This window comes from Wandonia sp. (assembly GCF_984588085.1).
Window position 1 is genome coordinate 1 of sequence record NZ_CFIGVI010000004.1, and the last position, 57,671, is coordinate 57,671.

General features: G+C 40.5%; 47 protein-coding genes, 1 tRNA gene and 1 pseudogene (1 of these 49 running past the window's edge). 30 read left to right on the forward strand and 19 right to left on the reverse strand.

All coding sequences use genetic code 11. From position 1 onward, the window contains the following. Positions 1-217: 217 nt before the first annotated feature. The 7 genes from AC4PL9_RS02575 (at position 218) to AC4PL9_RS02605 (ending at position 8,100) form a co-directional block, all read left to right on the forward strand. Positions 218-643 (forward strand): hypothetical protein, encoded by a 426-nt coding sequence (locus AC4PL9_RS02575; RefSeq protein ID WP_491603225.1) that lies wholly within the window; start codon positions 218-220, stop codon positions 641-643. Positions 644-798: 155 nt separating this feature from the next. Then, positions 799-1,614: a hypothetical protein gene (locus tag AC4PL9_RS02580; RefSeq protein WP_491603226.1), complete on the forward strand. Its 816-nt coding sequence runs from the start codon at positions 799-801 to the stop codon at positions 1,612-1,614. Between the two features lie 356 nt (positions 1,615-1,970). Continuing rightward, positions 1,971-2,582, forward strand: coding sequence for an SCO family protein (locus AC4PL9_RS02585; RefSeq protein WP_491603227.1), 612 nt, complete (start codon positions 1,971-1,973; stop codon positions 2,580-2,582). 448 nt (positions 2,583-3,030) lie between these two features. Beyond that, positions 3,031-3,894: an AraC family transcriptional regulator gene (locus AC4PL9_RS02590; protein WP_491603228.1), complete on the forward strand. Its 864-nt coding sequence runs from the start codon at positions 3,031-3,033 to the stop codon at positions 3,892-3,894. Between the two features lie 169 nt (positions 3,895-4,063). Next, complete coding sequence (locus AC4PL9_RS02595; RefSeq protein ID WP_491603229.1) at positions 4,064-5,551, forward strand: c-type cytochrome; 1,488 nt, start codon at positions 4,064-4,066, stop codon at positions 5,549-5,551. A gap of 8 nt (positions 5,552-5,559) precedes the next feature. After that, on the forward strand, positions 5,560-6,894 hold the full coding sequence (locus AC4PL9_RS02600) for a c-type cytochrome (protein WP_491603230.1): 1,335 nt from the start codon (positions 5,560-5,562) through the stop codon (positions 6,892-6,894). Between the two features lie 615 nt (positions 6,895-7,509). Next, positions 7,510-8,100, forward strand: coding sequence for a hypothetical protein (locus AC4PL9_RS02605; RefSeq protein WP_491603231.1), 591 nt, complete (start codon positions 7,510-7,512; stop codon positions 8,098-8,100). A 49-nt stretch (positions 8,101-8,149) separates the two neighbouring features. Here AC4PL9_RS02605 and AC4PL9_RS02610 read toward each other — a convergent pair. From AC4PL9_RS02610 to AC4PL9_RS02620, 3 genes and pseudogenes are all read right to left on the reverse strand, one after another. Next, positions 8,150-8,340, reverse strand: a pseudogene (locus AC4PL9_RS02610) (IS110 family transposase); the annotation flags it as partial. Positions 8,341-8,500: 160 nt separating this feature from the next. Beyond that, positions 8,501-8,577, reverse strand: a tRNA-Ala gene (locus AC4PL9_RS02615). Positions 8,578-8,643: 66 nt separating this feature from the next. Next, positions 8,644-9,885: a cystathionine gamma-synthase family protein gene (locus tag AC4PL9_RS02620; RefSeq protein ID WP_491603232.1), complete on the reverse strand. Its 1,242-nt coding sequence runs from the start codon at positions 9,883-9,885 to the stop codon at positions 8,644-8,646. Between the two features lie 111 nt (positions 9,886-9,996). Here AC4PL9_RS02620 and AC4PL9_RS02625 point away from each other — a divergent pair, with 111 nt between their 5' ends. The 7 genes from AC4PL9_RS02625 (at position 9,997) to AC4PL9_RS02655 (ending at position 19,845) form a co-directional block, all read left to right on the forward strand. Beyond that, positions 9,997-10,476, forward strand: coding sequence for an Lrp/AsnC family transcriptional regulator (locus AC4PL9_RS02625; protein WP_491603233.1), 480 nt, complete (start codon positions 9,997-9,999; stop codon positions 10,474-10,476). A gap of 93 nt (positions 10,477-10,569) precedes the next feature. After that, complete coding sequence (locus AC4PL9_RS02630; protein ID WP_491603234.1) at positions 10,570-12,897, forward strand: transglycosylase domain-containing protein; 2,328 nt, start codon at positions 10,570-10,572, stop codon at positions 12,895-12,897. A gap of 11 nt (positions 12,898-12,908) precedes the next feature. Further along, positions 12,909-13,604, forward strand: a complete 696-nt coding sequence (locus tag AC4PL9_RS02635; protein ID WP_491603235.1) for a CoA transferase subunit A — start codon at positions 12,909-12,911, stop codon at positions 13,602-13,604. Positions 13,605-13,615: 11 nt separating this feature from the next. After that, a complete protein-coding gene (locus AC4PL9_RS02640) occupies positions 13,616-15,391 on the forward strand; it encodes a hypothetical protein (protein ID WP_491603236.1) in 1,776 nt (591 codons plus the stop codon). Positions 15,392-15,394: 3 nt separating this feature from the next. Then, positions 15,395-17,248, forward strand: coding sequence for a hypothetical protein (locus AC4PL9_RS02645; protein WP_491603237.1), 1,854 nt, complete (start codon positions 15,395-15,397; stop codon positions 17,246-17,248). Between the two features lie 69 nt (positions 17,249-17,317). Next, the gene (locus AC4PL9_RS02650) at positions 17,318-17,974 is read left to right on the forward strand and encodes a CoA transferase subunit B (protein ID WP_343784724.1); all 657 of its coding nucleotides are present in this window, start codon (positions 17,318-17,320) and stop codon (positions 17,972-17,974) included. Between the two features lie 62 nt (positions 17,975-18,036). Beyond that, positions 18,037-19,845 carry a hypothetical protein gene (locus AC4PL9_RS02655; RefSeq protein ID WP_491603238.1) on the forward strand — a complete coding sequence of 603 codons (1,809 nt, stop codon included), beginning with the start codon at positions 18,037-18,039 and terminating at the stop codon, positions 19,843-19,845. Here the strand turns inward: AC4PL9_RS02655 and AC4PL9_RS02660 are convergent, their stop codons facing one another. Further along, positions 19,846-20,079 carry a hypothetical protein gene (locus tag AC4PL9_RS02660; RefSeq protein ID WP_343784720.1) on the reverse strand — a complete coding sequence of 78 codons (234 nt, stop codon included), beginning with the start codon at positions 20,077-20,079 and terminating at the stop codon, positions 19,846-19,848. Positions 20,080-20,182: 103 nt separating this feature from the next. On the opposite strand from AC4PL9_RS02660, the gene fbp reads away from it, so the two are divergent. Together fbp and mfd are read left to right on the forward strand one after the other, a co-directional pair. Beyond that, a complete protein-coding gene (gene fbp, locus AC4PL9_RS02665) occupies positions 20,183-21,208 on the forward strand; it encodes a class 1 fructose-bisphosphatase (RefSeq protein ID WP_491603239.1) in 1,026 nt (341 codons plus the stop codon). 60 nt (positions 21,209-21,268) lie between these two features. After that, entirely contained in the window at positions 21,269-24,625 is a 3,357-nt protein-coding gene (gene mfd / locus AC4PL9_RS02670; RefSeq protein ID WP_491603240.1) for a transcription-repair coupling factor, read from the forward strand. Here mfd and AC4PL9_RS02675 read toward each other — a convergent pair. The 6 genes from AC4PL9_RS02675 to AC4PL9_RS02700 all read right to left on the reverse strand — a co-directional run bounded on the left by AC4PL9_RS02675 (position 24,622) and on the right by AC4PL9_RS02700 (position 29,921). Further along, on the reverse strand, positions 24,622-25,347 hold the full coding sequence (locus AC4PL9_RS02675; protein ID WP_491603241.1) for a lysoplasmalogenase: 726 nt from the start codon (positions 25,345-25,347) through the stop codon (positions 24,622-24,624). The two genes, mfd and AC4PL9_RS02675, sit on opposite strands and share 4 nt — an antisense overlap. A gap of 88 nt (positions 25,348-25,435) precedes the next feature. Further along, positions 25,436-25,630, reverse strand: coding sequence for a hypothetical protein (locus tag AC4PL9_RS02680; RefSeq protein ID WP_491603242.1), 195 nt, complete (start codon positions 25,628-25,630; stop codon positions 25,436-25,438). 128 nt (positions 25,631-25,758) lie between these two features. After that, positions 25,759-26,817, reverse strand: a complete 1,059-nt coding sequence (locus AC4PL9_RS02685) for a DUF4837 family protein (RefSeq protein ID WP_491603243.1) — start codon at positions 26,815-26,817, stop codon at positions 25,759-25,761. A gap of 37 nt (positions 26,818-26,854) precedes the next feature. After that, positions 26,855-28,309, reverse strand: a complete 1,455-nt coding sequence (locus tag AC4PL9_RS02690) for a lytic transglycosylase domain-containing protein (RefSeq protein ID WP_491603244.1) — start codon at positions 28,307-28,309, stop codon at positions 26,855-26,857. Between the two features lie 8 nt (positions 28,310-28,317). Continuing rightward, positions 28,318-29,727 (reverse strand): Asp-tRNA(Asn)/Glu-tRNA(Gln) amidotransferase subunit GatA, encoded by a 1,410-nt coding sequence (gene gatA, locus AC4PL9_RS02695; RefSeq protein WP_491603245.1) that lies wholly within the window; start codon positions 29,725-29,727, stop codon positions 28,318-28,320. An 8-nt stretch (positions 29,728-29,735) separates the two neighbouring features. Then, positions 29,736-29,921 (reverse strand): Sec-independent protein translocase subunit TatA/TatB, encoded by a 186-nt coding sequence (locus AC4PL9_RS02700; protein WP_491603246.1) that lies wholly within the window; start codon positions 29,919-29,921, stop codon positions 29,736-29,738. 137 nt (positions 29,922-30,058) lie between these two features. Here AC4PL9_RS02700 and AC4PL9_RS02705 point away from each other — a divergent pair, with 137 nt between their 5' ends. After that, on the forward strand, positions 30,059-31,294 hold the full coding sequence (locus AC4PL9_RS02705) for a glycosyltransferase (protein WP_491603247.1): 1,236 nt from the start codon (positions 30,059-30,061) through the stop codon (positions 31,292-31,294). On the opposite strand, the gene AC4PL9_RS02710 is transcribed toward AC4PL9_RS02705, so the two are convergent. From AC4PL9_RS02710 to AC4PL9_RS02720, 3 genes are all read right to left on the reverse strand, one after another. Then, positions 31,284-31,649, reverse strand: coding sequence for a hypothetical protein (locus AC4PL9_RS02710; protein WP_491603248.1), 366 nt, complete (start codon positions 31,647-31,649; stop codon positions 31,284-31,286). The genes AC4PL9_RS02705 and AC4PL9_RS02710 overlap by 11 nt on opposite strands. An 84-nt stretch (positions 31,650-31,733) precedes the next feature. Further along, complete coding sequence (locus AC4PL9_RS02715) at positions 31,734-32,771, reverse strand: sensor histidine kinase (protein ID WP_491603249.1); 1,038 nt, start codon at positions 32,769-32,771, stop codon at positions 31,734-31,736. Beyond that, positions 32,772-33,443: a response regulator transcription factor gene (locus AC4PL9_RS02720; RefSeq protein ID WP_491603250.1), complete on the reverse strand. Its 672-nt coding sequence runs from the start codon at positions 33,441-33,443 to the stop codon at positions 32,772-32,774. It abuts the gene before it with no gap. 262 nt (positions 33,444-33,705) lie between these two features. Here AC4PL9_RS02720 and AC4PL9_RS02725 point away from each other — a divergent pair, with 262 nt between their 5' ends. Together AC4PL9_RS02725 and AC4PL9_RS02730 are read left to right on the forward strand one after the other, a co-directional pair. After that, positions 33,706-35,025 (forward strand): beta-helix domain-containing protein, encoded by a 1,320-nt coding sequence (locus AC4PL9_RS02725; protein WP_491603251.1) that lies wholly within the window; start codon positions 33,706-33,708, stop codon positions 35,023-35,025. A gap of 78 nt (positions 35,026-35,103) precedes the next feature. Continuing rightward, positions 35,104-37,944 carry a TonB-dependent receptor domain-containing protein gene (locus AC4PL9_RS02730; RefSeq protein WP_491603252.1) on the forward strand — a complete coding sequence of 947 codons (2,841 nt, stop codon included), beginning with the start codon at positions 35,104-35,106 and terminating at the stop codon, positions 37,942-37,944. Between the two features lie 75 nt (positions 37,945-38,019). Here AC4PL9_RS02730 and glmS read toward each other — a convergent pair whose 3' ends face one another. The 3 genes from glmS to AC4PL9_RS02745 are packed head-to-tail and all read right to left on the reverse strand — an operon-like array spanning position 38,020 to position 42,005. Beyond that, the gene (gene glmS / locus AC4PL9_RS02735; protein WP_491603253.1) at positions 38,020-39,864 is read right to left on the reverse strand and encodes a glutamine--fructose-6-phosphate transaminase (isomerizing); all 1,845 of its coding nucleotides are present in this window, start codon (positions 39,862-39,864) and stop codon (positions 38,020-38,022) included. A 3-nt stretch (positions 39,865-39,867) separates the two neighbouring features. Continuing rightward, a complete protein-coding gene (locus tag AC4PL9_RS02740) occupies positions 39,868-41,160 on the reverse strand; it encodes a DUF4270 family protein (protein WP_491603254.1) in 1,293 nt (430 codons plus the stop codon). Between the two features lie 20 nt (positions 41,161-41,180). Then, on the reverse strand, positions 41,181-42,005 hold the full coding sequence (locus tag AC4PL9_RS02745) for a glycogen/starch synthase (RefSeq protein WP_491603255.1): 825 nt from the start codon (positions 42,003-42,005) through the stop codon (positions 41,181-41,183). 105 nt (positions 42,006-42,110) lie between these two features. Here AC4PL9_RS02745 and panC point away from each other — a divergent pair, with 105 nt between their 5' ends. From panC to AC4PL9_RS02785, 8 genes are all read left to right on the forward strand, one after another. Further along, positions 42,111-42,962 (forward strand): pantoate--beta-alanine ligase, encoded by an 852-nt coding sequence (panC, locus tag AC4PL9_RS02750; RefSeq protein WP_491603256.1) that lies wholly within the window; start codon positions 42,111-42,113, stop codon positions 42,960-42,962. Positions 42,963-42,987: 25 nt separating this feature from the next. Further along, positions 42,988-43,338 carry an aspartate 1-decarboxylase gene (gene panD, locus AC4PL9_RS02755; RefSeq protein ID WP_343784680.1) on the forward strand — a complete coding sequence of 117 codons (351 nt, stop codon included), beginning with the start codon at positions 42,988-42,990 and terminating at the stop codon, positions 43,336-43,338. Then, positions 43,339-44,376, forward strand: coding sequence for a lysylphosphatidylglycerol synthase transmembrane domain-containing protein (locus AC4PL9_RS02760; RefSeq protein ID WP_491603257.1), 1,038 nt, complete (start codon positions 43,339-43,341; stop codon positions 44,374-44,376). It begins immediately after the preceding gene. Continuing rightward, positions 44,351-44,863: a D-glycero-beta-D-manno-heptose 1-phosphate adenylyltransferase gene (gene rfaE2, locus AC4PL9_RS02765; RefSeq protein WP_491603258.1), complete on the forward strand. Its 513-nt coding sequence runs from the start codon at positions 44,351-44,353 to the stop codon at positions 44,861-44,863. The genes AC4PL9_RS02760 and rfaE2 overlap by 26 nt, the downstream gene beginning before the upstream one ends. Positions 44,864-44,978: 115 nt before the next feature. Further along, positions 44,979-46,454, forward strand: a complete 1,476-nt coding sequence (locus AC4PL9_RS02770) for a phage tail-like protein (protein WP_491603259.1) — start codon at positions 44,979-44,981, stop codon at positions 46,452-46,454. Positions 46,455-46,472: 18 nt separating this feature from the next. Beyond that, positions 46,473-47,081, forward strand: a complete 609-nt coding sequence (locus tag AC4PL9_RS02775) for a hypothetical protein (protein WP_491603260.1) — start codon at positions 46,473-46,475, stop codon at positions 47,079-47,081. Between the two features lie 2 nt (positions 47,082-47,083). Then, positions 47,084-48,898, forward strand: a complete 1,815-nt coding sequence (locus AC4PL9_RS02780) for a T9SS type B sorting domain-containing protein (protein WP_491603261.1) — start codon at positions 47,084-47,086, stop codon at positions 48,896-48,898. Between the two features lie 93 nt (positions 48,899-48,991). Then, a complete protein-coding gene (locus AC4PL9_RS02785; RefSeq protein ID WP_343784668.1) occupies positions 48,992-49,186 on the forward strand; it encodes a hypothetical protein in 195 nt (64 codons plus the stop codon). Positions 49,187-49,193: 7 nt separating this feature from the next. Here AC4PL9_RS02785 and AC4PL9_RS02790 read toward each other — a convergent pair whose 3' ends face one another. Beyond that, a complete protein-coding gene (locus tag AC4PL9_RS02790) occupies positions 49,194-53,054 on the reverse strand; it encodes a PKD domain-containing protein (RefSeq protein WP_491603262.1) in 3,861 nt (1,286 codons plus the stop codon). Positions 53,055-53,339: 285 nt separating this feature from the next. On the opposite strand from AC4PL9_RS02790, the gene AC4PL9_RS02795 reads away from it, so the two are divergent. Then, a complete protein-coding gene (locus AC4PL9_RS02795) occupies positions 53,340-54,293 on the forward strand; it encodes a restriction endonuclease (RefSeq protein ID WP_491603263.1) in 954 nt (317 codons plus the stop codon). Positions 54,294-54,491: 198 nt separating this feature from the next. Here AC4PL9_RS02795 and AC4PL9_RS02800 read toward each other — a convergent pair whose 3' ends face one another. Next, positions 54,492-56,186 carry a hypothetical protein gene (locus AC4PL9_RS02800; RefSeq protein ID WP_491603264.1) on the reverse strand — a complete coding sequence of 565 codons (1,695 nt, stop codon included), beginning with the start codon at positions 56,184-56,186 and terminating at the stop codon, positions 54,492-54,494. A 48-nt stretch (positions 56,187-56,234) separates the two neighbouring features. Further along, positions 56,235-56,867 carry a LysE family translocator gene (locus AC4PL9_RS02805; RefSeq protein WP_343784651.1) on the reverse strand — a complete coding sequence of 211 codons (633 nt, stop codon included), beginning with the start codon at positions 56,865-56,867 and terminating at the stop codon, positions 56,235-56,237. Between the two features lie 178 nt (positions 56,868-57,045). Between AC4PL9_RS02805 and AC4PL9_RS02810 the strand changes: the two genes are divergently transcribed. Together AC4PL9_RS02810 and hemA are read left to right on the forward strand one after the other, a co-directional pair. Further along, complete coding sequence (locus tag AC4PL9_RS02810; protein WP_491603265.1) at positions 57,046-57,405, forward strand: hypothetical protein; 360 nt, start codon at positions 57,046-57,048, stop codon at positions 57,403-57,405. Between the two features lie 172 nt (positions 57,406-57,577). After that, positions 57,578-57,671: the 5' portion of a glutamyl-tRNA reductase gene (hemA, locus tag AC4PL9_RS02815; RefSeq protein ID WP_491603266.1), read on the forward strand. It continues 1,184 nt past the right edge of the window; the window shows 94 of its 1,278 coding nt (coding positions 1-94); it begins with the start codon at positions 57,578-57,580; its stop codon lies beyond the right edge, outside the window.

Sequence of the window (57,671 nt, forward strand, 5' to 3'; positions counted from 1 at the left end):
AGAATATACTGTTACTAGACTTTAAAAACAAACGAATAGGTATAAAGAAAAGCACATAACACAGTGTATAGTGTATAGTGCATAGCTACCCTGTGGGATAGCTACGACACCATACACAAACCGTTATGTACAACTGAAGAACACCGCACAAAGATTAAAAAGGTTGAATCCGATGAATATTGAAAAAGAGTATTTTATTACAAAAAATGACTGAAGAATGGATAAGTTCCTGTACACGCTTATTTTATTAACTGGATCTATTTTCCTTTTACCCGCTTGCGGAGAAGATCACTCAGATGGAGAAAAAAGAAAAGAGAAAGTAACTTGTGAAATCAGGTTTACGAACTCCGTTTACCTCGAAAATGGCGTGCCAATTTATAGCGATACAACCAAATACGAAGTTTACATGAACAACAAACTAGTTCATTCCGAAATATTTCAGCCAAATTGGAATTGTTTCTACGGATCTTTGTTTTCATGTCCCTCAGGTAAGCAACATATAACTATTAAATATGGTGATATAACTATTAATGGAACCGTCAATTTAGAAATGACTAAATGCAACATATGGGTCGAAAAATGGAGCAATGAGAACTATTTCCTAACTGTTACATCTGATGCCCCTATTCCAGTTGATGATTAAAATTAATGGAAAATTCAATCAACTGAACGAGAAGAGTTCATTAAAGACTTTAATAATAGAATGTACATAACATCAACTAAAAGCCACGGGCTGAACAACTACATTCAAGAAGCCCGCGTCTCCTAGTTGAGAAACATTATGACCAATTCGAGAAGATGAGAGTTTTGTTCTACATATTGTCTTTTACTACCATGCTATCTTCCCAATTTGGGCTGGGACAGGAAGATTCTCAATGGTTGATGTTCAAGCATGATTCTGTCATCAGTAAAGAGAATGTTCTTGGCTCCTTTCAGGGGTATTGTTCTTTTTTGAGAATAGAGCAGGACACTAATCGATTTACTTTGTATGAATATTGTATGATCCAAAATAAAAAAGGAAAGACAATCTATGCCAAATACACTTACAAAGGGTACTATGCTTTTACAGAAGATAGCTCAGCCATTAACTTGAAACCAAGTAGGGTCGAGATCTTTTCAAGGATGGAAGATAAAGAAATAAAAGAAGAAAAATCATTCTCAGAACACTTGACATGGAGCCTTTTTCTGGACCCTTATCGGTTGATACTGTTTGATTCAGAGATTGAATCTTTATTTGATACTAATTCCTTTTATTTCAGCACGGTCGTTTGCCAGATTCTATATGATGACCAAATGAAAGAATATGCCTCTGCATACGAGATATGGGATCATGGTCAATTTGAATACCCCCCTATTGATTCGACATTGTTGATTGACACCAACAAATACTATATAGAATTACCCAATTTAGAATTAGATAAATTTAGACAAGTTCAACTATATTATTTCGAACGAGAAATAGAGGGGCTTGAAGTTTTAATGTTTGACTATATCGATCAACCTGATAGTTTATTGACATTCAAATCAGAATCAAAATCAAATCATACATTAGTTCACAAACACTATCTGATGTTGCAAAATGAGGGATATTCTGTTAAGTTTAAAAAAGAATAGTAGAAAACAGGTCATAACACTATGTAAAAAGCATTAAAACGACTTTTTACATTAAACGTTACAAGCAAGCCTAACAAAACGACACTACAACGACCAAACGAACATAAATAAACGCTAATTTTGACAGGTAACCAACAACATACAGACCATACAACAATCGGACAACGAGTAAGTCGATACTCATTTCTGATCCTTCTGTATTTTTTATTTTCCTGACCGCACATTTTTTTAAGTCAATTTTAGCCAGCCGCACAAAAGGCACATTTGGTTTTGCCCGACATCCCGATAGCTACCGGGACCAACCCTTCGCAAAACCAAAAGAGCCGTTTATTCCAACACTTTATTACTTTTACACTATGAGAACATTGTATTTTTTATTAAGTATCTGTTTGACCTTATTAAGTTGCACAAGTAAAACCAAAAAGCTTCCAATTCTTGGTGATCCGACAATAGTAGGTAACGACACGGTATATCCGACAATACAGTCTTTTAATTTTATCAATCAAGACAGTATTGAAGTAACAGAAAAAAACTTTGAAGGAAAAATATACGTTGCTGATTTCATTTTCCTTAATTGCCCTACTATTTGTCCGAAAATGACAAACGAGATGATTAAAGTTTACGAAGCCTATAAATCAAACCCTAATATCTTATTCATTTCACATACCATTGACCCTGAGCACGACAGTATTCCAAGACTAAAGAGCTATGCAGGAAATATTGGAGCAGACTCTAAAAAATGGTTTTTTGTAACAGGAGACAAAGACAAAATATATGCGCTTGCTGAGGAAAGCTATTTTGCAACAGCATATTCTGACAGCGCAGCACCCGGTGGTTATGTTCACAGTGGAGGATTGTTACTTGTTGACAAGAATAGACATATTAGAGGTGTATATGATGGTACAGACCCAAAAGAGACTGACAGACTAAAAGTCGATATTAAAACATTGCTAAATGAGCAATTTTAAAACTACCTTTGAGCATTAAAATGAAAAGAACATTCGCCATATTCTTCTTAATCCTTTTTGTGTTTCAAAGCACAAGCACACTTTGGATAATGGCTTCATTTTATGTTCAACGTGATTACATCTCAAAAAATCTTTGTATTAATCGCTTTGATGCTATACCTGTTTGCAAGGGTCAATGCTATCTTACCAAACAACTAAAGGAAAATGAAAAGAAAGAACAAAATTTGCCTAATTTAAAGCAAAAAGAAATTCAACTTTTTTTTCACAACGATATATCTTTTGAAATCCATAAAACTATCTTTGAAGAAAGCCAGAATATTTCTTTTTATAAAAATAATTTTCTTTCCTCGGAATACTTATTCTCCGTTTTTCATCCGCCACAGAACGTCTAAACCGATAATCTCGGAACAGCTATTTTTATTCATTTTCACAATACAAAAAATAACAAATGCAAGCAACAGAATTAGCTGTTTGCAATATCGGTTTGTTTGGTGATGGTGTTAGGCATTTTTGGTTGGATGAATTAAGTGGAATATTAGAGAAATTTCCCGACTTGGAGTTTCCGCATAAACAAGATTTTTATACCTTGATTATCGTGGAAGATGCAGAAGGAGAAATTGTAATAGACAACCATAAAATACGTCTAGACAGGGCTAAAGCCATTATCATTAAACCAAGTTGCATAAACAGAATAGATATAAACCGAAAAGCAAACGGAACAATCATTTGTTTTACAGAGGATTTTTTCTCATTACGATACAACAACAATATTTTGTACCAGTTTTCTTTTCTGCAAAGAGAAGCAAAGCCATACATCAGGCTCACGAATGAGCAAAAATCGAAATGGGATGTTTTGATAAAATTACTTTCGGAAGAATACAGTTTAAAGAAAAGAGAAACAAAAAAGGTACTACGATCATACCTCAATATTGTGCTTTTTGAGTTAGAGAGGTTGTATAAGCCAACAGGGGTTGTAAAAAGCAAAAATCTGAAACAAGAAAAAGTACAAACGTTTGAGCAATTGATTGATAAGCATTTTGAAACAAAAAAACTTCCATCTGCTTATGCTGAATTATTGCACGTAAGCCCGAATTACTTGAATAAAATTTGTAGAAAAGAAACGGGGCAAACGGCAGGAGACTTAATAAGAAAGCGAATTACTATCGAAGCACAACGCTTGTTGCATTACACAAATTACAATATCAATGAAATTGCTGATAAGTTGGGTTTTGAAAATACCTCTTACTTTGTTACATTCTTTAAAAAGCAAACAGAAACAACCCCTGAACAATTTAGAAAAAATCAAAGTTGAAAATCTAAATCAGTGATGTAAATTTCAAAACTTGAACGTGTAAATTTCAAAACAGAAATCCTTTTTATACAACAAAGCAGGAACGAAAATCGAAATTTCCTGCTTTGTTGTTTTTATAAATTCCCAAGCCTAAACAAGACCTTTGTGCCATAGTTAGAATAATAGAATTATGGACTTTCCAATGTTTCACCTCGACTGGCTTAACGACCGCTTTTTGATAGCGATGATAGCTATTTTACACGTTTTTATCAATCACGGCTTAGCAGTAGGATTTATTCCCTACATCACTTGGTTAGAGCAAAAAGGTGTAACGAACGCAGGTAAAGACCAAATCACAGATTTGGCTTGGGATAAGCTCATTTATAAAAAAATGAAGGTTGCTTTTATCATTACAACGACCATCGGAGCAATGACTGGTGTAGGGATTTGGTTTTCTGTTGCTCTGGTAAGTCCTGCATCTATAGGTAGTTTGATTAGAGTATTTTATTGGGCATGGTTCATTGAATGGTTGGTTTTTGTAACAGAGGTAGTTTTGATTTTGATCTATTTCCTCACTTGGAAGAATGCCAACACTTCATTAAAGGCTAAATTGCGGCATATAAAATTTGGCTGGTTCTTATCCATTTTTTCTTGGATAACAATGGCAATTATTGTTGCCATCCTTGGCTTCATGATGGATCCTGGGAATTGGAACAATGAGCAAACATTAATTAATGGATTTACCAATCCGATTTACCTTCCTCAACTACTCTTCAGAACACCAACAGCCATGCTTGTGGCAGGTGTTTTCGGAATGTTACTTACCACAATATTTGCACCGAAAGGAAGTGAGATTAGAGCGAAAGCCATACGTTACGCTGGCAAGTGGATTTTAGCATGGACACCATTAGTAATTATTGGCGCAGTTTATTATTGGAACGTAATGCCTGATGCCATGAAAGACAATATGGCAACAGCGGTTGGTTCGCAAGATTTCGCTGAATATTATGATTTATTGAAATTCTTCATCATTGGTGCGGCATCTGTTTCTATAGTTTTGGCAGCATTTGCTTGGATAAAACCTAAAAGAATAAAATTTGCTTATGTTATAGTGCCTTGTCTTTTTGTATTTGGATTTTTAGGAATTTTTGAACGAGTAAGAGAATTTATTCGTAAGCCTTATGTAATTGGGAATTATATGTATTCCAACTTACTTCGTGAGGAAGATTATCCTTTATATAAGCGTGATGGGATTTTACCTTACATGACTTACACATCCATAACTGAGATTACAGAGGAAAATAAAATTGAAGCTGGCAAAGATATTTTTATGAACACCTGTAGTAGATGTCATACTGCTAACCCACAAGGTGTAAATTCTATCACTTATGTATTTGAAAGATTGTATGGTTTTGGTAAACCATTAGAAGTAGTTAATATAGAAGGGTATATTCCAAATATGCATAATGGAAGAACTTTTATGCCTCCTTTTCCTGGAAATAAAAAAGAATTAAACGCACTTGCTGAATACATCAAGCATTTGCAACAAACTGGTGAAAGTTTGGAAGGTGTTCAAACATCAGGTGTTCAAATTAATCCTTTAAATAACGCTGTATCCGTTTCGAAAAAGATAGAGGAGACTGCCAAAGAAAACGAAAAACAATTAACTCAGAAATAATCAAAAATATGTTACTTCAAATAAATACACCTGTACCTAAAGATATTCCGCTTGATTTACCATTACCAGAATGGTTATTGGTAACATTGCTTGTGGTTTCGTTTTTGTTGCATATCATTTTCATCAACTTAATGGTAGGTGGTAGTATCGTAACACTATGGGCGCAGATAAAAGGATTGAAGAACAAAGAGTATGACACCTTCGCACACGAAATCGCTAAAACAATAACAGTAAATAAAAGTATAGCAGTAGTGTTGGGGGTGGCTCCATTATTGAGTATTAATACACTTTACACCATTTATTTTTATTCAGCAAATGCCTTAACAGGTTTTGCTTGGATTATGATTATCCCATTAGTAACAATAGCTTTTTTACTTACTTATTTGCATAAATATACATGGTCAACTTTTGAGAATAGCAGAAAGCTTCATATTGTAATTATGGCTCTTGCAGTGGCAATATTCTTATTTATTCCTTTAATATTTTTGACAAACGTTAACCTAATGATGTTTCCCGAAAAATGGGGAACCGTTCAAGGTTTTTTGAGTGCTTTGATACTTCCCAATGTTTTTCCTAGATACCTAGAGTTTTTAGGTGCTTGTATCGCAGTAACTGGAATTTTTATAGTTTGGTACAATAACAGAAAAGCATATCCTATTGAGGAAATTTATACATCATTTACTCGATACAGTATTAAAAAAATAGGCTATTCAATTGCTACCATCGGTCTGAGTTTACAAATATTTTTCGGTGTCATAGTGCTTTTTACCTTACCATCTAAAGGAATAAGTTATAGTGTGATTGGTGTCATGTCTCTTGCTGGTATTTTATTAGCAGTTGCCCTTTGGTTTAGCTATCAGACTATTGTTGGCGAAAAAGATAAAATTGATTTACATTTTAGAAAAATTGCGCTTTCAATATTTGCTTTTATGTTGTTTTATGGTGGGAGTCGCCAAATGTACAGGCATAATTCACTCGAAAAACATCAGGAATTAGTTGCCGCTCATACTGGGGAGTTTCAAAAGTTAAGCAAAGAAGCTAGAGAAAACCCAGTTGAAGAATCAGTTGAATTAGAAATTGACCCATCGCTTGGAGAACTTGCCAAAGGCACTGCAATTTTCAATCAGTATTGTATTGCCTGTCATAAGCCAAATGAAATACTAGTAGGTCCACCGATATCTGAAATGGCTTCCATTTATAAAAATGATGAAACAGGTTTGATAAATTGGATAAGAGCACCAGGGAAAAAACGGGATGATATGCCACAAATGCCAGGCTTTCCACAACTTTCAGATAATGACTTAAATGAACTTAGTAAATTTATATTAACCATTAAAAATTAATTTATGACTTTTATTATTCTCATCGACATACTATTGCTTTTTTATATCGTTAAATTGTTTCTAGACATACAAGGATTGTTGATTAAATTAACTAAAAATAAAATGATTAACACTCAAGATAATCAACTCGAAAAAAATTATCAATTTATAAAGGGTCTTTATTAATGGATGAAGAGTTTAGGAAATACAAGAACAAATTTGTTGATACAATACTCAGGTTGTTCTTACACAATTATTATCATTTTGCTAATAGGAAAACACTAAGTCTTCTCACAGGTGCAAGCCCCAAAAGCCAAGGCACAGACCAAAGCTTGTAAAAGATCTTCCACCTTTACTTAGGATATAAAATTGAATTAAAAAAATCTCTTTCCCTTCTTTAAATAAAAAATAATACCCAACTGCACACCCAATCGGCCGACAAAGGCCGCTGACAAGAAAGCGTTTCATTTACTCAGTGGACAGAAGGTCAGCTTGTAACATCACCTACACGCAAGCAGGGGTTTCGTGCTTCGTAGGACATGAAAGTGGTATATTTGAAGTGTAGTTCTTCGTAGGAAGTTCAGTGGTTAAAATGCCCTGCCTGTGTATAGCTGAGAACCGTTATCCTCAATTAGAATGGAAGAAATCAATCAAAATAATCTAATCCAATTTTTAAACAACTTAGAAATAGTTGAAAATGATTGCGACCATTCTAAATTCAAAGGTTGGAATGATTGGAATCCGAAATTTGAACCCGAATTAGTAAGAACAGGGAAAATTGAACAAGATCGAAATATGGAGTCTCCAAAAGAATATTGGGGAGAACAAGCTCCAATTTTGCTTAACGAATATCCTTATTGGAATTGTGAAATTCATCAATGCCCTAAGTGTAATCGACCTTTCTTCTTTTACAATGAAGATGGCAGTCACGGAAGCCAAAAAAGATATCGTCTGATTCAAAAAGAACTAATTGACATTGAAAGCATTAAACCAACTCAAAATTGTCAGATAATTTCAAATCCATATAAATACACAATTTACAAAAAAACGGACTTGACGTTTGAACTTTCAATCTGTAAACCAGTTGCTTTGGGAGTCGACATATACCATATAATGACTGATAACGAAGTGAAATCATTTAAAGAAATTGGAATCAGTGCCTTAGAAAATAGAATGAAAGATATGGATGAAAATTACTCGGATTATCGAGTTGTTTCGTGGAGATAGAAAAAAGAGGATAACAATGAACCGTGGTAAAATCCAAGAAAAAATTCAACTATTTTTTCAACAATAGGGGATTTACACTTCGGTAATTTTCATCATAAACCAATCCTGATTTTGCAATAGCGAAGGCTTGTTTAATTCATTTATTGCCACAGCTATTAACGCTAGTTTTTTCGATTTTCCTTTCGCAATTATCCGTTGGTACAATTCGCGACAAGCTTTGTTGGTTTTACAAGCGACAAACTACTTCTTGATGCAGAATTAAACAAAAGTTGATAAGTCAAGAGGAGAAAAAATCGAACCACTGAATTAGATGAAGTATTCGCGCCCATTCTCAACTATACCAAGGGTTTTAAAAAACAAAAAAGCGGACAAAATGAGTCTTTTAACCATTTGTCCGCTTTGGTGGAGAAGATCGGGCTCGAACCGACGACCTCTTGACTGCCAGTCAAGCGCTCTAGCCAACTGAGCTACATCCCCAGTGCCTCAATTACGAGGCTAAAATATCTAAAAAGTTCCAATAACGAATCGGATCCACTCTTTTTTCTACACTTTGTCCAGTGCCTGCGAAATATCTGCGATCAGATCCTCGTAGTTTTCCACACCGATCGAAAGACGTACCAGTTTCTCCGAAATATTAAAACGCTCCTTGTCCTCCGGATCCACACCAATATGTGTCATGGTCGCAGGATGTTCTGCCAATGATTCTGTACTTCCCAAACTCACGGCAAGTTTTATCAAGCGCAATCCGTTCAAAAAGCGGAAAGCTTCTTTTTCTCCGCCTTTGATGTCAAAAGAAATCATCGCTCCGTACGAAAGACATTGCTTCTCGACAATTGCTTTCTGACGATCATTTTCCGGATACCCCAGGAAGTAAATCTTTTCGACCATCGGATGATCTTTCAGAAAAGCAGCTACATGAAATGCATTTCTCGCCTGCTCGTCCATACGCACTTTCAGCGTCTCAAGACTTCGCATTAAAAGCCATCCCGTATGAGGTGCCGCCATATTTCCAAGGAAAGTACGGTATTCTTTCACCTTTGCCATATAGTCTGCCGAACCCAGACAAGCTCCCGCAATCAGGTCACTGTGTCCTCCGATATATTTTGTCGCAGAATACAAAACCAAATCTGCTCCGTGCTTAATTGGATGCTGCCAAACCGGTCCCATATACGTATTATCACACGCCAGAATAACTCGCTTCTCTTCCGTCGAGAAGTGATCCGCTATCTCGCGACACATTCCGATATCCGTCAGCTGGTTATTCGGATTGGCCGGCGTTTCCAGGTACATCATTTTCAACTTATCTGCCTTTCCGGATGCTTCCACCATCCGAATAATCTCTTCTTTGCTGTCCGTAGGATTGAATGCCAGTACATCCACACAAAAACGAGGCAGTACGTGACGAATAAAATGATCCGTTCCTCCGTACACCGGGTTCGAGAACAAAATCAGATCTCCCGGATCTAAAAAAGACAACATGGCTGTAGAAATAGCGGCCATTCCGCTTTCAAAAACAGCGCAATCATCTGCCTCATCCCAAAGACAAAGGCGGTTTTCCAGAATCTCCAGATCCGGATTATTAATCCGGGAATAAATCAATCCCAATTCCTCATCCTGGTCTTTTTCTCTGAGGCCGTATGCCAATTCAAAAAATGCTTTTCCCTCTTCTGCCGATTTAAACACAAACGTAGAGGTTTGAAAAATCGGGCACTTAATCGCTCCTTCTGACAACTCCGGTTTATACCCGTGAGACATCATCAAACTTTCCGGTTTCATCTTCTTCATCTTACAAATTTCCTAAATACAAATGATCTATCCAATAAATTTTATTTATTTAGATATACTATCTATATTTGATTACTATTTCTGACAATTCACCTAAAAAAATGAATACGAATGCAAAAAAAAGATGAAATATCTTTCCGAACTGATGAGTTGGACCTGAAAATTCTCCAGTTGCTCCGCAAAAACGGGAAATTGAGCACCAAAGAAGTGGCACAGGAACTCAACCTGACCTATACTCCCACCTACGAACGTATCCGAAAACTGGAAAACAACGGTTTTATCAAAGGATACCATGCCGAAATTGATCTCGCCCTACTGGGAAAGAAACTCACTGTATTTACACAGGTCTCTCTAAAAGTGCACACGCAGGAGTTTCTGGACGACTTTGAGCGTTCCGTTACCGCATTCCCGGAAGTACAACTTTGCGCACACATTTCAGGAGATTTTGACTACCTTCTGCAAATCGCCGTCCGCGATATAGAGGATTATCGTGAGTTTATTGTTTCCAAACTTTCCAAGATCGATCTCATTTCAAAACTGCACAGCAATTTTGTTCTGAAACTCATCAAAGATCAGGGTAGTATTTACTGATTTCCCTTTTTAGCGTTTTTTGTGAAAAGCTTTATTAGTGGTTCTCCTTGAAAATCGTTAATATTTGTATTTTTACCACATCAATAGAGTGACATGGCAAAGCAGAAAAAGGAAAAAAAGGAATTTTCAAAGAAAACGAAACGAACCATTCTTATCCTTCTTTGGTTAGGAGCATTAAGCCCTTTCTTAGCGCTTTATTTCATGTTGGAGCAGTCAAAAGCGAACCTCCCGGACTATGAAACGCTCGAAAACCCGCCCGATCTTCAGGCTTCTATCGTGTATTCAGATAACGGAGAAGAACTGGGAAGATACTGGCGTCTGAATCGAAAAAATGTAGATTACAATCAAATTTCCCAAAACGTATTTTCCGCTCTGATTGCAACGGAAGACGAAAGATATTACAGTCATCCCGGAATTGACGCCAAGGCACTTGGAAGAGCTGTTTCTGCGGCTGCTTTGGGACAAAACAAGGGAGGAGCCAGTACCATTTCGCAACAGCTGGCCAAAATACTTTTTACCGATCCGGCTAAATCAACCTGGGAGCGATTACGCCAGAAACTCGGAGAAAATATTCTGGCAACACGACTGGAAAGAGCCTATACCAAAGAAGAGATCATCACCATGTATCTCAACCAGTTTGATTTTCTTTTCAATGCTATCGGAATCTCATCTGCATCCCGGGTCTATTTCAACAAGACACCGGATCAGCTTTCCATCCAGGAAGCAGCGCTTTTGGTAGGAATGTGTAAAAATCCGGGATTATACAGTCCGATCAAACGTCCCGAAATGGCACTTGAGCGACGTAATGTCGTATTGAGTCAGTGGTTAAAAAACAGTGATAGCGAAGGAGTAACCGTAAAACTTACGCGTGCCATGTACGACTCCATCCGCGAACTGCCGATCGAACTTGATTACCAGAAAGCCGATCACAAACGTGGACCTGCTCCTTATTTCCGGGAAGTTTTACGTCGCGATGTACAGCATCTGTTGTCGGAGAAAAACGAAGACGGATCGTATAAATACACCAACAGTAAAGGTAAACCGTATGACATCTATGAGGACGGTCTCCGTATCTATACATCCATCAACCTTCGCATGCAACAACATGCCGAAGATGCGATGGAAAAACACCTGAAAGAAACACTTCAACCTGAGTTTGATAAAAACAACGCCCGCACAAAGAACTTCCCTTTTGCCAATACCATTAAGGAGGAACAGATCAATGCGATCATGAACAGTGCCATCAAACGCTCTGATCGCTATCGAAATGCCAAAGATGGCGGACTTTCGGAGAAAGAAATTCTAAAGCAATTTGATACTCCGGCGGAAATGAGCATTTTCTCCTGGAATGGAGAAATAGACACAGTAATGACGCCCCGGGACTCCATCCGTTACTACAAAAGTTTCCTTCGTGCCGGATTACTATCGATCGAACCCCAGACAGGATTCATTAAAGCGTGGGTAGGTGGAATTAATTTCGACCACTTTGCATACGATCAGGTAAAGCTTGGGAAAAGACAGGTTGGTTCGACCATAAAACCTTTCGTTTACAGTGCCGGAATTCGCTTTGGTGTGACTACACCCTGTACAAAATACGCGGACATTGCTTATTGTATGGACGTTCCCGAATCTCCCACTAAAATGAAATCCTGGTGTCCGAACCCCGGAACAAAAGTAACGGGAGAGTTGGTGACCGTTAAACGTGCATTAGCCAATTCACAAAACAATATTACCGTAAAAATCATGTCTGAAATGGGGGCTACTCAGGGACCACAGGCTGTAGCTGAGTTGATGCGTGATTTGGGAATTGAACTACGGGAAGAGGACGTTGTTCCTGCAATGTGTCTGGGCATCATGGACCTTTCTCTTTATGAAATGGTAGGGGCTCAGGCGGCCATAGCCAACAAAGGAATTTACAACAAGCCTCTTGTTATCATGCGGATAGAAGACCGCAACGGAAAAGTAATTTATGAAGGTCAACCACAGTCCCGTGAATCGATGAACGAACACCTTGCCTATACAACCATTGCTATGATGAAAGGAGTGGTTGACGGAGGAACAGGAGGTAGTCTTCGCGCAGCATGGCGTCCATGGGGAGGAATTACTGCTCCTATGGCAGGAAAAACAGGTACCACGCAAAATAACTCGGACGGTTGGTATATGGGATTAACCCCTGATCTTGTCACGGGAGTTTGGGTTGGTGCCGAAGACAGAGCCGTACGTTTCCGCTCTATGGCCTGGGGACAGGGTGCGAGAATGGCGCTGCCGATTTTCGGACATTATATGAAAGCGATTTACGCAGATAAGAAGATAAAACTATCAACTGCAGATTTTGAAATGCCTGATGGCTATGACCGATCGATTATGAATTGTTCGGGAGAAAGCGGAGATGGCGGATCTAGTATTGATTTTGGATTTTAAAGTAAGAAAAGATGAACAAAGTTGTTGAGAACGTAGAAAAAGCACTTGCAGGAATTGAAGACAATATGACCCTCATGGTAGGTGGATTTGGATTGTGCGGAATTCCTGAAAATTCAATTGCTCAACTGGTAAAAATGGGATGTAAAGGACTTACCTGCATTTCCAACAACGCCGGAGTGGATGACTTTGGTTTAGGATTGCTTTTACAAAATCGACAGATCCGAAAAATGATTTCTTCGTATGTCGGAGAAAATGATGAGTTTGAACGTCAGATGCTTTCCGGAGAATTGGAAGTTGACCTTATCCCTCAGGGATCTCTCGCAGAACGATGCCGTGCAGGAGGAGCCGGAATCCCCGCTTTTTTTACTCCGGCCGGATATGGTACTGAAGTTGCCGAAGGAAAAGAGGTGCGCGAATTTAACGGAAAACCTCACATACTAGAAACAGCGTTAACAGCTGATTTCAGTATTGTTAAAGCGTGGAAAGGAGATACAGAAGGAAACCTCATCTATAAGGGAACCGCCCGGAATTTCAATCCGATGATGGCCATGGCAGGAACGATTACCATTGCTGAAGTGGAAGAACTTGTTCCGGCAGGCGAATTAGATCCTAATGAAATTCATACACCCGGAATTTTTGTACAGCGTATCTTCCGGGGCGATACATTCGAAAAGCGCATAGAACGACGTACTGTTCGTAAATTATAATCCCGAACAGGATGTTTATTCCGGATAAAAAACAAAAGTGGGCAGTAGCTTCCTATTTCGGGCTACTGTTTTCTTTTTTAGTGGTCAGGGCAATTACTGTTCCGCTCATTCCGGATGAAGCCTTCACCTATTTTCTGTATGTCGAACCCGGAAATTTTCTGGCTCCGGCAGCACAGGCGGATGCCAATAATCATTTACTGAACTCTGTCCTGTCCTATCTTTCCGCTTCTGCATTCGGACATTCAACGTTTGCACTACGTATACCAAATCTATTGTTTTTCGGGCTTTATTTCTTCGCCGCCTATAAACTCGCTCAGTACAAAAAATCTCCAACAAGTTTCTGGATTGTACTTATTTCGCTGACAACTATTTATCCCATTCTTGAGTTTTTCTCACTTTCCAGAGGGTACGGGATGTCGTATGCACTTCTACTCTATGCCATTAGTCTTGTATTTGATTTTCAAAAGCAACGAAACCCATTTACTCCCTGGTTGGTTCTTCTGATCACCATAGCCGGACTGTGGTCACAATTGAGTTTACTTTTTGCCTTCAGTGTGCTTTTACTGATCTGTGCACTTATCCTTCTGCGGGAGAAAGAATTCAGCATACGCAACAAAATCGGATTTTCAGTCTCTTCTGTTACCACGTTATTCCTTTTCGTTCAGCACATTGCAGATATGAAAAAAAGCGGACTACTGTATTTCGGCAGTAAACACGGGTTTCCGATTACCAATCTTGTTTCGCTCAATGAGCTATTGTACCAATCGAAAAATAAATGGTTAGCCTATCTTATTTGCGTGCTCTTCCTAATCGCTTTAGTTGGCCTGATTGTTTTCCTCTTAAAATTCCGAGTGGCCAGTCTGACCCGGCATGAAATTGTATTTCCGGCAATACTATTGGGTTCTGTAACAGGAACGGTTCTTTCCATTTATTTACTGGAGGGAGAAGGGCCTCTATCCAGAACTGCTCTGTACTTTTTTTTATTGCTGATCGGCAGCTTTCTCTTTATGAGCAACCAGGAAAATGGATCTGCCCGCATTAGTACATTTATTCCCATCCCCCTGACAATATTCACCCTCTGTTTCATCAATAGCAAATACGTTAATTATTGGGCTGAACACGCTGTACAAAAAGAAATCTATCAAATCCTGTCCGCAGACAAAAACCCCATGAAAAGTGTTGGAGGGTCAGATTATCTGGATCGTATTTTCTATGCTGAACACACCATCTTCGGTAAGGGAGTTCCTACAACGTATCACATTCAGAGGGAACATTTTGCTGCAACAGACTATCTTTTGCTTACACAGAAGGATCAGAAAAAATACCAAAACGAACTAAAGGGATATCAACTTGTAGTTTCGGATGAACAGGGAGTAAATCTGTATCACGCTAAAAAAACGCGAACAGCGACTAAAATTCAGTCATTTACTTACACTTTCCAACCCGGCAATCATGAATTTATGGGTGTCGGTAGTCTGTTCAGTAAAGAGTATGATTTAAAGAAGGACTATTGCATGCTTGTAGAAACAGCCTCCAGATTCCCTCAAAAAATAGCGGATTTGACCTGGGTTGTCAGCTTCTTCGATCAGGAAGGAGGAGCAATTGAAACCCGTTATTTCACGATGAATCATTTCTCAAGACACTGGGCTGACGGAACGCCCTTTTCTTTCTCTGTTCCAATCCCGCTGATTCCTGAAAACACAGATGAAGTGAGACTGTATTTATACAATCCCAAACTACAGCAACACGATCATATTGAAATTTCGTATACCCTATACCAACTGTAAATTATGAATACTATTCATTCCAAAAATACTACATCCTCTATCGAATCCGGCATTGCCGCATTGATTGGTAGTGTTCTTTTCATTTACCTTATACTCCGTTCGATATACACCCCGATTCTTCACGATGAAGTAGCGACCTTCTTTTACTACATCCAGACGGGTGTTTTCTTTCCTCCCGAAGCACATTGGGATGCCAATAACCATATTCTCAATTCACTCCTGAGTCACTGGAGTTATCTTGTATTTGGCAGTGAGACCTGGGCGCTCCGATTACCTAATGTTCTTTCCTACCCGCTTTATGTGTGGTCAGCCTGGAAGATTGCTTCGGAAATTCCGATACAGTTTCGATTAGGTAAGTGGTCGCTATTCCTTTCACTTATCATGGCACACTACATGTTTGAGTATTTTGGAGAAGTAAGAGGCTATGGGATGTCAATGGCTTTTTTACTTTTCGGGATCTATGCTTTACGCAACTATATCAAGCGACAGACTGCATTATGGCTTGCCACGACGCTATTTGCTTTTTTCCTTGCAACAGCAGCGAACCTTACACTGATCTATTCTTCTGTACTCATTCTGATTCCGATATTGATTGTCATTGTTCGTTTAAAAGCTGTTACCCAGATAAAAATGGGGCATTTTGTTCTTGTTTTGGTTACCATTGCTCTCTTTTCCCCTCTCGTTAACTTTGCTTTTGAATTAAAGAACCGGGGAGCATTATATTACGGTGGAAAATCAGGCTTTTGGGATTATACGGGAAATACGCTCAGTGAACTGTTCTTTGGTTACTATTCGACTGCAATAGCAGGAGTACTCATTCTGCTCACTCTCGTCATTGCTTTTGTGTTTCTTTTTGACTGGTGGAAACAGAAATATACGCTACCAGAGCTGATCACGCTACCTCAATTTATCTGGGTATACCTATTGATCGGATCTATTTGTGCTATTTTTGGTACACGTTATATTCTGGATGTAAACTTTCCGGAGGACAGGGCGGCTATGTATCTCTACCCTTATTTTATTGCATCTCTTATTTTTACCTTCAGTCTAAGCCCCTCTGCGTTGCCCAAAGTACTCCGGATACTCATCGTCTGTCTTCCTCTCTATGTTCCCGTTCATTTCCTCTTTTCTGTTAATCTTTATACTGCTTCCTTTTCTATGGAAGAACGCGCCCCTCAGGATTTCTTCGATTATATCTCTACTCAGGAAAACACATCCGAATATCCCTTAACTGTGGGAGGCTATGTTACTCAGGAACTGTGTTGGTTTTATATGAATCATCAACAGGGAGGAAAACAGGGAAGATTATTATACAGTAATCACATCGATACCCTCTGTGATTTTCAGATTGTGGATCAAAAAAGGGAATTACCTCCCGGATTTCTCAACTCGTATAAGAAAGTCAATGCAACTCCTATAAACAATCTGAATCTGTACGAAAGAACACAGACATTGCGCAAAGAAAAAATTACAGACACCACAGGCATCACCAACTGGGTACACAACGACAACGAGTTCTTCGAATTTATCCAGTTTCCAATTCCTGATTCGCTGAGAGGAAAGCCCTTGTATATCGGGGTCCAAAGTGTTTTGGACGTAAAGTCAGCACCTTCCTATATGTCGCTGACTGTTTCTCAAAAACGACCGGATCAAAGTGAGGTTATACAGGAACCTCTGCGATTAGACTGGCTCAAAAAAGAATGGAAAGACAGTGATGGAGCCTTCTCCCAATCTTTTGTTATTCCCCGGATAGACGAAGAAACGGATTACCTCGTCCTGTACCTCTGGAATCAGAAGAAAAAGGAATTTCTTGTACACAGTGGAAAAGTGGAAATTTTTGTACTTGAAGCGGAATAAAAACAAAACGGTTTTTCCATCTGAAACCAACAAAATTTGCTTAATTTGTAAAGCGAAAAGAAGTTAGATATGGCATTAGACAAAAATCAAATAGCGCAACGCATTGCTCAGGAGTTAAGAGACGGTTGGTATGTTAATTTAGGAATTGGAATTCCTACTTTGGTAGCCAACTATATTCCCGAAGGAATTGAAGTTGAATTTCAATCTGAAAACGGAATTCTCGGGATGGGACCCTACCCTGTAGAAGGTGAAGAAGATGCGGATTTGATCAATGCGGGTAAAGAAACGATTACAGCGCGCAAAGGAGCTGTTTTCTTTGACTCAGCCACTTCTTTTGCTATGATTCGCGGACAGCACGTTCAATTAACGGTACTCGGAGCTATGGAAGTAGCACAAAACGGTGATATTGCCAACTGGAAAATCCCGGGTAAAATGGTCAAGGGTATGGGAGGAGCAATGGATCTTGTTGCTTCCGCTGAGAACATTATTGTTGCCATGATGCACACAAACAAAGCCGGAGAATCAAAAATTCTGAAATCCTGTACGCTTCCCTTAACAGGAGTAGGTTGTGTCAAAAAAGTAGTGACCGATCTGGCTGTCCTTGAGATAAAAGATAATGCATTTCATCTGATTGAAAGAGCACCGGGAGTTAGCGTGGAGGAAATCATTGCGAAAACGGAAGGGGATCTGATCGTCCCGGACAATGTGCCTGAAATGCAATTATAATTCCCCTCGCACCTATACTTTCAGGCATAAAATAACGTTCTTACGGTATTGACTGACGATTCATGGATAAACTTGTTGCCAAATTCTTTTCTGTATACAGTACACGCGTTTATTTCTTGTTCATTACCGGACTCTCCTGTCTTTTTCTCCTGTTCATGCATCACTTGAACGAAGTTCCCGTTGATGTCGGAGATGGTCTGGCTCATTACTTTATTGCTCAACAGGTATTTACAGACCCCGTTAATTTATTGAATCACTGGGGGAAGCCGCTTTTCACTCTGCTTTCAGCTCCTTTTTCTTATTTTGGATTTACCACTTATATCTATTTTAATATTCTGGTGTTTGCAGCGACTTGCCTGACTGCTTTTCGTCTGTTTACGATCTTAAACGTTCGTCCGATTCTCAGCTGTATCTTTCCTTTTGTATTGCTTACTGTTCCCGATTATACGACTAATGTACTGGGAGGAATGACCGAGCCGCTTTTTGGATTACTGGTTCTGTTAAGTGCCTTACTTCTGGTCCGAAAAAAGTTCATGTACTTTGCTCTGTTGTTGTCCCTGACTCCTTTCAGCAGAAGCGAAGGACAGTTTCTCGTTTTACTCGGCATAATCGCACTTCTGTATTACAAACAGTTCAAAGTCATCCCATTGCTCTTTTCAGGATTTCTGCTTTATTCCCTGATCGGAGGAGTCGTACTCAACGATTTTTGGTGGTATTTCACGCAGAACCCCTATCAGGGAGCAGAAAGTATTTACGGGCGGGGAGATTGGCTGCATTATTACACAAACTGGAATTCTCATCTGGGACCATTGGGAGCAGTATTCCTTTTCTTTCTGATTGTCGGATTACTTGTGTCTTTCCTCAAAAAGAATTTTCCGAAACCGTCAAAAGAAATTTCACTCTATCTCTTTATTATTTATGCAGGGATTCTCCTTACTCATTCCTATTTATGGGCAACAGGAAATAGTGGAGCGGCCGGTCTCAGTCGTCTGGCAACTCAGGGGCTACCCGGAATGCTGGTAGCAGGAATTGTAGTCATCAATTATGTGTTTTCGCAACGGATTGTCCTCAGCCAGGTTTTCTCCCTTGTATGTATCGGATGGAGTGTCTTTCAAATAGACAAATTACCCCTGCCCAAAAAAGCTTCTCCCAATGAACTGGCAGTAATGGAAACCGGAAAATGGGCTAAAGAATATGCTGAACAGCACAATACTCCAAACGTTTTCTATTACCATCCGTTGGTAGCCTATTCCGTTCATTCGAATCTTAAGAATACGGAAGGACGTTTTCAGCAACGTCCCTTTCACTTTTTTGAAGAAGAAGTAAAACGAATGAAAGGCGGAGAACTGATTATTTGGGAAAGTCACTTCGGAGAACGGGAAATGGGTCTGAAAAAGGATCTTCTTACACGATTTACAGAATTGAAATCCATCACCCCAATGGGGCAATATATTGTCTCCGGTCAACCACCGTATGAGGTAAAAGTACTTCGTTATGATATACAACCCATATCAGCACCGCAAGAAATTAAAAAGTATACGGACTCAATAACTACGGCTATTACCTCAGTTGATCTTTACAAAACACTCTTTGAATTTGAAGAAAAAGAGAAGTCAGATAACCAGTATACACGAGTTCGCATTACAATCGACACTGAAACAAATCCTGTCCCCGACTTTATTGCTCTATTAAAACAAAACGACACCGGAGAAACAATTACGTTAGAAATTGGAGAGAGTAATCAGTGGGAACTCTATCTGGACGAAACCTATACCGGGAAATACGAGCTTTTTATCTACAACCCTAACGGAGTCGAAGCACAAGACATCAGAACAACCGTATCCCGTTCTATTCTTCAGAAACGGTACTGATTATTTGTTTGTAAGTGATTTAAAAACACGAACAATCTGCTTTCTGAACAAGAGAAACAAAATCACATAAGGAACAATCATCAACAGGATAATTCCAATATTGATGTTGCGACCAAACTCAATCTCATTATTTTGTCCCGCTTCGGCAGTTGCTTTACACATAGCACACTGTCCCCATGCCGTGTTGTTCAAAATCACAACGGTTACCAGTAAAAAAAGTCCTAACTTTTTCATAGTGTAAAGTTACTTAATTTTCCCTTTCAAGATCTTCAATTGCGGGAACAATTAATTTTCTCCGTTCTTTTCACGATATTTGCAAAAACAAATCATTTTCAAGATGCAGGGAGTTACCACTTTACATGAATTTATCCTCGAAAGACAAGCTGAATTTCCTTTTGCAACCGGCGAATTATCACGAATTTTAAACGATATTTCTCTTGCTGCAAAGATCGTAAACCGTGAAGTAAACCGCGCCGGACTGGTTGATATACTTGGAGCTCAGGGCAATGTAAATATCCAGGGAGAACAACAACAAAAACTGGACGTAATTGCCGACGAACGTTTTATTCAAGCGTTTAAAACCGGAGGAGAAATCTGTGGTATTGCCTCTGAAGAAAATGATGATTTTGTTGCGTTTGACAACGAGATTTCCAGAAATGGTAAATACGTCGTTCTTTTTGATCCTTTGGATGGTTCATCCAATATTGATGTGAACGTATCTATCGGAACCATTTTCTCCATATACAGAAGAACATCACCTCCCGGGGAATTGGCAACACTTGAAGATATGCTTCAAAAAGGAACGGAACAAGTAGCTTCCGGCTATGTACTGTACGGTTCTTCCACTATGTTGGTCTATTCAACCGGATGTGGTGTAAATGGTTTTACGCTGGATCCTTCAATCGGGGAATTTTGTCTGTCGCACCCTGATATGAAAATGCCGGAAACAAGTCGTCTTTATTCCATGAATGAAGGCAACCTGCTGATCTGTGAAGAAGGAATACGACAATACATCAACTTTTGTCAACAGGTTGATCCTCCGACAGGACGCCCGTATTCGGGTCGTTACATCGGTTCATTGGTTGCTGACTTTCACCGCAGTCTGATTAAAGGAGGGATTTACATTTATCCGGATACGACGTTAAACCCGGAAGGAAAGCTCCGTTTGATTTACGAATGTAACCCACTTGCTTTTATAGCAGAACAGGCAGGCGGTTTGGCGACTACAGGTCGTAAACGCATTCTTGACATTCAACCGGAACGTCTGCATCAACGTGCTCCCTTATTCATCGGATCGAAGAAAATGGTGGAGCAGGTTATGGGGCTGATCGAGGAATACGCAGACAAAAAAATTGACGCATAATAGTTTTACTCAGATTTTCTGTCCTGATTTCATCTCGTGGAAAAAGGGCAACGTTTTAAAATGCAAATACCAGATCTTTTAAAGCGTTTCAATACGCTACCTCAGATAGATGAAACTGCCCAGCAACTTCAATTTGCAGGAGCAAAAATAAAATGGAACGGGCTTGTGGGAGCTTCCGGTGCCTTATGCGCAACAGCACTCGCCCGTCAGGTTCCGGGAAACCATATCTTCATACTGGAAGACAAAGAAGCTGCCGCGTATTTTTTTAATGATCTGGAAAGTTTACTCCCCGAGGAAAAGCATATACTTTTTTATCCCGCTTCTTACCGCACTCCTTATGAAATTGAAGCAACCGATAACGCAAATGTAGTAGCTAGAGCCGAAGCACTGGATCGGATCAACTCAACCAATAATACCTGGGTTGTCACCTATCCCAAAGCTTTATTTGAAAAAGTACCCACCAAACAGAACCTGACCAAAAATACCTTCCGGATTGAAAAAGGAAGGGAATACGGTCTGGATTTTCTGAATGAGGTATTGATGGAATACGGTTTTGAGCGCGTTGATTTTGTATACGAACCGGGACAGTTTTCAATACGCGGGGGAATTTTGGATGTTTTTTCGTATTCTAACGACAACCCCTTCCGGATAGAATTTTTCGGGGATGAAGTGGACTCCATCCGGAATTTTGATCCCGTAAACCAGTTGAGTTTCAAATCACATGAATTTTTCTCTATCGTTCCTAACGTGCAGGGAAAGATCGTGCAGGAAATCAATGCTTCTTTTCTACAGTTTGCAGGTAACCAATCGACAATCTGGCTAAAATCATACGATTTGATGGAGGGTCGTTTGGATCAGGATTATGAAAAAGCGGTAAAAATATACGATCAACTCGGTGATAGCCCTGTAAAACATCGGATTCCCAGTGAATTGTATTACCATAAATCCGATTGGAAAAAAGAAATTGCCGATTTCACAGTTATCGAATTCGGAAACGAAAATACGTTTCAATCAGATTTACAGGTGCGATTTGATTTCAAAGGTCAGCCGGCATTCAATAAGAATTTTGAAATGTTACGCGACGATCTGATTGCCCGCCGAAAAATGGGTATGGACAACCTGATCTTTTCAAACCAACCCAAGCAGATTGAGCGACTTTACGATATCTTTGAGGACATAGGTGCTGAAGTAGAATTTTCTCCTATGCCCATCGCGATTCATGAAGGATTCATCTCCGAACAATTAAAACTGGTGTGCTATACCGATCACCAGATTTTTGAACGTTACCATCGCTTTAAACTCAAAGAAGGCTTCAGGCAGGCAAAGCAGGCACTTACGCTAAAAGAAATTTATAATCTTCAGAAAGGAGATTATGTAACACACATTGATCATGGAGTCGGGCAATTCTCCGGACTGGAGATGATCGATGTTAACGGAAAGCCGCAGGAAGCCATACGGTTAATTTATAAAGATAACGACGTATTGTACGTCTCTATCCACTCGCTGCACAGAATTTCCAAGTTTACCGGCAAAGAAGGAACCGTTCCGAAAATGAATAAACTGGGCACACAAGCCTGGTCCAATCTGAAAAACAAAACAAAGAAAAAGATCAAAGAAATTGCCTTTGATCTCATCCAGTTATATGCGAAACGGAAAAGCCAGCCCGGCTTTGCTTTTTCTCCCGATACGTATTTACAGAATGAGCTGGAAGCTTCTTTCATGTACGAGGATACGCCCGATCAGTTAAAAACAACGGTAGCCATCAAAGAAGACATGGAATCCGCCACGCCCATGGACAGACTGGTGTGCGGAGATGTAGGGTTCGGTAAAACGGAAGTTGCCATTCGCGCTGCCTTCAAAGCCGTAACAGATAGTAAACAAGTTGCGATACTTGTGCCCACAACGATCCTATCACTACAGCACTACCGTACGTTTAAAGAACGTCTGAAAGACTTCCCCTGTACCGTTGATTATATCAACCGTTTTAAAACAGCAAAACAAGTAACTGAGACGCTAAAAAAACTGGCGGCAGGAGAGATTGATATTTTGATCGGAACACATAAAATTGTCGGAAAAAATGTCAAGTTCAAAGATCTTGGATTAATGATTATTGATGAAGAACAGAAGTTTGGGGTAGCGGTAAAAGATAAGTTGAAACTGATGAAAGAGACGGTTGATACCCTGACATTAACCGCCACTCCTATCCCCAGAACCTTGCAATTTTCATTAATGGGAGCCCGTGACCTCAGTATTATCAATACACCTCCCCCGAACCGTCAGCCGGTACTCACTCAGCATATCGCTTTTGACGAAGAAGCCATACGTGATGCCATATCGTATGAAATTTCCAGAGGAGGACAGGTCTATTTCGTACACAATCGCCTTCAAAACATCATGGAGGTATCCGGTATGATTCAGCGACTTGTTCCGGGAACCCGGGTTGCTATAGGACACGGACAAATGGACGGAAAGCAGCTCGAAAAGATCATGATGGGCTTTATTGAAGGCGAATACGATGTCCTTCTTGCCACCACGATTATCGAATCGGGAATTGACATTTCCAATGCCAATACGATTATCATTAATGATGCCCAGAACTTCGGACTGAGTGATCTGCACCAGTTGCGCGGACGTGTAGGCCGTTCTAATAAGAAAGGTTTCTGTTATCTCATTGCTCCCAGAGCTCATAATCTTACAACAGAAGCCCGTAAACGTCTGGAAGCTTTGGTACAATTCAGTGATCTGGGATCCGGATTTAACATTGCCATGAAAGATTTGGATATCCGGGGTGCAGGAAACATGCTCGGTGCCGAACAAAGCGGTTTCATTGCCGACATCGGTTTTGAGATGTATCAGAAAATACTGAATGAAGCGATTGAAGAACTGCGTGAGAATGAGTTTAAGGAGTTGTTCAAAGATACCCAATATGATAAAATGCCGGGGCAGGATTATTACACAGCCGACTGCATTCTCGAAACGGATCTTGAAGTTCGAATTCCAGATGATTATGTTAACAATGTAGCAGAACGATTGAGCCTGTATCAGGAACTGGATAATCTTTCGGACAAAACAGCTCTGGTAGAGTTCAGAAAGAATCTGATCGACCGTTTTGGTCAGGTTCCTTATCAGGTGGAAGATCTGTTCCTTTCTATGGAATTGCGTTGGATTGCCCGTGAGATCGGTTTTGAAAAACTTGTATTTAAAGCCGGAAAAATGATTGGTTACTTCGTTACAAATCAGGATTCTCCTTATTACCAGTCCCCACGTTTTACACAGGTTCTAAAATACATACAAAGTGGTCCGACCGGGGTTAATATGAGCGAAAAGAACAATAAACTTCGTCTGGTATATAACTCCGTAGCTACCATGCAGGAAGCGATTGAGAACCTGCAAAGTATTCTTCAAATCAGAGATTAATTACTTGTAACCGGAATTGTATTATTAATCAGGGTACTGCGCGTTATCAGGTACTGCGCCAGCACATAGGTACTCATGATCCAAAGAGTAGAATAAGGAATTATGTCCATAAAAAGGGAGAGAGCAAGCACCGTATCGCTAACGATAAAAAAAAGAGCTCCTATTAAACCCAACCTAAAAGAGCGGACATTGATTCCTCTGCGTAAAAGGGCGAAAATTCCCATAGTTGTAATTACGATCGCATAAATCGTTACAGGAATGACCAGAGCCTTTGTTTCGCTGTTTGCCGCAATATGAGGAAGAAGAACACCAAGAAGAATCACGAGAAATGACAATAAGAGAAATACAATGATGTATTGCCACGTATAAACATCCCTTTTTCCCTCACTATTTCGCCGGATATCTTTCCAAAAGAGAAAACAATACGACACATGCGCCAGTAGGAAACTGGCTAATCCGGGAACAAACAAGTCTGTTTCACGAATCATAAGAAAAATGTCTCCTCCCAGTGATAAAATAAGTGCTGCTAATAAAAAGGTAAATGCAGCCTTCGACACAAACGCTTTTCGATACAGAATCACAGTACTAACAAGCAGTAGCAGCAACATAGGTTTGGTCAGATAGACTAATCCAATTTTGTCAGTAAGATCTGCCCAAATTTCGATTCCTGTAATGATGAACAAAATTACCGGAAGCCATTTCATCCACTTTTTTGTTTCCATTTATTAATTCAATTACGACGTATCTAATCTATCTTTTTCGTACAAAAAAAGCGGGTAAAATACCCGCTTTCTCTTCTCAATTTTCATTTCAGGCAACCGCCGTGCTAAATGTTCTTTCAATAATTGTCGGATATTTTTCACCGAACTCCCGAATGCACCAGGCTTTCAATTGGCTCAGTTCTGATGGGCTTTTAATCCACTTTATCGCTTTCTTTAACTCTTTTTGGAAAAGGTAACGATCAAAACTAACCTTTGCTAAAATTTCCTTGCACAATTCTAACATAATTTCTGGTTTTTGTTTCCTTAAATATAACTAAAATTTTGCTCTTTTAGTATACGCTTATTTGTTAAATTCTACTTTAGAAACGTAAACCGGTTGAAAGCCAGAAGGCACAGTATTTCTACGAAAATTTATTCCAGATGTAATGTGCGGAAAAGTCCCTTATGCTCCCGTATATAATTAATTAATGGCTCGCTGGGACCGTGCACCATTCCAAACATTGTAATTAGTTTGTTGGTTTTGGGATGAACAAACGAATAACTCACAAATGGTCCCCCCATAAACACATCATCTCTTCCGTTCATACGATACTGTCCCTTTATTTCAACGGTATAGAGGTCATTGTATTCAAACACCTGAGAAACCGGATATACAAGGCTGTCATATTCTGTTGCCATGTAAGCTCCCTCTTTGTGGTGCGGTGCGTAAATCTTCAGAATACTGTCCTGTAGATGCAATAAGTTCTCCGGCTCCAGTTGTTCCTTTTTCGTATAATCAACCTGCCACATCAACCAGGATGAAAGGATAAAATTAGCCCGCTGTGTTTCATACGCAGGCCCTCCATCCAGTTTCATTTCCCTCGACCGTTCCGGGATATCTATTCGTAAAAAAATATCTTTATCCGATTTTACTTCCGATCCGGAAGGGAAATCAAGGTACACACCATATTTTTCATAAATCTTTTTTGCCAATGGTTTCATTTTTGCCAACCGGTTTGCGTCGACAATACGATCAATTTCACTTTCCTCAAAGCGATGGGCAATTTTTTCGGCATCGTATTTAGCAACCTGAAGCAAATCTGCCTTCTCTTTAAATGTCACTTCGGTCACCAATTGTCCCTTTACCCATTTATCTCTAACAAATTCCACTTTAGCAGGAGAAAACTGGGCATTATTCTGCTGTTGGACAATCAGAATATTTCGTACCTTTTTGTGAATGTGATTAAATCCTCCGGCATTTTTTTGATAAAACTTGAATGCATATTCCAAGGGGTAATAAGGTTCCTCTTCTTTAGCAAGTGCGTAAATCAGTGAGTCAATTTCTCCGCTGTTCCAAAGATCATCCGTACATACCACTAAAACTTCGCCTGGTTTTCCGGTCGCAAGCGCACCTCCTTTTTTTCCTTTGGTAAAGTCGTCACAGGCAAATAGCAAAAAAGCCAGCGCAATAAAAAATGTAATTCTTTTCATGTGCATCATCGTTTCAAGACAGCATTAACCGCCTTACTTATTGAATACGTATTCTCTGCCCGATCTTCAGGTTAGATGACCTAACACCGGGGTTTAATCTCTGTATTGCATCAACAGTCGTGCCATATTTTTGGGCGATGCTCCAGAAGTTTTCTCCCGATCTGATGGTATGGTATTTGGCGGGTCCTGAACTGGTATTTCCGGACACATTGGAAGAACCTGAACTACTGGCCTTTTCAACGCGTAACGTCTGACCGATTTTCAAGTGGGTTGATTTCAAATTATTCCAATTCATCAGGTCCTTTACTGTTGTTCTGTACTTTCTTGCTATTGCCCCCAGAGTCTCCCCGCTTCTTACTTTGTGATAAGAAGTGGAAATTGTACGTTCTTCCGTACCTTCATGTCCCGGAAGCGGTTTGTGGAAAAACAAGCTGTCTGTTCGATATAAACTATCCTCCAGCTCAATAAATAGTCCTACTTTCTCAAGAGGAATAGAAATACACTGTTTCGGATCTGTATCAGGAATTACATCGTGTTTATAGATCGGATTCAGTAAATGAATGTTATCAGATGACCAGTCCAAAACAGTTTCCAATGTACGCATACGTATGCCCTGTTTTAAACAAACGGTATCAATTTCATGTGCAAGTGCAGGAGCAGGAGCAGGAATCAGGTTATGCAGTGTATGATTGGTCATCATGTACGCCACCGTAATAAAATTAGGAACATACCCCTGTGTTTCTTTTGGTAAAAAAGGGCGTATTTCCCAGTACGTCATTTTACCTCCCGAACGCCGGATAGCTTTGTTTACATTTCCCGGACCGGCATTATAGGCCGCAAGTGCCATATTCCAGTCTTCGTACATTTCATACAATCGCTTCAAATATCTACAGGCTGCATCCGTTGCCTTGACCGGATCCATTCGCTCGTCTACATACGAATTCTGAGTTAATCCGTACATTTTCCCGGTAGCATACATAAACTGCCAAAGTCCCATTGCCCCGGCACGCGAACGCACCTGAGGACGAAGCCCGCTTTCTATAACGGCAAGGTATTTCAACTCCAAAGGCAGGTTATATTTATCCAGTGTTGCTTCGAACATATCAAAATACAACCGCGATCGTCCTAATGTAACTTTGATAAAACTTCTTCTTTTCTCGTTAAAGAACTGAATGTTTTTCAGCACCGAAGGATGACAATCAAACGGATATGGAGATGTTTTGTCCAGATCAATAAGTCGCTGACAAATTACAGAATCACTAAATACCGGTACATGATCTTCTTCGTATCCTAACGCCCGGGTTATCGAATCATAGTCTTCGTCAACTGTCCACTCTTCACGATAAAGACGTAAGCTTTCCTCCATTGTTTCCATGAAGCGCTCGAAAACCAACGTATCTTCATTCTCAACAGAAGGTCCTGTGTTGTTTTCCTGACTGAATACACCAGAAAAACTAAATAAAATCAATGCTATTGTCAGGCAATTCCTCATGCTCAAAACTAATTCATTTTCATCAGATAATCACTGAACTCTAACAGTGACTTTTCTTCGAAATGATTAGCCATAAGCTGAATACCAAAAGGCATTCCGTCCGATTTTTTACCTAAAGGAAGAGAAATTGCAGGGTTTCCTGTATGATTAGCGTGAACGGTAAAAATATCCTGCAAATACATTTGAATCGGATCACTCACTGCATTCAACTCAAAAGCGGCATCTGGTGTTGTAGGAAGAAGGACAAAATCAAAATCAGCGAAAATTTCATCTGTTTTATCCCGCAAAACTCTCCTTACTTTTTGTGCTTTTGTATAATAAGCGTCATAGTACCCGTGTGAAAGCACAAAAGTACCCGCCATAATTCTTCGTTTTACTTCCGGTCCAAAACCTTCTGTTCTGGATTTTGTATACGTTTGTTCTACTCCTTCGGCAACCTGGCTGCGATGTCCGTAATGTACTCCGTCAAAACGTGACAAATTGGAAGAAGCTTCCGCTGTTGTCAGTACATAATACGTTGGTACCATCTGCTCCATGTATGGAAAGCTTACTTCCTCTACCTGATGACCTGCAGCTTTTAATTGTCGGATCAGTTGCTCGAATTTTGTCCGCACTTCTTCATTTACTCCTTCGTGATTCGCTGCTTCGCGAATAACTGCAATTTTTCTGGGAGAAGGTGTGTCAGAAAGAGTATACTCTCCAACCGGTCGGGATGAAGCAGTCGTATCGTACTCATCTTTTCCCGCAATTACTTCTAATACCAGTGCTGCATCTTCAACCGAATTCGTAAAAGGTCCGATCTGATCAAATGAGGAGGCATACGCTATCAAACCATAACGGCTTACACGTCCATAAGTCGGTTTTACACCGATTGTTCCGGTAAACGATGCTGGTTGACGAATTGATCCTCCCGTATCACTTCCCAATGCAACCGTACAAAGTCCGGCAGCTACTGCAACAGCAGATCCACCTGAAGATCCGCCGGGAACACAGGAAGTATTTACTACGTTTTTCACCGGTCCAAATGCAGAATTCTCATTGGAACTCCCCATCGCAAACTCATCACAATTGAGTCGTCCGATTATTACTGCATCTTCCACCAGTAGCCGTTCAACTACCGTAGCGCTATAGAGTGATTCAAACCCTTCTAATATTTTTGATGAAGCAGAAACCTTATGTCCTTTGAAACAGATGTTATCCTTCAGACCAATTACCATCCCCGCAAGGCGTCCCTGAGTTCCAGATTTTATTTTCTCATCGACTCGTTTCGCCTGTTCTCGGACTGTGTCCTCAAAAACTTCTAAAAAAGCATTCAGTTCTTTCCGGCGTTCAATCTCACCCAGATATGTATTGACTATATCCAATACCGAACTACCCGAAGCGAGTGCCTGTTTTACTTCAGCAAAATTATTATACATGAATCTGATTATTTTTTTTCCTCTTCTCCTGAATCGTCTTTCTTATCAGCTGATCCGTTAGAAGCATCTTTGAACTCTTTCATCCCTTTTCCAAGTCCTTTCATCAGTTCCGGAATTTTTCTTCCACCGAATAAAAGTAGCACAATCGCTACAATCAAAATAACTTGCCAGGGACCAAATACACCTAAAATCATTGTATCAAAATTTGATATATACGACAAAGTTACAGAAAAATGAAGTAATAACAGTATACGCATAAAAAATAAAGAGTATCCCGCTTTTTAACGGGTTTACTTCTCTGTTTTCGCCTGTGAAATTGTACCTTTACACGGTGGGATATAATGTACTATACATCTCTTACGACGGAATGACTGATCCTTTAGGTCAGTCACAGGTTTTACCTTACCTTAGGGAACTGTCAAAAGAAGGTTTTTCCTTTCACCTGATCAGCTTCGAAAAACCGGAACGTTATCAGCAGAATAAACAAGCTATTCAGCAATTTTGTGAGAAATCAGGAATCTCATGGCATCCGCAACAGTACAGAAAAAAACCACCCGTATTGTCTACATTACGGGATATCCGCACGATGCGAAAACTAGCTTTTGACCTTCATAGAAAACATTATTTCCATCTCGTACATTGCCGTAGCTACATCTCAGCAATGGTTGGTCTTAGGATGAAGAAACGTTTTGACACTCCGTTTTTGTTTGATATGCGCGGCTTTTGGGCCGATGAGAGAGTAGAAGGCGGTATCTGGAATTTGAGCAGCCCGGTTTATAGAATAATCTACAATTTTTTCAAACGGAAAGAGTCCGAATTTCTTGAAAAATCAGATCATATTATTTCTTTAACCGAACGTGCCAAACAAGAGTTAGTATCACGCGGTACGCCTGGAGAACGGATCACGGTTATTCCCTGTTGTGCCGACCTGAATCTATTTAATCCGGAAAATGTAACGGTACAGGACGAGCAACAGCTACGCAATCAACTGGGGATTTCTGATACTGATTTCGTTCTCGGGTATGTTGGCTCTATTGGCACCTGGTATATGCTGGAAGAAATGCTGGACTATTTTTCCGTTCTTCAAACGAAACAGCCCACCGCCCGGTTTTTATTCGTAAGTGGTGAAAAACGGGAGAATATTGTCATCAAGGCAGAGGAACGCGGAATTAATCCCGACCACATTATCGTTACTTCCTGCACACACGACAAAGTGCCCCTGCATATCTCCATTTTTGACCTGTCCATTTTCTTTATTCGGCCGACTTATTCAAAGATGGCAAGCTCACCGACCAAACAGGGAGAGCTTATGGCAATGCAAATTCCTCTGGTCTGTAACGCTGGCGTTGGTGATACAGACCACATTGTTCAGAAATACCATGCCGGACAGGTCATCACACATTTCGATGAAAAATACCTGGCCGATAGTTGTTCTCAGAAAATCGAATTTGATCCTGAAGAAACTGCACGTGGCGCACAGGAAGTCTACAGTTTAAAAAATGGTGTTTTGCTATATAAAACAGCCTACGGGAAAATCATTCCTGAAACAGCCTCCGTTACAGACTAGCTGACTCTTCTGCTTCGCGTTGCTGCTCTGCCAGTGTCCACGAATCAGTTGTCGTAGTTTGCAACCAAACATTTCCCGATTTTCTGAATACCTGAACTGAAAAACCGAATGTTTCCTGCCATGTTTCTTCAAAAGTTGCTGTTTTCAGATTTCCATGAATGCTAAACTCGGTGGTAGCATCCCCGTTTCGCAATTGGCCTACCGACAACGAAGTATCAATCATTCTTTTATCCGAAGAACCCTCACCTTCATCATGTTCTCCGTGATAAAACTCAATCTTTAAGAATGAAAATTTCTCGCTGAATTCACGCTGTATATCGGAAAGGATTCGATCGTTCGAAACTAAAATACTCATAGTAAATTTTTTACTTGCAAAAAAAGGAAAAACATTGAGAGTAAGAAATAACCAACACTGTTTTTGGTGCTGATTTTTGTCAGTTTAGCCTTTTTCAAGTGTAAATGAGAATGTAGAACCTACATCCACCGTACTTCGGACGTTAATAGTTTGTCCATGCGATTCAATAATATGCTTCACAATGGAAAGCCCCAACCCGGAACCTCCCTCATGACGGTTACGGCTTTTTTCGACCCGGTAAAAGCGTTCAAAAAGACGGGGGAGTTCTTCTTCTTCAATCCCCGCACCGTTATCTGCTACTTCGATAAGAATGGTATCTTCCATCGGGAATAGCCGGATGGTTGTTTCTCCGTTCTCGCTTCCGTAGCTGATCGAATTTTTAATCAGGTTCGTGAGTACCTGACCAATTTTTCCCCGATCTGCCTTTACATAAATCGGGTCGTATTTTTTGGCAAATCTGAGTGTAATGTTCTTTTCTTTTGCTAAAAAGTCCAGACTTTCCATCACATCTTTAGCAAGGTCAATAATATCAAAACGTTTAATCAGTAATTTAATCTTATCGGCTTCAAGCTTCGTTATTTCGTCCAAATCATCCAAAATACCGGTCATTCTGTCCACCGCTTTCGATGCTCGTTCCAGAAATAAACGGTTTACATTTTCATCTTCCAAACCACCTTCCAAAAGCGTCAGAATATACCCCTGAATAGAAAAAACAGGTGTTTTTAATTCATGAGCCAGGTTTCCCAGAAACTCTCTTCTGAACTCTTCCTGTTCCTTAAGTTTCGAAATCTCTGTATTCCTTTGCTCCAGAAATTTTTTTGCTTCTACCGTGACATTTCTCAGCACATCTTCTTTCATACTGATGTGAAAGTCTGTTTCACGCGTCATTTTTCCTTTCCGGATAGCCCGGTAAATAAATTTAATCCGGCTGTGTAGAAAACGCTCTACAGATATAAAATGGATAACAAAAGACAAACCGCCTACAAGTAATCCGAACAAAAAGATATATAAATAATCAATCTCTCCAATATACCTGCAAAACAGGAATAGCAAAACCCATACGATAACAACAACTATCGCACTGGTTCCCAGTATAATTTGATATGGTTTTATATTTCTCAATTACCCCTTAAACGTATATCCGACTCCTTTAATTGTTCGAATATAATCATCTCCTATCTTTTCACGCAATTTTCTGATATGAACATCAATTGTTCTTTCACCTACAACGGTATCATTCCCCCATACGTCGGTCATTATCTTATCACGTGTAAAAACATACCCGGGTTTGGAAGTAAGCAATGCCAGTAATTCAAACTCCTTTCGCGGCAATTGGAATTCTTCTCCGTTAACCACTAATAAAAAACGGTCTCTGTCCAGTCTGAAAAGTTCATTATCAATAGCACTGGAGCTAAATGAACGATTCTTTCTTCTCAACAATGCTTCAACCTTACTGATCAGTAACCTCGGACGAATTGGTTTGGTGATATAATCATCTCCCCCGGCTTCAAAACCGGCTACTTGCGAATAATCTTCAGAACGGGACGTAAGAAAAGCAATCAGCGGGTTTTCATTTTTCATTTCACTGCGCAGTACATGACAGACTTCAATTCCATCGACTTCCGGCATCATCACATCAAGCAAAATAAGTGAGGGCTTTACCTCCTTCGCTCTCTCAATTCCTTCTCTTCCGTTGTTTGCTGTTTCTACAATGTATCCGGCTTTCTTCAGATTGTATTTTAAAAACTCTAAAATATCAGGCTCATCATCTACCAATAGAATTGTTTCTTTCATCTTCTTACTATTTAGCATTGCGAAACTACAACAGCAATATGGGTAGAATCTTACAACAGTGTTATTCAATCATTAAGGATATTTGGTAAACGTTAAGAAATCTTTAATCCCTGACCTTTTAAAAAATGTAATTATTTGAAAAACAATAATTTATAAGAACACCCAACTATGTATTACCATTGCTTAACACGAACATAACATTGCTTAAATAATGGAATAACAAGGTAGGTCTTACTTTGCACCAAACAATTTAATGAAAGTTATGAAACTAGAATTCAAAACAATTGCGGCTGCACTTCTAATCGGAGGGACAGCAATGATGTCTACTTCTTGTAAAAAAGAAGGTTGTACAGATCCTAATGCTAATAATTATAGCGAAGATGCGAAAAAAGATGACGGATCTTGTACGTACACACAGGTTGAAGGTACAGTAAACAAGTCTGGTACTTTGACTGCAAATGAAACATGGACAGCAGATAAGATCTGGGTACTTAACGGAAAAGTATATGTTCCGGACGGGGTTACTTTGACAATCCAACCGGGAACTATTATTAAAGGTGCTGAAGGACAGGAATCTCTTGCTTCTGCTCTTATCGTTCAAAGAGGTGGTATTCTTTTGGCTGAAGGAACTGCTTCTCAACCAATTATCTTTACTTCTATCCTTGACAATATCAAAGTAGGAGAAACAGCCGGATCTAACCTTTCAAGAACTGACAATGAAAAATGGGGTGGTCTTGCTATCCTTGGTCGTGCTCCTATCTCAGCTCAGTCCGGAGATACAGAAACAAACCTTGAAGGAATTCCTGCTGGTGATGGTCAGGGACTTTTCGGAGGAACTAACCCAAATGATTACTCAGGGAAACTTAAATACATCTCTATCCGTCACGGTGGTATTTCAATCGGAGAAGGAAATGAGCTAAACGGATTGACACTTGGTGGTGTTGGTTCTACTACTGAAATTTCAAACATTGAGATCTACGCAACATTGGATGATGGTATCGAGTGTTTTGGTGGAACTGTAAATATCGACAACGCTTTGGTATACTATCAGGGAGATGATGGGTTGGATCTTGACATGAACTACTCAGGTACTATCGAAAACTTTATCGTTATGCACGGAGACGGAATCGGAACTGACGAAGGTCTTGAGATCGATGGTCCTGAAGGAACAACTTACACAACTGGAAAATTCACTTTGCGTAACGGACTTGTTAAGTCTGACGGAGCAACAGACGGATCTCCAGCTGACTTTAAAGATAAAGCACAAGGAACTATCGAGAATGTAACATTTGATTACACTTCGATCGGTGGAAAAGCAATCAAAATCAGAACAAAGTACAATGACGCATGTGAGCAACAAGCGGATGCACTTTCAAGATTGGTTGCCGGTGACCTTAGCTTTGTAAACTGTGCAATCTCTGAGACTGTATCAGTATACCCAAGCACTGCCGGAGTTTGTCCAACTGAAGTAGCGAACGATCAAACGGCTGCTGAAGGAGAAATTAACGGAGCAGGATCCGGAGCTACAGTTTCAACTTCAATCTTCTCTTGGACTCTTGCTGCTGAGCGTGGACAATTGTAAGATAAAAACAAAATTTACTTTCAACTACCCCGGGATTAATAGTCCCGGGGTTATGTAATAAAAATAAAATCACTAGCTATGTTTAAGTTTTTCTCTTTTGTTGTACTACTTCTCAGTTCGACAGTTGTCTTTGGACAAGAGAATAAAGGTTTTTTACGCGGTAATATTGCAGACGGAGAAGAGGGTGGTCCTCTTTATGGTGCTACTGTTCGCGTAATGGAACTTTCCGGTGTCGGAGCAATCTCCGATTTTGACGGAAATTATTCAATCCAGGTTACTCCCGGTAAATACACAGTTGAGGTTTCTTTTGTTGGATATCAGCCACAGGTTTTCAAAGAACTTGAAATAAAACCGGGCGAATCAACAATGCTTGACGTTGTACTAACCAGTAAAACACTTGCTGTAGTAGAAGTAGTTTATGAAGCACGTCGTCAGGATTCAGATGTTGCGATTTTGATGGAACGTAAAAATGCAGCCGTTGTCTCTGATGGGCTTTCGGCACAATCCTTCCGAAAAGTAGGTGATTCTGATTTGTCCGGAGCAATCAAACGTGTAACCGGAGTAACAGTTCAAAATGGTAAAAACGTATATGTACGGGGGCTTGGAGACCGATATACAATTACCACGTTAAATGGAATGATGATCCCGGGACTTGATCCCGACGGAAACTCAGTACAACTGGATATTTTCCCGACTGCTGTTCTGGAAAATGTTTCTGTATTTAAAACTTTCTCTCCAGACCTATACGGAGACTTTACGGGAGGAATGGTAGATGTTGTAACGAAGAAATTTCCGGAATCAAAAACAACACAAATTGGTGTTGGTATCGGGTTTACTCCGGGAATGACATTCAATAAAGATTATATCCTATACGACCGGGGAGGTCTTGACTGGGCAGGTTTTGATAACGGTTCCCGTAAACTTAACTTTAACCCGAAAGTAAAGATTCCGGATGAAGTGCTTGCAGACCCCTATCTGGAAGATGTAACACGCTCCTTTAACCCTGAGTTAAGTGCTAAATCCAAAACTGCACTTCCGAACGGATCTTTCTCTATTTATCACGGAAATCAAATTAATAAGAAAGAAGGACTGACGCTCGGATATAATGTTGTTCTTAACTATTCCAACGAGCACGTTTTCTATCGTGACTTTCAGTCCAATGATTACCTGAAAGATACAGATAAATCACAGCACGAATTATTGAAAAACATTACACGTATTGGTAATGTCGGAAAAAACAACACGTTGATGAGTGCTCTTGTTTCCGGTTCTATCAAAACAAAAAAGAGTACGATCACAGCAACACTTTTGGGTGTTCAGGGAGGAGAATCTTCCGCTGCTCAACGTGTAAATCAGGATTTCAACCAGAATCAGGCCCGATTGATCGAGAATGTATTGACATATACTTCCCGGACGCTGTCTTCTTTCCTGTTGGGAGGAACGCACAAGTTCAAAGGATTTGAAATGGAGTGGAACAATGCATTTTCTTACTCTCGTGTTTACGACCCTGATTTCCGCGAAACACGTATCTCTGTAACAGACGGTGATACAACTATGAGTACAGGGAACGGTTCCGGAATAGATCGATTCTGGAGGGATTTGAATGAGTTCAGTGAGAACTTTAAGATCGATTTTAAAATTCCGGTTGGAAAAAACAAGAAAGCCTTCATTAAGACAGGTGCTCTCGCCGCTTTAAAATTCCGTGATTTTGAAGTATTCTCATTCAAACACAGAAGAACAAACCTGAACGACATCAAGTTAGATCCTGACTGGTTTTTACAGGATGACCAGATCTGGTCTGCGGATCCTACTTCGCCCAATTACAGAAACGGTACCTATACGATAGGAAACTATCAGCCGGCTAATAACTATTCTGCACGTCAAAATGTGTTCGGAGGTTATGTGATGGCGCAACACAGTTTATGGAAAAAACTGAAACTTGTATATGGTGTGCGTGTTGAAAAAGTAGATATGTTCTATACCGGACAAAACAACAATGGTGACGTAATCTATACGGATCAGAATACGATGAATGAACTTAACATTCTTCCTTCTGCCAATGTTGTATACGGAGTTACTGAACGTATGAACTTCCGTCTTGGTTTTAACCAGACGGTTGCACGTCCGAGTTTCCGCGAAAAGTCAATTGCCCAGATCTATGACCCGATTACCAAGCGTACATTTAACGGTAACATCGATCTGAATCAGACACGTGTCAACAACTATGATTTCCGCTATGAGTTTTTTATCACTCCGCGTGAAGTAATCGCTGTTTCTGTGTTCTACAAGCAATTTGACGGACATATCGAAATGGTTGCATTTCCACAGCAGCCCGACAATATCAAACCTCGTAATTCAGGGGAAGCTGATCTTCTCGGAGCAGAAGTTGAGTTCAGAAAAGCATTTGCAAAAGAATCTAAATCGAAGTTTTTCAGCCGATTCTTTTTTAACCTGAATGCTTCCTTTGTACAGTCACGTGTAAATATGCACGATGTACTGGTAGATGGAGAGCAAACAGAGTACGAATTACGGGAAACGAACCTGCGCGAGGGAGAAGTACTAAAAGACTATCGCCCAATGACAGGACAATCACCATTCGCTATCAACGCAGGTCTTTCGTATGAAATTCCTGAAAGCCAGACCAGCATTTCTCTTGCATACAATGTACAGGGAGAACAATTGACAATTATCGGTTCCGGGCGTGTACCGGATGTGTATACAGTTCCTTTCCACAGTCTTAATTTTAATGCTTACCGAAACTTTGGTAAAAAGTCACGATCAAGACTTACACTGACGGTTTCAAACCTATTAAACGACGATGTATCACTGGTGTACAAATCGCACGGTGCGGAAGACCAGTTTTACACATCATACAAACCAGGAGTAGGAATCAGTATAAAATACGGATTCACATTCTAGTTTATTCTTTCATAACTTCATAAAAAAAGGGATGCTCAAACGGCATCCCTTTCTTATTTTATATCTTTTATACGGTTATTCTACCGTAACTGATTTCGCAAGATTTCTCGGTTGATCCACATTACATCCTCGCATTACTGCCACGTAATAGGAGAACAATTGTAAAGGAATGGTTGCCAATAAAGGAACCAGATTTTCATCCGTATCCGGAATTTCAATATAATGATCTGCCAGTTCTTTTACCTGCACATCCCCTTCGGTAATAATCGCTATAATTTTTCCTTTGCGGGCTTTTACTTCCTGAATATTGGACACTACTTTTTCATACGAAGTCCCTTTTGTCGCTAAAACGATTACGGGCATCTCTTCGTCAATAAGTGCAATCGGACCGTGTTTCATTTCCGCAGCCGGGTATCCCTCTGCATGGATATAAGAGATTTCCTTTAACTTCAACGCACCTTCAAGAGCTACAGGAAAACAATTTCCTCTTCCCAGGTACAACGCGTTAGCAGCATTTTTATACACTGCCGCCACCTCTTCAACAATATTACTCTTTTCAAGTACTTTCTCGACCTTCGCAGGAATTGCTTCCAGATCACCCAACAGGGCACGCAGTCTTGACTCACCAAGTGTACCCTTTTTACGGGCAATGGAAAGCGCCATTAACGTCAGTACGGTTACCTGAGCAGTAAAAGCCTTAGTAGAAGCCACTCCGATCTCAGGACCTGCGTGTGTATAGGAACCGGCATCCGTAACACGGGATATCGAAGATCCTACGACATTACATATTCCAAGAATGGTAGCGCCTTTTGATTTAGCAAGCCCTATTGCTGCCAGTGTATCGGCTGTTTCTCCAGACTGAGAAATTGCAATTACCACATCATTTTCATTAATGATCGGGTTTCTGTACCGAAATTCACTTGCATATTCAACTTCTACCGGAATTCTGGCCAGGTCTTCAATCAGGTATTCCCCAACTTGCGCAGCATGCCAGGATGTACCACAGGCCACCATAATAATCCGGTTAGCATTTACCAACTTCCGTTCGTAGTCCTTGATTCCGCCAAGACCTACCCAACCTTCTTCTACGTTTAATCTTCCGCGGAAACAATCGTAAATAGAACGAGGCTGCTCATAGATTTCCTTTAACATGAAATGCTCGTATCCGCCTTTTTCCAATGCTTCCAACTCTAATTCCAGTTGCTGCACGTAAGGTGTTTGTTCCCGGTTTCGAATATCGATAATCTTCAATCCAGTTTCCCGGTCTATGATTGCAATCTCTTCATCTTCCAGGTAAACCACATTCTTTGTATACTCTACAATAGGAGTTGCATCTGAAGCCAGATAAAATTCATTGTTATCTGCAATACCCACTACTAGAGGACTGGATTTTCTTGCCGCTACAATACGGTTCGGTTCTTCTTTTGAAAGCACAACAATAGCATATGCACCCACGACACTACTTAATGCCAGCCGAACTGCTTCTTCAAGATCAACTTTCTCGTGACGTTTAATGTCTTCGATAAGGTGCACTAAAACTTCTGTATCTGTTTCGCTTGAAAAAACATGTCCTCGTGCTTTCAGACCTTCTTTAAGAACATCATAATTCTCAATAATCCCATTATGCACTAACGCAAGATCTCCATCTCCCGAAATGTGAGGGTGTGCATTCTGATCATTTGGCTCACCATGCGTAGCCCAACGTGTATGCCCGATTCCGATCGTACCGGAAAGATCGTGTTTTTCAGCAAATTCCTGCAAGTTCACCACTTTCCCCTTCTTCTTGTACGTCTTAATATCGGCGTTGTTCATGATCGCTACTCCAGCACTATCATACCCACGATACTCTAGTCTTTTCAGACCTTTAATTAACACGGGATACGCATCTTTGTTCCCGATATACGCTACGATTCCACACATAGACTAATACTCTGTATAAGTGATAACTAATTTCGGTTTTTCTTTGTTGGTCGTCCAGGGACCATTAAACACAATACGTTCTGTAGAACCACCAAAGGAATACGGGGCAATTTTTACACCTAGTTCCGTCGCAAATCCTCCTTCTCTAACCAAATCCTGAACATAATTTGTCAATGCAAAAGTGTAGCGTTTAAAGGTATTGTTATATTCTCCTTCGACAATACCGACATTGTCTCCAACACCTCCAACATCCGACATTGCACGAGTCACCAGACTCGGGAAGAACTCTCCTCCAGTGAAATAACTCACCGGGAGATAAAGAATCGCCCTGTGAATTACTGCTTTGCTGTTTATGTCTTTAACAGAAGGGAAATCAATCTTTGCGCGAATCAATCCTGATTGTGCATAAAATTCATACATTCCCTGATCCGGATTATCCAGTACCAGTCGGGACTTACTTCCTGCATTTGAAAATTTCAGTCGGTTGTAATAGGCACAGGATGAATTTGCGAGTAGTGCATATTCTTTTTTCTCTCCTGCCTGTGTATAGTATAAGGTGATCAACGATTGAGGGTCTGTAAGATCCAACATGAGAATTGATCCCTCACCCTGCGCCCACGGACCATTTTCTGTGGTAATATACAACCCTTTGAATGTCTCTAAGAACGTAGCATTATCTACCAATGTTCCATTCTGTGATGCATTGATAATTTCCCAACCAAAGCTGGTCTCAAGCGGAATACGTAACTGAGGATCCAGCGTATCGTTTGCCAGCATTACTTCTTGTCCCGGTTTGGGTTGAATAACTTCACTGCCCATAGGTACAAGAGAAGTTGCTTCCGTCAGCTTATCCTGAAAATTATAATAGAAAGTATCCAGGTAAATATCTTCCTGCATACGGTATACCCGATAGGTCTGAGGAGCTGTAACCTCTCCGTAATGATCATCATACTCAAGACTCAAAACTACAGAATCGACAATAATATCTCCGATATTTCCAAAATCAGGATTATTTGTAGGCAATCGAAACTGAGAGTAAAACCCCGCATCCACTTCACCGAAAACAGGATCATTATACGATCCTAATAAAACATTGCTCGTTCCACTGGAGATTACGGAGTCGTCCAACTCACAATATGTGATCAACTGAAACGTATCCACACCGTCAGCATCTAGTAAAGCTTCCGGATCATATACTTCTTTCCCGATTATATTTTCCGTTTTTTTACAAGCAGCGACAACACTTACTATCAGCAGCAAAAAAGCGGAGAGCTTAACCACCCTCCGCCATTTCATTTCCTTTATTTGATTCTTCATTATGATATCAATACCTCTTCTTCAATCACCTTGTCTATAAAATCAGACAAAACTTTAACCTGTGTTTCTTCCGGATTAAAATCCAGCTTGTGCGAAGATAACGACTCAAAATGAGTTTTAGTATTTCCTGACACATTCTCTGAACATAAAATTACACCGTCAGAGTAATCCATCGCTAAATGTGTGAGAGATTCACAAGTCCCATCTTTCACTTTATCAATCATTTCATCGCTGAAACCATCAAATTTCAATTTCTCCGGTAATCTTTCGCAGTACTTATCCTTAAATCCTGATTCGTACAATGAATAGATCACTTTAGTATCCTGAAAATGTGGATCCTGTCCGTATACTTCTTTCAGGTACATAGGCATAAATGCCGTCATCCATCCGTTACAGTGAATAACATCCGGTTTCCAACCCAGTTTTTTTACGGTTTCCAAAACCCCTCTACAGAAGAACATAGAACGCTCGTCGTTGTCTGCACAAGGCTCTCCGCTTTCTTCACAATAAACAGCTTTCCTCTTGAAGTACTCTTCGTTATCAATAAAGTATACCTGCATTCTCGCTGAAGGGATCGAAGCTACCTTAATTATCAGCGGATGATCCTGATCATCTATTATCAGGTTCATTCCTGAAAGACGAATCACCTCATGCAACTGGTGTCTTCTTTCATTGATAGAACCGAACTTTGGCATAAATACTCTGATTTCTTTTCCCGCTTCCTGAATTCCTTGTGATAAACGACGGACAGCAGTTGAAATTTCCGACTTCGGCAGAAAAGGGTTAATTTCCTGCGAAACAAATAGTACTCGTTTTTTCTCCATAAAAGAGTCGAATTAGTAAATAGACCACAAAAATATATAAAAAAAAGCGGAAATTCAACAGAAAAGAATAGTTTTGCCCGTTTGTCTCTCTAAAAAAGAACTATTTTGGATAAGCTATATACAGCGGAAACAGTAGGTAAATGGCGGGAAGAAAAGGCGAAATCCGGAAGGAAAACCGGGTTTGTTCCAACAATGGGCGCCTTACATGAAGGCCACCTCTCTCTCATACGCAAGGCAAAAAGTGAAAATGACGTTGTCATCTGTAGTGTTTTTGTCAATCCTACACAATTCAACAACCAGGAAGATCTGGAGAAATACCCGCGCACAATAGAAGAGGACATTCTTCTGCTACAAAGTGCAGGTTGCGATGCTGTATTCATCCCTACAGTTACGGAAATGTACCCCAATTACCCGGATGAGACTGCTCTTGTAGCGGTTCCACTTGCTCCTCTTAACACAGTTATGGAAGGAGCTTTCCGCCCCGGTCATTTTGAGGGAGTAGTCAATGTGGTTTATCGCTTTTTTGATTTGATCCGACCGCAAAAGGCCTATTTCGGGTTAAAAGATTTTCAGCAGGTTGCCATCATCAAACATATGGTTAATTATCTGGAACTTCCTCTTGAAATTATTGCCTGCCCCACCGAACGTGAAACCTCAGGTTTGGCAAAAAGCAGCCGCAATCAACGCCTCTCTGACGAGCAGCGAGTAGAAGCTACTCACATTTATAAAGCGCTCCAGTTAGGTAAAAAGTTGAGTTCCGATCATCTTCCGGATGATGTGAAAGAAAAGATGAGAGAGTACCTCAATATGACTTCTATCCGAACAGAATATATCAGCATTGTTCACCCTGAAAACCTATCTGAACTGCATAGCAAATGGGTTTCAGGATCAATCTGTTGCATCGCTGCCTATTGTGGTGATGTCCGTTTGATAGATAATCTGCAGTTTATTCCTTAACTTTGTCCCGTATTTAAAGGAAAAAATGCAGATTCAAGTTTGTAAATCAAAGATTCACCGGGTTAAGGTAACTCAGGCAGACCTTAATTACATTGGTAGTATTACCATTGATGAAGACCTAATGGACGCCGCCAACCTCATTGAAGGAGAGCGTGTTCAGGTGGTTAACTGTAACAACGGAGAACGCCTTGAAACGTATGTTATTAAAGGTGAAAGGGGAAGTGGGACCATTTGTCTTAACGGACCTGCAGCAAGGCGATGTGCGGTAAATGATATCGTCATCATTATCGGATACGGTTTTATGGATTTTGAAGAGGCTCGCTCGTTCAAGCCGAGTCTGGTTTTCCCCAATGAACAAACCAATCTGATCGAATAATTGAAAAAGAAACTCATCGGAATTATCAAGATTGTTCTTCCGACACTTGTCGGGGTTTATCTTTTTTGGTACTTCTATGATCAGATGAGCGACACTCAAAAGGAGAATTTTTTCCGTAAAATGTATGAGATCAATTACGGATGGATTTTTCTTTCTCTTGTTATTAGTCTCGGGAGTCACCTCGCCCGTGCACACAGATGGAAGTACTTACTTGAGCCGATGGGGTATAAGACAAAATTTGCTCATCGCTATCATGCCATTATGGTGGGGTATATTGTTAATATGCTCATTCCCCGTGCAGGAGAAGCATCCCGGGCAGGAATGCTCGTCAAGTCGGATAAGATTCCTTTTGCACGTTCTTTCGGAACGATTATCGCTGAACGGGCAATCGATGTAGCTATTTTAGGAATTATCTTTCTGTTTACTATTTCTGTCAGCTTTGATGATTTTCTTGCATTAAAAGCCAAGTTATTTCCGGCAGATGCTCAGAATACCGGAGGTTCATCCGATCTGCTGTTGTGGATCCTTCTTGCCATCGTAGTTCTTTTTGCGCTGGCTATTGTATTTTTTGCGTTAAAACCGACTCTGCGAAAGAAAGTGGTTGATCTGCTCCTAAACATAAAAGAAGGTGTATTATCTGTGTTCAGGTCCAAAAATCCTGTTGCATTTACTTTTTATTCATTTCTGATCTGGATTCTTTATGTTGTTTTCTTCGGAGTCTGCTTTCTTTCGCTTGAAGAAACAAAAGAAGTTCCCCTAAGTGGAATTCTGATGGCATTTATCGGTGGAACTATTGGTATTATGCTGACCAATGGCGGTGTTGGTGTCTACCCTGTATTTGTCGGTAGTATAATTACTTTTTATGCTTTTCCTGATTATACAGGAACCGGTGCGCATGATACCGCTTATGCTCTGGCAACTATTACCTGGGGAGTTCAGACATTAATGATGATCGTTTTGGGACTGATCTCTTTGTTTTTCTTTTCTAAAAATTTTAAAATAACTACTGAAGATGATTCTGAATCAGATAAAGGATAAAATTATTGGTTCCGACGATCTGGAACAGCACCTTTCTGAGCTTAAGAAGGAAGGTAAAAAGATTGTCTTTACAAATGGTTGTTTTGATATTCTTCATCTTGGACACATCACTTATCTAGCTCAGGCTGCCGAATTGGGCGACATCCTCGTTATCGGTATGAATGATGATGCATCAGTGCGGGATCAGGCGAAAGGCCCCAACCGCCCCGTAAATCCGGAACATGCGCGCAGTATGCTGTTGGCAGCATTGGGGTTTGTGGATTTCGTTGTTATTTTCGGGGAACAGACCCCTCTTTCAATTATTGAAAAAATCATCCCTGATGTGTTAGTAAAAGGCGGTGATTATGACACAAACGAAACCAATCCTGACGCAAAAAAATACATTGTCGGCTCCGATATTGTGCGGAAAAACGGAGGAGAAGTTGTTACAATCAATCTTGTTGATGGTTTTTCAACAACCGCGACCATTGAGCGCATGAAAAAGTAATCACAAGAAAAAGTTCAGTCAGCTAAAACTGAGTTTATATCCGTTAATCTATATTTAATAATCTGCTTATTTACAGCCAACTTATGATCTCTAATTTTGCTGAAATTATCGGATCATGCTACGCAAACGGATTATATTTTTCTTTGTTTTTCTACACTCATTAGTTTTTGCTCAGAACAATAATGTTGGAATTAATACCGCTACTCCAGACCCGACAGCTGTTTTACATCTTGAGTCAGATCACCAGGGACTATTAGTTCCCCGGTTAAGTGTTGCACAACGCGATGCTATTACAACTCCGGCGACCGGTTTGATTATTTACAATACCGATGATAATCAGGAAGAAATTTACAACGGTACGTGCTGGATTCCAAGTTATTTAAAGAACTGTGACGATTGTGCCCTTGATCTTACCTTTCAACAGGCGAGTTATACACTCAACCGGGCTACAACACTCTCTCTTACAATTCCTGTGACTGTAAGTCAATCCACCAACTCCGGTCAGAACCTTCCGGTTAACCTTTCTGTTGTACATACGTTTTCGCCGGAATCTACTGTCCGATTGGATCAGTATGAAACAACCGGAGGAACTACCACCGTAACTATTACTATTCAAACCAGTGTGTTTGAAACGGGAGGAGATCATTTTGTCACTGTATTTGCTTTTTGTGAAGAAACTGCCCTTGCAAAGTCAGTAAAAGTGACACTTCAGGCGTGTGATGAAGTAACAATTTCAACAGATCAGGTAAACTACGATCTTTCCAATAACGGGGTAAGTGGTAACAATTGTGTTGTTGTAACCATTGAGGATCATGTTGGCATTCGTTCCGCCAGTGCGACAACCCCAGCATTTACTACAGGATTAATCAATCCCAATTGCAATATCGGAATTATCAACCGGGGGTATGTTTTTGGAAAAGGAGGAAACGGTCCACAGCTTATGGGGCAAAACGGAGAAGACGGAGGAACAGCTTTTGAAATAAACTGTAATGCTGAAATTCGCAACTCGGGAATGATTTACGGGGGAGGTGGAGCAGGGCTTACAGTCGGTGCATTCCAACCCATTAACCTGGGACCTTTCACACTTTGTATCGCCGCAGGAGCCGGAGGAAGCGGAGGAATGCCCGACGGACTTGGTGGTGGCGGATCTCAGGGTTCCTGCTCAACCGTGGTAGGAATCTGGTCCAACGGAAACAATGCAGCATCAGAATACGATGACGACGAAGGAGCGCCTGTGAATGAAAGTTTCTCTCAAAACTTTTCACTGGGTCCGGTACAGGGAACTATTGCTATTACTGCCAGAGGTGGCGGAGGTGGTGACTTCGGAGAACCCGGAACTGCTTCTTCACAACCTGTAGATTTCGGAGGGACTTCTCTGGAAATTTGTTTAAACATTCCTTTTATTGGTAATGTTTGTGCTCCTATCCCCGGGTTCTCATCTGCTCTGAACAGCCTCGCCAATCTCATCAACAACTCGTTTAACAATTCGGTTCCCGGAGCAGGCGGTTTTGCTGTCAAACATTCAGGAACCGTTTCTCTTCCGGATGGGGACTATCAATCGTATTCAGTTCGGGGAAAAATCGGTAATTAACCCAAATAACAACCAGACATGAAACATATTCTTATCGCATTCAGTGTTTTTCTGACCTTCACGTCAGTCGCGTTTGAAGGCATCATTCACTGTACTAAAATTCAGGATGGTGTAACTACCCGATTCCATTTTTTCGTCCGGGGAAATCAAATTGCCATTGTCTCGGACACACCTGAAGGCAACTACAAAGTTCTCGTTTCTTCGAACCGGCAGGAGGTGAAAATTTGTATGGACAGTCCGCTTTTCGAGGAAAAAGGATATTACTCGATTCTGAAAGACGAAGTCGAAAAAAATCAGATCCCGAAAATTCAGCGGCAAACCAAAACTGACGCATTAATGATAGATGGTTTCAATTGCGAAGGCTATACACTGGTTTCGGACATCGGCACAGCAATTGCCTATATTGGCCCTGAAAACATCAACCTCAGTGGATTATCTGCTTTTTTTAACGATCCTCTGTATGAACTACTGGATGCCTTCCAAATTGAAAAACTTCCCCGAAAAATTGTCGTAAACAAGACAACCGGATCGTATACGATTAATCTTACTGCCGAAGAAACTCGACTTGATCCTTCTGTTTTTGAAGTTCCGCAGGGAATGAAACAATTTCAGGTAACGTTAGAATAAAGATGATTTATCGCATATCCTGTATCGGTTTACTTGGGCTATTGATCAGTCTGTCCGTTTCTGCACAAAATGAACCAACGCTTTTCTCTACAGCAGATACTTTCTTCATTGCCCGGAATGCTGAAGTGCACACCTATGGAAATTGCGTAATCTCGGGTACTTCAGCTCTCTTGTCTCACCATGGCTTTCTTCAAACCTACAGCGATCAGAATCCCGGAAATTTTGAGCTTCAGAATGCAGGATCTGTAATCTCAGATGGCAACTATAAAGTACAACAGGACTGGATCAATAACGGTCGGCTTCGCATTGACAGCGGATTAGTTGAAATGTACGGAGATTACCAGTTTTTCTCCGGGGACAGTATTTCCTCTTTTTATGATCTTCTTTTAACCGGAACCGACAAAAAAGAGCAACAACAGCACATACGTGTGAGAAATCAACTGGATCTTACGCAGCGGGAACTCGCTGTTGCGGATCGTTTTCTGTACCTTGATAACCCAAATGCAGGAGCAATCGTATATGATGCTACATTTATGGCGGAAGGGATCATCAGTACAGATGAGGATGGAGTAATAAAAAAGGTAGTCCATACCGGAGCGTCCAACCTGATACCTACCGGATCTTCAGAAAACAGTTTCAGGCACCGTCCGATTAAAGTTGAACTTTTACCGGGCAATTCTTCGGACACGGCTCATGTTACTTTCCACCACCATTCTCCCGATTTATCAGGAGCTCCATCTTCAGACAAAGACACGTCTCTATGTAAAATTCAAACGGCTTATTTTTATACGTTTAACGCATCCGATTCAACTAGTAATTTTGATCTTGATTTTGCTTCACTTCCTGCAACAGATGGCGTTTATCCGGATATTGCCCGTTGGGATAACCCTACCTGGAAAGCAATTTATGACTACTCTTCTACTCCGGATATCAATTACGTTTACCACAAGACGTACCGTCAGTCTGATTTTGTTCAGGAACATTATGCTCTGGCACACAGAACTCCGGTGGCACCGGTGATTTTCGCAGAAGAAACAGCCTGTTACAATCATTCACCTGTACAGGTAACAACACCTCTAAACCAACCCTGGTACGAATGGAGTATTCCGGATAATTCCGGGGCATCCGTACAGGATGGACAAGGAAGCCCTTCTGCTACTATTAGCTGGGGAGATGTTATAGGTGGTACAGTACTGGTCAGTTATCAGAATGCAGAAGGATGTTGGTCTTTTCCGGATTCCATTTACATTGAAGACATCAGTATTCAGGCGGACTTTCAAATCAACAGCGTCGATTACGAAGATTTTGTTTCTGATTATATGATCACCAATCTTTCGGACGGAGCAAATGTTTTTGAATGGTATGTCAATGATGAATTGCTGAGTCCGGACAATACGACCAATTTTATACATACCTTCTCCACAAACGGAGAAGAAACCAGTTTTGATGTCTGGTTAATCGCTGAACAAACCGAAAGCGGATGTATTGACACGGCTTATCACCGTATTACTATTCCGGCAATGTTCGTGTTTTACGCCCCTAATTCTTTCACCCCTGACGGAGATGGGGTGAATGACTTTTTCTTTGCACAAACCTCCGAAATATATGATCTGGAAATGCTTGTTTTCAATCGTTGGGGAGAGCTTATTGTTTCTCAAAAAGGTGGGGCAGAAGCGGATGCCGTAACCTGGGACGGGACGTATCAGGGAAGCCCTGTCCCTACAGGAACATACGTATATGTTTTTATTGTGTCTCCTACCAACCCAAATGTATCTCCATCTTTGCGTTTCTCAGGATCAGTCAATGTGTTGCGCTAAAGTCGATCTGTTTTACCTGAACATTTTTAACATTTCATTTTTTGCAAGGCTCATTTTTTTAGTTAACTTTATCTTAATCGCAACGTGTAAATTATGAATGACAGGCGTTTTTATCAGTTAACCTTTGCTCTGCTTTTCAGTCTTAATATTCTTGTTTATTGTATTAAATCCGGTGAACCTCTGGTAAAGTCCATTGCTTTTTCAGGACTGGCTTTTTTGGGTGCTTTCGGATTTGCTCTTATTGTTTTCCGTCGTCTCGGTTGGAGTCGGCAGAAAGTTTCAAAATAACAGAATCCTATCGCAATAAATTGACGTGTCCCTGGTGAAATTCCGGGTTGTCTGTCTGTGTCCGGTCGAAACGAATCTGCCAGATATAGGTTCCACTTGGCACTATCTTTCCACCATAGGTTCCATCCCATCCCACACTCGCATTATTCGACTCGAAGAGAATTTCTCCCCATCGGTTAAATATCAATAGTTTGTAACTATACGGATCAAATCCCGAGGTAAATACTGGTTGGAAAACTTCGTTGTATTTATCCTCGTCCGGGGTAAACGTATTGGGGACAAAGAAAATAAGTTCGTCCCGGATAAAAATCTCTTTCGTAGTCGTATCCCGACAACCGTTTGTGCTAATTGCTATCAGTTGTACCGTATACTGACCGGCTTCTTCGTATTCATGTGAGGGTGATTCTTCACTGTATTGTCCACTATCATCACCATATTCCCATTGATAGGTATCCGAACCCTGTGATTCATTCGTAAAGTAGGCTACCGGATCAATACTGGAGATTTCGACCGGTGAAACGGAAAAATCGGCTACCGGATCAGCATCCACACAAACAGCGTCAGACAACAAAGCAACTCCCTGGCAGCCGTTCTGGTCTGTAAAGGTCAATTCGATATCATAACATCCGGGAGAGACGTATTCCGGTAAATTTCCCGAACAGGATGCGGAAGAAATGCCATTCCCAAAATTCCAGATACAGGTTCCGGAACCCATTCCCTGTGTTGTATTGATTACCTGCGCCTGCAAAGGAGCACACCCCTTGTTGTTGTCTACGGTAAATGTTGGTTGCGGAAGCGAATGCACGGTTACCTGCACCTGATCCGTATTGACACATCCGTTTGCATCTGTTCCCGTAACGGTATAGATAACAACACCTATTGCTTGCGAAAAAGGCTGATTGTCAATCACACCGTTGTCCCAACTATATGTCGTTCCACCCGAAGCAGCAAGCGTGATTAAATCTCCGTCACATGCCACCTGATCATTACCCGCATCTATTGCAGGAAGTTGAAATACAGTAATGCTCACATTATCCGTATTGGAACAACCATTCGCATCTGTTCCCGTAACCGTGTATGTAACCGTACCGACAGCGGGGGTAAATGCCTGATTATCGACGACCCCGTTGTCCCATGTATAACTGTCACCACCCGAGCCGGATAATGTTACCGAAGTTCCCGAACAAACCGACTGGTCAGCCCCGGCATCTATCGCAGGTAACGCCCAAACCGTTACCGTCACATTATCCGTATTCGAACAACCATTGACATCTGTTCCGGTAACCGTATATGTAACCGTACCGACAGCAGGGGTAAAAACCTGATTATCGGTTACTCCGTTGTCCCATACATAACTATCCCCACCGGAACCGGATAATGTTACCGAAGTTCCCGAACAAACTGATTGATCAGTTCCGGCATCGATTACAGGTAACGCCCAAACCGTTACCGTCACATTATCTGTGTTGGAACAACCATTCGCATCTGTTCCCGTAACCGTATATGTAACTGCACCAACAGCGGGTGTAAAGGTCTGGCTATCGGTTACTCCATTGTCCCACGTATAACTGTCACCACCGGAACCGGATAATGTTACCGAAGCTCCCGAACAAATTGATTGGTCAACACCTGCATCTATTGACGGAAGAGATAAAACTGTAATGGTCACATCATCCGTAGCTGTACAGCCGAACGCATCTGTTCCTGTTACAGTATAAGTTGTTGTTCCCGAAGGAGCAAAAGCGACCCCGTCCGTAACTCCATTATCCCAGGTATAGGTATCTGCACCGGAACCGGATAATGTTACGGTTTGTCCCGCACAGATAGTCTGATCATTGCCCGCCGACACCACAGGTCCTCCATCTGTTCCGACAGTGGCGGTAACTGTTGTACTGCAATTATTCGCATCAGTGACTTGAATTGTATAGTTTCCGGGAGCCAGGTTTTGAAAAACCGAAGAAGTCTGAAAATTCACCCCGTTATCAATGCTGTACTGTATTGTCCCCGTTCCCCCTGTAGCTGTGACGGCAATTTCTCCGTTGTTGTTTCCGCAAATCTCATTTGTTACGGATGCACTGGCAGACAAAATTGTTGGTTCAGTAATGACAAAATTGGTTTGCAGCTCACAGGAAACGCATTCTTTAAATGAAATATCATCTAAACCAAAGTCATTTCCTCCCGGGTTTATATTCTGATTCACAATACAAATTGTTGCGGTTGTACTTGTCCCCGAATACCAGGTGGAGAAAAACCGATTCCAGACATTCGTTGCCGAAGGTGCTGTAAAAACCTGCCCCAGAAGATTTCCGTTGACATTAAACTGTAAATCAGCCGGAGAGGTTGGATGCATGGATGCCACATACGCAGAAAATACGTAATAGGTGTTGGGTTGTACTGCAATCGTCTGACACCAAACATTTGTATTGGCAACCTGAGCTCCGTTGACAATCATAAAATTACCGGTTCCACCATTACCCGTCCCCTGAAAGGCAGCGTGGTGAAGACTAGCGTCATTACTAACCAGGTAATTCCCACCCGGAAGGTCATTTACCCCTGAAAAGCAGTCATTACAATATGTATAATCACTCGTAAACCCGGTGCTTCCTTCTTCAAAATGACCGTTATTTACCAATTCATTTCCCTCCATTTTACAACTATCGGAAACGGTTACAGAATAATTTCCGGGAGAAAGGTTTGTAATCTGCTGGTTATTCGTCGTGCCTGTTGACCACTGAAACGTATAAGCGGGTCCGTTTCCTCCGGCCGGGGTAATTTCAGCCGAACCGTCATCCGCACCATTACAGGTCACATCTGTTGTTACAAGATTATCGGTAAGAGCCGGCTGATCCTGAACCGTGACGGTAGAGGTGGCGAAACAATTGGTATTTGAACGGGCATACACCGTATAATTTCCCGGAGCCAGATTTGCAAATGACGACGATGCAGAAAAGTTTGTTCCGTCTATCGAATACGAATACGGAAGATAGCCTCCATTCCCTGCAATATCAATCGCCCCGGTGGGTGTGTTTGAACAAACTACCGGAGAACTTGTCGCTGTCACACCGATGGTTGTCGGATATGGATAAGGGATCGGTTCAAATTGGGGAGAACCTACCGCAACTCCGTTCCAGGCGGCATTTCCCTGTGCGTTTGCATAATTTCCTTCGAACTTGTAATACGCCAATAGTCCTGCCTGTGTGGTCGGGTTGGGTAAGTCCAGCATATTGGCAGCAATCTGCGCCTGAGTTCGTGCGACATTCCAGATACGCACCTCATCAATATATCCGTTAAACTGTTCACATTGACAATTCGATTGCTGACCTATTGCTGTTTGCAGATTGTTGGTAACCATGTTCCCTGTCCAGGCCATTTCACCTGTCAGACAGCCATTCACGTAGTAGCGCAGGTATTGCCCGTTATAGGTAGCAGCAACGTGATAGGTTTCTCCCTGTACCAGAGATACACCAGCCGCAGCCACCCCTCCAAAGTTGGCAAATCCGGAAGTCGTTGTTATTTCAAAGCTCCCTATACGCAGGAGATAATTTACATTGGACGGATCTGTATGTTTCGATACAATATTGACAGAAGCTCCGGTGTAGTGGATCAGTGCTTCTACGGTAAGTTGGTTCCCCGACACGTCCAGATCACCCACACGAACGTAGTTGACCGGCCCCCCGATTCTGAGCGAATTCTGCCCAAATGAAAAAGAAAAAGCAATCAGAAATAGTAGTATACAAAAAGTCTTTTTTTTACCCATAGTAGAAGAGTTCTTCAACAAATTTAGGGCAAAAAGACTATACCGAGCAACAATTTTTATCGCCTGTACCTCAGAAATAATGTATTCATACTCCAGATCTCCTACGCCCATTTTAGCATGGTTCGGGGCATATCTTTGTTGTATTTGAGGGTCGTATTCCTTGAAAAAAGGGTTGAAGGAGGGGCTATCTTCCTAACTCACCCCCTCCAAACAAAAACCTTATACCTATTTGATTACCAAAAACTTGTGAAAAACAGGGAGCTGTTGAATAATTTGAAAAAAATGTTACTTTTGGAACCGTATGCCTTACCAAAAATTACACTAATCTTCCACGTATAATGGTTGTTATAAGTCTGTTTTTGGGGTGTATATAAACTAGTTAGCGGCAATTGAAAGATGAACATCGACGACATCATATACGCAAAAGAATTAAGCCTATCTGATTTCTTGGATAAATTGATTTCTAAGGATTATAATCTTCTGTATCCGAATAATTGCTTTCCAACTGAAGAAATGATGAATGAATATCTTGATACAATAGAACAAAGGACTGATAACGAGATTCGTTCAATTTTACGCAGATTTCTTATTCATAATAGTACATTTGGTTCTGACGAATTTTATGCTAAGAATCTTATAGCAAAAAAAGATGAAAAGACATATTTCTCTTCAAATAATGCAAAAATAGAGTATAACAGACGAGTTCTAACAAAATTCCTAACAAACAAAGGAGAAGTATGGGAAGGACTGACCTGGGTTTTAGACTTGTTACCACATTTTCCTAATGAAGCAGTAAAGGCTATTGATGCCTATTTCTTAGCAAATTGCATGATGCTGCCTGACAACTGTTTAAGTGCATTAAGTGATAGTGGTATAATAATAAGAGCGAGATATATCAACTATAAACATCCAAAAGAAATATTCTGGGATTTGAATCCAGTTGATTTTGAATACTTGATTGCAGCATTGTTTGAAAATATGAAATATAAAGTTTCTGTTACAAAATCAAGCTATGATGGAGGAATTGATGTGAATGCAAAAAAAGATGAATTAGGACAGAAAGAAAAAGTTGTAATTCAATGTAAAAGGTATACTAAACAGACCATTGGAATTAGTGATGTAAGAAATCTTTTAGGTGTTGTAAATGACAAAAAAGCTACCAAAGGAATTTTGATAACAACTTCAAGATTTTCGTCAGAATCAAAAAAGTTCGAAAAAAATAATCCAAGCATTGAATTGATAGATATTTCTAATTTAATGAAATTATTGAATACATATTTGGGAACCTATTGGACAGAAAAGATTGATAAGATAATTAATCAACAAAAAATGAACAACAAAAGCCGCTAACAATGTATACAAAATATACGTGAAAGTGGGGATTAACAATTGGTTCTAAACAGGAGAAATTGAAGTTTTTAGGACTTGAATTTCTGAAAAAAGAAAAACGGCAACCAACAAAAAAATAAACGTCCGTTTTAATTCCATTTACTTAACCACCTGTGGATAATGTACTGAACAAGAAGTCATTATTCGTTATACCATAAACTACTTCGGAGAAAAATAACCCGGTTGCTGCTGCTTGTTCTCTATCACTTCCATTCCGTACTCAAACTTCTTTTCGAGCACTTTACGTCCTCTTTTGTCGTACACAATCATTTTGCCGTGTTTCAACCCGTTTTTGTATTCCGTTTCACTGATCGGAGCTTTTCCTCTCCAGGCATATTCACTCATCGTTCCATCCAGTTTCCCGTCTTTGTATTCAGAAATAACTGCCGGAACTCTTCCTCCTTTGTGGTAGGCAATCCATTGTCCGGTTTTTTCACCGTTTTTGTACTCACCCTCCTCTGTCAGCTGGTAATCCTTTGACGAAAAAGACTGCCATTTTCCATGACGGACACTCTCATAAATCACACGCCCTTTGTTCACTTTCGACTTACGGGAAGTCACTTTGTAATTACCAATGTCTTTTGGTTTTCCGTTTTCAAAATAATCTATCCATTCTCCTGATTTATACCCGTCTTTATAAGTGCCGATAATATTCGGTTTTCCGTTCGGGTAATACGATTCCCAGACACCGTTTAGTTCCCCGTCTTTAAAATTTCCGACATTTTTGATCTTCCCATCATCCCAATAGTTCCGCCATTCGCCCTGTTCCTTTCCGGCAACGTAGTCTCCTTCCATAAGCAGCTGACCATTTTCGTACCAGGTTCGCCAGGTTCCGTCTTTCTGGTCATTTTGGTAGGTTCCCGTTTTGAATTTGGAACCGTCTTTATAGAAATACTTCCATTCGCCATGCATTAAACCTTCCTGATAATTCGCAATATACGATAACTCTCCGGTCGGATAATTGTATCGCCATTCGCCGTGTTGCTGATCATTTTCAAATGTCCCGGTCATATCAACCGTTCCTCTGTTTGTATACCATGTCCACGTTCCTGTTTTCTTCCCCTGCTCGTACTCTCCTTCAACTTTTACCTTTCCGTTATCGTAGTATAAGGTATAGGGTCCGTCCAGCAATCCGGATTTGTAACTCACCTCTTTTTCCAAAGATCCTGTATAATACCTATGTTTCCAGCTTCCGTCTTTTTCTCCTGCTTTGTAATACCCCTCCACCTCTTTGTGTCCGAGCAGGTGGTATTCTTCAAAAGCACCGTCTTTTAGCCCGTCTTTATAGGAATACCGCTCCTTTATTTTACCAAGCGAATAGTAAATTCGCGTCTCTCCTGTTCCGTCTTTAGCCGTTTGCGTGGAATCCGGTAAATAAAAAGAAACCAGAAAATTGGTACTGTCGACAATCTCTTCCTCCATCATTAGATTCCCTTCCGGGTAATAATAACTCCATTTTCCCGAAGGATAGTCATTGGTATAGTATCCCTCCTCTTTCAGGTTACCGTTTTCGTACCATTCCCGGTACACGCTATCCTGTTTGTCCAGTTTAAAATATCCTTCCTGCTTTAACTGGTCTTCGGTATAGAACAATTTAACCGCTCCGTGCAATTTTCCTTTGTAATAATTTTGTTCCTCTTCAACGTTACCTGCTTTGTTGTAATACGTCCAGTTGCCATGTTTCAGTCCGGTTTCCCCCAGCTCGTCTACATAGTAATACCCTTTACTCTGGATTTGTATTTTGTTAAAGTCCCAATACGACCGAACCGGTTTTGAAAGGTTCTCTTTACGAACTTCCTGAGTAAAAGAGAAATAAGAAATAAAAAGAGAAAAAGCTATGAAAAGCGTACGCATAATTCTATAAAGTTTCTACAAAGATAATAACGATAAAAAGGGAATCGGTTACAACAGTCCACGAATAATTAACACCAGACCGAAGATAATCAGGATAAACCCCGTAAACAGGTTAAGTCGCTTGAGCAGATAAGGGGTAATAAATCCTCTCAATTTCTTTGCGCCTATGATTTTGAGCAGGTCAATAGAGAAAAAGGTAAATAAAATCGTTGAGATAAAAAGTACGATGTACGTGTCGCCGTCTTCAATTTTTGCGGCCGCTATGGTTATTACACCAAACCAGTAAAAAATGACCATGGGGTTGACAATGTTCAGGAAAAACCCTTTGAGGAATAACACCCAGTAATCTCTCGGGTTGTGCACTTTCTGTACAAAATCAGCTTTGATATCTCCCTTTGTCCTCTTCATCGCCGTTATTACCCCATAAATGATGAGAATAACTCCTCCGAAAATCTGTAACCACCCCTGGTTTTCGCTTTCGGTCAAAGAACTGACCTCATTATAAAAAAAGTAAGCAAGCCCGATGTAGATCAAATCGGACACCAAAACTCCCAAATCTAAGGCCGCAGCAGCACGGATTCCTTTTTTCAAACTTGTTTCGAGGAGTAAAAAGAACGCCGGACCGAGCATAAAACTCAAAACCAGACCGGTCATTATTCCTTTTAATATTACTACTCCCAAAATGTTTGCTTTTTGAGCAAAAATAGTAATACAATTTTAGTATTCCTCTTTTCTGATAAAAATCAGCCGGATGCATTTCACCGACAGATAAAGAAAAAATGAATATTTCTGAAAAATAATAGGTTGTTTTTTTCGGCAAACTAATGTTCTTTCTATTTTTGTGTCAAAATCATTAAGCATGAAAATTGCAGCAGCTAATAAATTAATAGACGAACTCATTGCCATTGTTGAGAAAGACGGAATTGACGTCGAAGCACTTGTACCGAAGTTGAAAAAGCTTCGCGAATATGCACTTCAGGAAGAAGATCCATTGGTAACGAAGTCTATTCGTCTGACATACGAATACCTTGAAGAAAACAACGCATACGACGTTGAAGCACAATACGAAGAAGATGAAGACGGAGGTGAGTATCCGCTAGAGATTGAAGACAATGAAAATCTTGTCTATTTCCTAAATCTTCTGAAGGATTATGAACACAAAATCAACCGTGAAGAAATCAAAGATTACCGAACGGCTCTGAAAGAAGCTTTATATTAATCAGTGCATAATCCCGGGTTCTCATCCGGGATTTTTTTATTCCTCTTTTATCACTTCCTATCTATTCTGTTTTTTCTTAGGGATTTCCTTTCCGATTTTTTCACAATCGTAGTGTTTACGCAGACTGGCAGCCGCTTATTTAAAATCAATTTAAATTGTAAAAAACTGACAAATGTATGACAAAGGTTTAACCTTTCTATACCATTTTTGCGGTACAAAGAAAAGAGCATTGAAAGACTTTAAAGTTATAGCATTTACGCACAAAA

Coding starts and splice junctions, on each gene's coding strand:
- AC4PL9_RS02680 (WP_491603242.1), bottom strand. CDS start 25,630: ATGTTAGAATTGTGCAAGGAAATTTTAGCAAAGGTTAGTTTTGATCGT.
- AC4PL9_RS02790 (WP_491603262.1), bottom strand. CDS start 53,054: ATGGGCGTAGGAGATCTGGAGTATGAATACATTATTTCTGAGGTACAG.
- AC4PL9_RS02630 (WP_491603234.1), top strand. CDS start 10,570: ATGGCAAAGCAGAAAAAGGAAAAAAAGGAATTTTCAAAGAAAACGAAA.
- AC4PL9_RS02725 (WP_491603251.1), top strand. CDS start 33,706: ATGAAACTAGAATTCAAAACAATTGCGGCTGCACTTCTAATCGGAGGG.
- AC4PL9_RS02785 (WP_343784668.1), top strand. CDS start 48,992: ATGAATGACAGGCGTTTTTATCAGTTAACCTTTGCTCTGCTTTTCAGT.
- AC4PL9_RS02635 (WP_491603235.1), top strand. CDS start 12,909: ATGAACAAAGTTGTTGAGAACGTAGAAAAAGCACTTGCAGGAATTGAA.
- mfd (WP_491603240.1), top strand. CDS start 21,269: ATGCAAATACCAGATCTTTTAAAGCGTTTCAATACGCTACCTCAGATA.
- AC4PL9_RS02575 (WP_491603225.1), top strand. CDS start 218: ATGGATAAGTTCCTGTACACGCTTATTTTATTAACTGGATCTATTTTC.
- AC4PL9_RS02580 (WP_491603226.1), top strand. CDS start 799: ATGAGAGTTTTGTTCTACATATTGTCTTTTACTACCATGCTATCTTCC.
- glmS (WP_491603253.1), bottom strand. CDS start 39,864: ATGTGTGGAATCGTAGCGTATATCGGGAACAAAGATGCGTATCCCGTG.
- AC4PL9_RS02745 (WP_491603255.1), bottom strand. CDS start 42,005: ATGGAGAAAAAACGAGTACTATTTGTTTCGCAGGAAATTAACCCTTTT.
- AC4PL9_RS02775 (WP_491603260.1), top strand. CDS start 46,473: ATGAAACATATTCTTATCGCATTCAGTGTTTTTCTGACCTTCACGTCA.
- AC4PL9_RS02640 (WP_491603236.1), top strand. CDS start 13,616: ATGTTTATTCCGGATAAAAAACAAAAGTGGGCAGTAGCTTCCTATTTC.
- AC4PL9_RS02685 (WP_491603243.1), bottom strand. CDS start 26,817: ATGAAAAGAATTACATTTTTTATTGCGCTGGCTTTTTTGCTATTTGCC.
- fbp (WP_491603239.1), top strand. CDS start 20,183: ATGCAGGGAGTTACCACTTTACATGAATTTATCCTCGAAAGACAAGCT.
- rfaE2 (WP_491603258.1), top strand. CDS start 44,351: ATGATTCTGAATCAGATAAAGGATAAAATTATTGGTTCCGACGATCTG.
- AC4PL9_RS02720 (WP_491603250.1), bottom strand. CDS start 33,443: ATGAAAGAAACAATTCTATTGGTAGATGATGAGCCTGATATTTTAGAG.
- AC4PL9_RS02645 (WP_491603237.1), top strand. CDS start 15,395: ATGAATACTATTCATTCCAAAAATACTACATCCTCTATCGAATCCGGC.
- AC4PL9_RS02710 (WP_491603248.1), bottom strand. CDS start 31,649: ATGAGTATTTTAGTTTCGAACGATCGAATCCTTTCCGATATACAGCGT.
- AC4PL9_RS02795 (WP_491603263.1), top strand. CDS start 53,340: ATGAACATCGACGACATCATATACGCAAAAGAATTAAGCCTATCTGAT.
- AC4PL9_RS02625 (WP_491603233.1), top strand. CDS start 9,997: ATGCAAAAAAAAGATGAAATATCTTTCCGAACTGATGAGTTGGACCTG.
- AC4PL9_RS02600 (WP_491603230.1), top strand. CDS start 5,560: ATGTTACTTCAAATAAATACACCTGTACCTAAAGATATTCCGCTTGAT.
- AC4PL9_RS02675 (WP_491603241.1), bottom strand. CDS start 25,347: ATGGAAACAAAAAAGTGGATGAAATGGCTTCCGGTAATTTTGTTCATC.
- AC4PL9_RS02740 (WP_491603254.1), bottom strand. CDS start 41,160: ATGAAATGGCGGAGGGTGGTTAAGCTCTCCGCTTTTTTGCTGCTGATA.
- AC4PL9_RS02730 (WP_491603252.1), top strand. CDS start 35,104: ATGTTTAAGTTTTTCTCTTTTGTTGTACTACTTCTCAGTTCGACAGTT.
- gatA (WP_491603245.1), bottom strand. CDS start 29,727: ATGTATAATAATTTTGCTGAAGTAAAACAGGCACTCGCTTCGGGTAGT.
- AC4PL9_RS02770 (WP_491603259.1), top strand. CDS start 44,979: ATGCTACGCAAACGGATTATATTTTTCTTTGTTTTTCTACACTCATTA.
- AC4PL9_RS02650 (WP_343784724.1), top strand. CDS start 17,318: ATGGCATTAGACAAAAATCAAATAGCGCAACGCATTGCTCAGGAGTTA.
- AC4PL9_RS02780 (WP_491603261.1), top strand. CDS start 47,084: ATGATTTATCGCATATCCTGTATCGGTTTACTTGGGCTATTGATCAGT.
- AC4PL9_RS02590 (WP_491603228.1), top strand. CDS start 3,031: ATGCAAGCAACAGAATTAGCTGTTTGCAATATCGGTTTGTTTGGTGAT.
- AC4PL9_RS02800 (WP_491603264.1), bottom strand. CDS start 56,186: ATGCGTACGCTTTTCATAGCTTTTTCTCTTTTTATTTCTTATTTCTCT.
- AC4PL9_RS02585 (WP_491603227.1), top strand. CDS start 1,971: ATGAGAACATTGTATTTTTTATTAAGTATCTGTTTGACCTTATTAAGT.
- AC4PL9_RS02595 (WP_491603229.1), top strand. CDS start 4,064: ATGGACTTTCCAATGTTTCACCTCGACTGGCTTAACGACCGCTTTTTG.
- AC4PL9_RS02620 (WP_491603232.1), bottom strand. CDS start 9,885: ATGAAGAAGATGAAACCGGAAAGTTTGATGATGTCTCACGGGTATAAA.
- AC4PL9_RS02810 (WP_491603265.1), top strand. CDS start 57,046: ATGAAAATTGCAGCAGCTAATAAATTAATAGACGAACTCATTGCCATT.
- AC4PL9_RS02660 (WP_343784720.1), bottom strand. CDS start 20,079: ATGAAAAAGTTAGGACTTTTTTTACTGGTAACCGTTGTGATTTTGAAC.
- AC4PL9_RS02655 (WP_491603238.1), top strand. CDS start 18,037: ATGGATAAACTTGTTGCCAAATTCTTTTCTGTATACAGTACACGCGTT.
- AC4PL9_RS02700 (WP_491603246.1), bottom strand. CDS start 29,921: ATGATTTTAGGTGTATTTGGTCCCTGGCAAGTTATTTTGATTGTAGCG.
- AC4PL9_RS02605 (WP_491603231.1), top strand. CDS start 7,510: ATGGAAGAAATCAATCAAAATAATCTAATCCAATTTTTAAACAACTTA.
- AC4PL9_RS02690 (WP_491603244.1), bottom strand. CDS start 28,309: ATGAGGAATTGCCTGACAATAGCATTGATTTTATTTAGTTTTTCTGGT.
- panD (WP_343784680.1), top strand. CDS start 42,988: ATGCAGATTCAAGTTTGTAAATCAAAGATTCACCGGGTTAAGGTAACT.